Source organism: Streptomyces scopuliridis, assembly GCF_042790125.1.
Lineage (GTDB): Bacteria > Actinomycetota > Actinomycetes > Streptomycetales > Streptomycetaceae > Streptomyces > Streptomyces scopuliridis_A.
Genome location: NZ_JBHTZS010000011.1, coordinates 168,573 through 226,243 on the forward strand (window position 1 = coordinate 168,573; position 57,671 = coordinate 226,243).

General features: G+C 70.2%; 50 protein-coding genes (2 of these 50 cut by a window edge). 27 read left to right on the forward strand and 23 right to left on the reverse strand.

Annotation, left to right across the window (positions count from 1 at the left end; translation table 11 throughout):
• The 5 genes from ACFRKB_RS19325 to ACFRKB_RS19345 all read left to right on the forward strand — a co-directional run.
• Positions 1 to 816, forward strand: partial view of an SAM-dependent methyltransferase gene (locus ACFRKB_RS19325; RefSeq protein ID WP_383107187.1) — the 3' portion only. 375 nt of this gene lie to the left of the window's left edge; only the last 816 of its 1,191 coding nucleotides appear in the window; its start codon lies beyond the left edge, outside the window; it ends in the stop codon at positions 814 to 816.
• A 26-nt stretch (positions 817 to 842) separates the two neighbouring features.
• Positions 843 to 1,595 carry a papain-like cysteine peptidase gene (locus tag ACFRKB_RS19330; RefSeq protein WP_383107188.1) on the forward strand — a complete coding sequence of 251 codons (753 nt, stop codon included), beginning with the start codon at positions 843 to 845 and terminating at the stop codon, positions 1,593 to 1,595.
• The gene (locus tag ACFRKB_RS19335; protein WP_383107189.1) at positions 1,592 to 2,344 is read left to right on the forward strand and encodes a PIG-L deacetylase family protein; all 753 of its coding nucleotides are present in this window, start codon (positions 1,592 to 1,594) and stop codon (positions 2,342 to 2,344) included. The genes ACFRKB_RS19330 and ACFRKB_RS19335 overlap by 4 nt, the downstream gene beginning before the upstream one ends.
• Positions 2,345 to 2,453: 109 nt before the next feature.
• Complete coding sequence (locus tag ACFRKB_RS19340; RefSeq protein ID WP_383107191.1) at positions 2,454 to 3,305, forward strand: YhjD/YihY/BrkB family envelope integrity protein; 852 nt, start codon at positions 2,454 to 2,456, stop codon at positions 3,303 to 3,305.
• 128 nt (positions 3,306 to 3,433) lie between these two features.
• Entirely contained in the window at positions 3,434 to 4,351 is a 918-nt protein-coding gene (locus ACFRKB_RS19345; protein WP_383107192.1) for a DMT family transporter, read from the forward strand.
• A 95-nt stretch (positions 4,352 to 4,446) separates the two neighbouring features.
• Here ACFRKB_RS19345 and ACFRKB_RS19350 read toward each other — a convergent pair whose 3' ends face one another.
• The 3 genes from ACFRKB_RS19350 to ACFRKB_RS19360 form a co-directional block, all read right to left on the reverse strand.
• Positions 4,447 to 4,902: a tellurite resistance TerB family protein gene (locus tag ACFRKB_RS19350; RefSeq protein WP_030352289.1), complete on the reverse strand. Its 456-nt coding sequence runs from the start codon at positions 4,900 to 4,902 to the stop codon at positions 4,447 to 4,449.
• Positions 4,903 to 4,972: 70 nt separating this feature from the next.
• Positions 4,973 to 5,551, reverse strand: a complete 579-nt coding sequence (locus tag ACFRKB_RS19355) for a TerD family protein (protein ID WP_383107193.1) — start codon at positions 5,549 to 5,551, stop codon at positions 4,973 to 4,975.
• 64 nt (positions 5,552 to 5,615) lie between these two features.
• Entirely contained in the window at positions 5,616 to 6,191 is a 576-nt protein-coding gene (locus tag ACFRKB_RS19360) for a TerD family protein (protein ID WP_365970395.1), read from the reverse strand.
• A gap of 188 nt (positions 6,192 to 6,379) precedes the next feature.
• Here ACFRKB_RS19360 and ACFRKB_RS19365 point away from each other — a divergent pair, with 188 nt between their 5' ends.
• From ACFRKB_RS19365 to ACFRKB_RS19390, 6 genes are all read left to right on the forward strand, one after another.
• Entirely contained in the window at positions 6,380 to 6,859 is a 480-nt protein-coding gene (locus ACFRKB_RS19365) for a BlaI/MecI/CopY family transcriptional regulator (protein ID WP_383107195.1), read from the forward strand.
• A gap of 3 nt (positions 6,860 to 6,862) precedes the next feature.
• Positions 6,863 to 7,843 carry a M56 family metallopeptidase gene (locus tag ACFRKB_RS19370; protein WP_383107196.1) on the forward strand — a complete coding sequence of 327 codons (981 nt, stop codon included), beginning with the start codon at positions 6,863 to 6,865 and terminating at the stop codon, positions 7,841 to 7,843.
• A 124-nt stretch (positions 7,844 to 7,967) separates the two neighbouring features.
• Positions 7,968 to 9,374: an LCP family protein gene (locus ACFRKB_RS19375; RefSeq protein ID WP_383107197.1), complete on the forward strand. Its 1,407-nt coding sequence runs from the start codon at positions 7,968 to 7,970 to the stop codon at positions 9,372 to 9,374.
• A gap of 206 nt (positions 9,375 to 9,580) precedes the next feature.
• Positions 9,581 to 10,915, forward strand: coding sequence for a hemolysin family protein (locus ACFRKB_RS19380; protein ID WP_383107199.1), 1,335 nt, complete (start codon positions 9,581 to 9,583; stop codon positions 10,913 to 10,915).
• Positions 10,912 to 11,943 (forward strand): hemolysin family protein, encoded by a 1,032-nt coding sequence (locus tag ACFRKB_RS19385; protein ID WP_383107200.1) that lies wholly within the window; start codon positions 10,912 to 10,914, stop codon positions 11,941 to 11,943. Before ACFRKB_RS19380 ends, ACFRKB_RS19385 begins: the two co-directional genes overlap by 4 nt.
• Positions 11,944 to 12,066: 123 nt before the next feature.
• Positions 12,067 to 12,996 carry an ion transporter gene (locus ACFRKB_RS19390; RefSeq protein ID WP_383107202.1) on the forward strand — a complete coding sequence of 310 codons (930 nt, stop codon included), beginning with the start codon at positions 12,067 to 12,069 and terminating at the stop codon, positions 12,994 to 12,996.
• Here the strand turns inward: ACFRKB_RS19390 and ACFRKB_RS19395 are convergent.
• Positions 12,969 to 13,778 (reverse strand): SAM-dependent methyltransferase, encoded by an 810-nt coding sequence (locus ACFRKB_RS19395; protein ID WP_383107203.1) that lies wholly within the window; start codon positions 13,776 to 13,778, stop codon positions 12,969 to 12,971. The genes ACFRKB_RS19390 and ACFRKB_RS19395 overlap by 28 nt on opposite strands.
• A 319-nt stretch (positions 13,779 to 14,097) precedes the next feature.
• Here ACFRKB_RS19395 and ACFRKB_RS19400 point away from each other — a divergent pair, with 319 nt between their 5' ends.
• The 3 genes from ACFRKB_RS19400 (at position 14,098) to ACFRKB_RS19410 (ending at position 16,835) form a co-directional block, all read left to right on the forward strand.
• Positions 14,098 to 14,721, forward strand: coding sequence for an RNA polymerase sigma factor (locus tag ACFRKB_RS19400; protein ID WP_383107204.1), 624 nt, complete (start codon positions 14,098 to 14,100; stop codon positions 14,719 to 14,721).
• 3 nt (positions 14,722 to 14,724) lie between these two features.
• Entirely contained in the window at positions 14,725 to 15,447 is a 723-nt protein-coding gene (locus ACFRKB_RS19405) for a hypothetical protein (RefSeq protein ID WP_383107205.1), read from the forward strand.
• 194 nt (positions 15,448 to 15,641) lie between these two features.
• Complete coding sequence (locus ACFRKB_RS19410) at positions 15,642 to 16,835, forward strand: MFS transporter (RefSeq protein WP_383107207.1); 1,194 nt, start codon at positions 15,642 to 15,644, stop codon at positions 16,833 to 16,835.
• Between the two features lie 23 nt (positions 16,836 to 16,858).
• Here the strand turns inward: ACFRKB_RS19410 and ACFRKB_RS19415 are convergent, their stop codons facing one another.
• The 4 genes from ACFRKB_RS19415 to ACFRKB_RS19430 form a co-directional block, all read right to left on the reverse strand.
• A complete protein-coding gene (locus ACFRKB_RS19415) occupies positions 16,859 to 17,899 on the reverse strand; it encodes a glutathione S-transferase family protein (protein WP_383107208.1) in 1,041 nt (346 codons plus the stop codon).
• Positions 17,896 to 19,410 carry an MFS transporter gene (locus ACFRKB_RS19420; RefSeq protein ID WP_383107209.1) on the reverse strand — a complete coding sequence of 505 codons (1,515 nt, stop codon included), beginning with the start codon at positions 19,408 to 19,410 and terminating at the stop codon, positions 17,896 to 17,898. The genes ACFRKB_RS19415 and ACFRKB_RS19420 overlap by 4 nt, the downstream gene beginning before the upstream one ends.
• Before the next feature lie 160 nt (positions 19,411 to 19,570).
• Entirely contained in the window at positions 19,571 to 21,127 is a 1,557-nt protein-coding gene (locus ACFRKB_RS19425) for a M4 family metallopeptidase (RefSeq protein WP_383107346.1), read from the reverse strand.
• 416 nt (positions 21,128 to 21,543) lie between these two features.
• On the reverse strand, positions 21,544 to 24,531 hold the full coding sequence (locus ACFRKB_RS19430; RefSeq protein WP_383107210.1) for a glycoside hydrolase family 48 protein: 2,988 nt from the start codon (positions 24,529 to 24,531) through the stop codon (positions 21,544 to 21,546).
• 260 nt (positions 24,532 to 24,791) lie between these two features.
• Here ACFRKB_RS19430 and ACFRKB_RS19435 point away from each other — a divergent pair, with 260 nt between their 5' ends.
• The 5 genes from ACFRKB_RS19435 (at position 24,792) to ligA (ending at position 31,976) form a co-directional block, all read left to right on the forward strand.
• Entirely contained in the window at positions 24,792 to 26,309 is a 1,518-nt protein-coding gene (locus tag ACFRKB_RS19435; RefSeq protein ID WP_383107212.1) for a cellulase family glycosylhydrolase, read from the forward strand.
• Positions 26,306 to 28,048, forward strand: a complete 1,743-nt coding sequence (locus ACFRKB_RS19440; RefSeq protein ID WP_383107214.1) for a glycoside hydrolase family 6 protein — start codon at positions 26,306 to 26,308, stop codon at positions 28,046 to 28,048. The genes ACFRKB_RS19435 and ACFRKB_RS19440 overlap by 4 nt, the downstream gene beginning before the upstream one ends.
• A gap of 163 nt (positions 28,049 to 28,211) precedes the next feature.
• Positions 28,212 to 29,117 carry a zinc metalloprotease HtpX gene (gene htpX / locus ACFRKB_RS19445; RefSeq protein WP_383107216.1) on the forward strand — a complete coding sequence of 302 codons (906 nt, stop codon included), beginning with the start codon at positions 28,212 to 28,214 and terminating at the stop codon, positions 29,115 to 29,117.
• 96 nt (positions 29,118 to 29,213) lie between these two features.
• Positions 29,214 to 29,798 (forward strand): PspA-associated protein PspAB, encoded by a 585-nt coding sequence (pspAB, locus tag ACFRKB_RS19450; RefSeq protein WP_383107218.1) that lies wholly within the window; start codon positions 29,214 to 29,216, stop codon positions 29,796 to 29,798.
• A 39-nt stretch (positions 29,799 to 29,837) separates the two neighbouring features.
• On the forward strand, positions 29,838 to 31,976 hold the full coding sequence (gene ligA / locus ACFRKB_RS19455) for an NAD-dependent DNA ligase LigA (protein WP_383107219.1): 2,139 nt from the start codon (positions 29,838 to 29,840) through the stop codon (positions 31,974 to 31,976).
• 12 nt (positions 31,977 to 31,988) lie between these two features.
• Here the strand turns inward: ligA and ACFRKB_RS19460 are convergent, their stop codons facing one another.
• The 11 genes from ACFRKB_RS19460 to ACFRKB_RS19510 form a co-directional block, all read right to left on the reverse strand.
• Positions 31,989 to 32,852 carry an SMP-30/gluconolactonase/LRE family protein gene (locus tag ACFRKB_RS19460; RefSeq protein ID WP_383107221.1) on the reverse strand — a complete coding sequence of 288 codons (864 nt, stop codon included), beginning with the start codon at positions 32,850 to 32,852 and terminating at the stop codon, positions 31,989 to 31,991.
• Between the two features lie 141 nt (positions 32,853 to 32,993).
• Complete coding sequence (locus ACFRKB_RS19465; protein WP_383107222.1) at positions 32,994 to 33,866, reverse strand: S1 family peptidase; 873 nt, start codon at positions 33,864 to 33,866, stop codon at positions 32,994 to 32,996.
• A gap of 177 nt (positions 33,867 to 34,043) precedes the next feature.
• The gene (locus tag ACFRKB_RS19470) at positions 34,044 to 34,301 is read right to left on the reverse strand and encodes a hypothetical protein (RefSeq protein ID WP_383107224.1); all 258 of its coding nucleotides are present in this window, start codon (positions 34,299 to 34,301) and stop codon (positions 34,044 to 34,046) included.
• 99 nt (positions 34,302 to 34,400) lie between these two features.
• On the reverse strand, positions 34,401 to 35,813 hold the full coding sequence (locus ACFRKB_RS19475) for an aspartate ammonia-lyase (RefSeq protein ID WP_383107226.1): 1,413 nt from the start codon (positions 35,811 to 35,813) through the stop codon (positions 34,401 to 34,403).
• Between the two features lie 94 nt (positions 35,814 to 35,907).
• Positions 35,908 to 37,071 (reverse strand): asparaginase, encoded by a 1,164-nt coding sequence (locus ACFRKB_RS19480; protein ID WP_383107228.1) that lies wholly within the window; start codon positions 37,069 to 37,071, stop codon positions 35,908 to 35,910.
• A complete protein-coding gene (locus ACFRKB_RS19485; protein ID WP_383107229.1) occupies positions 37,068 to 38,591 on the reverse strand; it encodes an amino acid permease in 1,524 nt (507 codons plus the stop codon). The genes ACFRKB_RS19480 and ACFRKB_RS19485 overlap by 4 nt, the downstream gene beginning before the upstream one ends.
• A complete protein-coding gene (locus ACFRKB_RS19490; RefSeq protein ID WP_365970371.1) occupies positions 38,588 to 39,325 on the reverse strand; it encodes a FadR/GntR family transcriptional regulator in 738 nt (245 codons plus the stop codon). Before ACFRKB_RS19490 ends, ACFRKB_RS19485 begins: the two co-directional genes overlap by 4 nt.
• A 118-nt stretch (positions 39,326 to 39,443) precedes the next feature.
• A complete protein-coding gene (locus tag ACFRKB_RS19495; RefSeq protein WP_383107231.1) occupies positions 39,444 to 40,406 on the reverse strand; it encodes a TauD/TfdA dioxygenase family protein in 963 nt (320 codons plus the stop codon).
• 272 nt (positions 40,407 to 40,678) lie between these two features.
• Positions 40,679 to 41,542 (reverse strand): helix-turn-helix domain-containing protein, encoded by an 864-nt coding sequence (locus ACFRKB_RS19500; protein WP_383107232.1) that lies wholly within the window; start codon positions 41,540 to 41,542, stop codon positions 40,679 to 40,681.
• A gap of 142 nt (positions 41,543 to 41,684) precedes the next feature.
• The gene (gene def / locus ACFRKB_RS19505; protein WP_383107348.1) at positions 41,685 to 42,323 is read right to left on the reverse strand and encodes a peptide deformylase; all 639 of its coding nucleotides are present in this window, start codon (positions 42,321 to 42,323) and stop codon (positions 41,685 to 41,687) included.
• 184 nt (positions 42,324 to 42,507) lie between these two features.
• Positions 42,508 to 42,993 carry an SPW repeat protein gene (locus ACFRKB_RS19510; protein WP_383107234.1) on the reverse strand — a complete coding sequence of 162 codons (486 nt, stop codon included), beginning with the start codon at positions 42,991 to 42,993 and terminating at the stop codon, positions 42,508 to 42,510.
• Positions 42,994 to 43,148: 155 nt separating this feature from the next.
• On the opposite strand from ACFRKB_RS19510, the gene ACFRKB_RS19515 reads away from it, so the two are divergent.
• From ACFRKB_RS19515 to ACFRKB_RS19525, 3 genes are read left to right on the forward strand one after another with little or no spacing between them, the layout of a single operon-like run.
• Positions 43,149 to 44,891 (forward strand): FUSC family protein, encoded by a 1,743-nt coding sequence (locus ACFRKB_RS19515; RefSeq protein ID WP_383107236.1) that lies wholly within the window; start codon positions 43,149 to 43,151, stop codon positions 44,889 to 44,891.
• A gap of 33 nt (positions 44,892 to 44,924) precedes the next feature.
• Positions 44,925 to 45,434, forward strand: a complete 510-nt coding sequence (locus tag ACFRKB_RS19520) for a MarR family winged helix-turn-helix transcriptional regulator (RefSeq protein ID WP_383107237.1) — start codon at positions 44,925 to 44,927, stop codon at positions 45,432 to 45,434.
• A gap of 60 nt (positions 45,435 to 45,494) precedes the next feature.
• On the forward strand, positions 45,495 to 46,502 hold the full coding sequence (locus ACFRKB_RS19525; protein ID WP_383107238.1) for a 1-aminocyclopropane-1-carboxylate deaminase: 1,008 nt from the start codon (positions 45,495 to 45,497) through the stop codon (positions 46,500 to 46,502).
• A 34-nt stretch (positions 46,503 to 46,536) separates the two neighbouring features.
• Here ACFRKB_RS19525 and ACFRKB_RS19530 read toward each other — a convergent pair whose 3' ends face one another.
• A complete protein-coding gene (locus ACFRKB_RS19530) occupies positions 46,537 to 47,457 on the reverse strand; it encodes an AEC family transporter (protein WP_383107240.1) in 921 nt (306 codons plus the stop codon).
• Between the two features lie 277 nt (positions 47,458 to 47,734).
• Here ACFRKB_RS19530 and ACFRKB_RS19535 point away from each other — a divergent pair, with 277 nt between their 5' ends.
• Complete coding sequence (locus tag ACFRKB_RS19535) at positions 47,735 to 49,027, forward strand: cation:proton antiporter domain-containing protein (protein ID WP_383107241.1); 1,293 nt, start codon at positions 47,735 to 47,737, stop codon at positions 49,025 to 49,027.
• Between the two features lie 54 nt (positions 49,028 to 49,081).
• Positions 49,082 to 50,545 (forward strand): carboxylesterase/lipase family protein, encoded by a 1,464-nt coding sequence (locus ACFRKB_RS19540; protein WP_383107242.1) that lies wholly within the window; start codon positions 49,082 to 49,084, stop codon positions 50,543 to 50,545.
• Positions 50,546 to 50,682: 137 nt separating this feature from the next.
• Here ACFRKB_RS19540 and ACFRKB_RS19545 read toward each other — a convergent pair whose 3' ends face one another.
• The 3 genes from ACFRKB_RS19545 to ACFRKB_RS19555 all read right to left on the reverse strand — a co-directional run bounded on the left by ACFRKB_RS19545 (position 50,683) and on the right by ACFRKB_RS19555 (position 53,809).
• Positions 50,683 to 51,828, reverse strand: a complete 1,146-nt coding sequence (locus tag ACFRKB_RS19545; RefSeq protein WP_383107243.1) for an NADH:flavin oxidoreductase — start codon at positions 51,826 to 51,828, stop codon at positions 50,683 to 50,685.
• Positions 51,829 to 51,918: 90 nt separating this feature from the next.
• Positions 51,919 to 52,470 carry a TetR/AcrR family transcriptional regulator gene (locus tag ACFRKB_RS19550; protein ID WP_383107245.1) on the reverse strand — a complete coding sequence of 184 codons (552 nt, stop codon included), beginning with the start codon at positions 52,468 to 52,470 and terminating at the stop codon, positions 51,919 to 51,921.
• 73 nt (positions 52,471 to 52,543) lie between these two features.
• Positions 52,544 to 53,809, reverse strand: a complete 1,266-nt coding sequence (locus tag ACFRKB_RS19555) for a M20 family metallopeptidase (protein ID WP_383107246.1) — start codon at positions 53,807 to 53,809, stop codon at positions 52,544 to 52,546.
• Between the two features lie 388 nt (positions 53,810 to 54,197).
• Between ACFRKB_RS19555 and ctaD the strand changes: the two genes are divergently transcribed.
• From ctaD to ACFRKB_RS19570, 3 genes are all read left to right on the forward strand, one after another.
• Entirely contained in the window at positions 54,198 to 55,919 is a 1,722-nt protein-coding gene (gene ctaD / locus ACFRKB_RS19560) for an aa3-type cytochrome oxidase subunit I (RefSeq protein WP_383107349.1), read from the forward strand.
• 92 nt (positions 55,920 to 56,011) lie between these two features.
• Positions 56,012 to 56,353, forward strand: coding sequence for a hypothetical protein (locus ACFRKB_RS19565; RefSeq protein ID WP_383107248.1), 342 nt, complete (start codon positions 56,012 to 56,014; stop codon positions 56,351 to 56,353).
• A gap of 448 nt (positions 56,354 to 56,801) precedes the next feature.
• Positions 56,802 to 57,671, forward strand: partial view of a phage tail sheath family protein gene (locus ACFRKB_RS19570; RefSeq protein WP_383107250.1) — the 5' portion only. It continues 981 nt past the right edge of the window; the window shows 870 of its 1,851 coding nt (coding positions 1-870); its start codon is at positions 56,802 to 56,804; the stop codon falls past the right edge of the window.

Genomic DNA, 57,671 nt, shown 5'->3' on the forward strand with positions numbered 1-57,671 from the left:
TTACGGCACGCCGTCGGGTTCTCGCCGTACCTCCAGATCGTCAGCGATCTCGACCGCCCGATGGGACGCGCACACATCGCCGCCAAGCTGGACTTCGTCAATGGCTCGTGCGGGCATCTGCTGGCCGAGGCCGACCCCGAGTTCGTCGTCCAGACACCGCATGTCCCCGCCGTCGAGCGCTTCTTCGACACCCACCCCGATGAGCGTGAGCGGCTCTTCGCGCTGCTCGCCAGCCTGGACGACGAGGCGGCGTCCGTGGTCGACCCCTGGGAGTTCGGCAGCTCGCCGTACGAGGCACGACGGCTGGACGCCACCGCGGCCTGGGTACGGGAGCAGTGCGCCGGAGCCGGCTCCGGCGGGGCGCTGGTGGAGGTGGGGGCCTGCGAGGGGGCGCTGACCCACCGGCTCGCCGCCGCCGGCTTCACCGTACGGGCCACCGAACCCAACGCGGTCTTCCGGCCCCGGCTCACCGCCGCGCTCGCCGGTACCGGCGGGGTCACCGTGGACGGCGCCGGTCTCGCGGAACTGGCCAAGGAGGACGCTCCCCGCGCCACCGCGCATCTGCTGATCGAGATGCTCTACTACGGCCAGGATCTGGCGCTCCTCGACGAGCTGGCCACGGATCTCGTCTTCGTCGCCCTCGAACCCGACGCGCTCGCCTCGCGCGTACGCCCCTGGCTGGAGCGGTCCGCCACCTGGCGGGCGGACGAGGAGATCGTTCTCGTGCCCCCTCAGTTGGAGACCGTCTGCGCGGGGCGCGCCTATCTGAGCAAGCGCGGCAGTGTGGGGCTGCTCCTGCGGCGCACGAGCGGCTGACCGCCCGGGGAGAACGGAGACCGGAGATGTGCGACAGGTATGACGCGCACAACGCGTACGACGTCTACGACCGCTGTGTGGGGCTGGGTTACCACTGTGAGTCGACCCATCAGATCCGCCGGATCACCGGCGATGACCGCGCGCACTTCTTCGACTGGCTCGATCTCGACTTCGAGTCCGTCGTGGAGACGATCGCCGGTGACTTCACCGATGTGCTGCGCCCCGGGCTGGTCGAACCGTTCAGCGACGGTCTGTGCGCGCTGGACCGGGGCTCCGACATCCGCTTCTTCCACGACTTCCGCCCCTCGTCCGGCACCACGCTCACCCGGTCCGACATCGATCGGCAACTCGACGGTGTGCGCGCCAAGTTCCGGGCGCTGGCCGAGCGCTGGCGTACGCTCGCGCGCTCGTCCGCGTATGTGCTGTACGTCCACCACGACGCCTTCGACGAACTCACCGCGGCCGATCTGCGCCGGCTGCGGCTGGTCATCGCGACGGCGTATCCGCGCCACCGGTTCGATCTGCTCTGGCTGCGCCGTACCCCGCCGCCGGACGGCGGCGCCCTCGGCCCCGGGATCAGCTGGGGCACGGTCGCGGCCGTCCCCGGGCGGTGGGAGGGCGACGACGCCGAGTGGGACGCCGCGCTCCGTGACATGCGGTTCGCCCCGCCCCCGCCCTCACGTGCGCCGGAAACGCGACCCGCACCAGAACCATCCGTATCGCCCGGACCATCCGCAACGCCCGCACCATCCGCCACCGACAGGAGCACGTCCGTATGACACCGCCCCCGCCCTCCACCGTGATCCTCTCCCCGCACTTCGACGACGCCGCGCTGTCGCTCGCGGGTCTGATCCCGGCGCTCGACTCGCCCGTCACCGTCGTGACCGTGTACGGCGGCGCCCCGTGTCCTGGACAGGAGGTCTCCTGGTGGGACACCACCTGCGGCTTCTCGTCGGGCGGCGAGGCACATCTCGCCCGGGTGGCGGAGGACACCCGGGCCTGTGCGCTGCTCGGTGTCGAGCGGGTCGTCCTCGGGCACCCCGACGGTCCGTACGGGGACGGCGGACCACTCCATGAGATCGACACGTATCTCGCCGATCTCGCCCCCGACACGCGGCTGCTGATTCCGATGGGCACCAACCAGGCCGATCACGCGAAGGTACGCGACCGTGCGCTGCGGGTCCTCGGCGAGCTCGGCAGGCCGCTCCCCCTCGTCTACGCCGATCTTCCCTATACGGGACATCTCAAGGAGTGGGGCGGCGCGGAGACCGATACGGCCCTCGCCGGGGACGAGCACTACGGAGCCGCCTACCGGGAGATCGCGAGCCGCTTCCGGACGCGGGCCGTTCACGATCTGACGCTGTCCGACGAGCAGTGGGCGGCCAAGCGCGCGGCGGTGCTCTGTTACGCCTCGCAGCTGGCGCCGCTCACCATCGACCACGGGAACGTGATGGCCCGGGGCGGTCCGCTGCGTGCCGAACGCGTCTGGGCGCTGGCGGAGGCCGAATCCCCGGGAGAGCCCGGGTAATACGCGCGTCGCCCCGCCGCCCCGCGGCCTGTCCGCGCGGGCGGGGCGCGCGGCACCCATCCGGGGGCCGTGGCCGGACGTGCCGCCCTCGGCGGGTAGTAGACGACCTATGACCCGCAAGCGTTTCGGTGCGACGGAGCACAGACACCGGTTCCAGAGCCTGTATCGCTCGATCGCCGCGTCCGCCGTGCTCGCCTGGAACCGCGGCCGTGAGATGGAGCTGATGCACCGGGCGATGAGCTTCGCCGCGCTCGGCTTCCTCACTCTCGTACCCCTGCTGATCCTCGTCGCCGCGGCCGACCCGGCGAGCGGCCAGGGGTTCGCCCGCTGGCTGGGGCAGGGGCTGGGGGTGTCGCCCTCCGCACAGCAGGAGATCCAGCAGCTGTTCGGCAGACCGGGCCAGGCGTTGCAGCGTACGACGGCGTTCGGCCTCGCCGCGCTCGCGGTGTTCGGGCTGACGTTCGGGGCCGCCGTACAGACCGGTTACGAGCGGGTCTGGGAGCTGCCGACGGCGCGCTGGCACACCATGTGGCGCCATGTGCTGTGGCTGGCCGGGCTCGTCTTCTTCCTTCTCGTCTTCGTCAATACGCCCGTGACCTCCGAGTCCGTGGTCGAGATCGTGTTCGCCACCGTGGGCGATCTGATCGGGACGTGTCTCTTCTTCTGGTGGTCGCAGCGGGTGCTCCTGGCCGGGCGCGTGCGCTGGCAGGCGCTCCTGTCCGGCGCCGTCGCGACGGCGGTGGGTCTGCTCGGACTGCGGGTGTTCTCGCGGGTCGTCTTCTCCCCGCTGATCGCCGCGAACGCGGTCACCTACGGCCCGTTCGGGACGGTTCTGGTCATCCAGTCCTGGCTGGTCGGCGTCGGATTCGTGGTCTACGGCGGCGCGCTGGTGGGCCGTCTCTTCCACGAGCACCGCACGTACCGGCGGATCCAGCGGTCCATCGACGCCGGGGGTCCCTGAGCCGTGCTCTTCACGCGCTCCCGCTCCCGCAGGTCTCTTCCCCGACGCCTTCACGCACCGGTACGGTGACCGTTCCCGCGCGAGCCGTCGAGGTCTCCGCACCCCGTGCCCGCTGGAGACCGTTCCCCGTGTCGTCGCTCGCCGCCCGGCTGCCCGCCCCCGTACCGCGCCGGGCCTGGCCGACCGATCTGCCCGTGCTGTTGATCGCCGTGGTCTGGGGCGCCAGCTATCTCGCCGCGAAGGGCATCGCGACCAGGGACACGGTCATCGCCGTCCTCGTGCTGCGCTTCGCGCTGGTCCTGCCGGTCCTGGTCGTCGCCGGGTGGCGCAGACTGCGGGCGCTGAAGGCGGCCCAGTGGCGTGGCGCCGGGCTGCTCGGGCTCGTACTGAGCGGGATCTTCCTGCTGGAGACCTATGGCGTCGTGCACACCTCGGCGACCAATGCCGGGCTGATCATCAGCCTCACCATGATCTTCACACCGCTCGCGGAGGCCGCGGTCACCCGGACCCGGCCGCCCGCTTCCTTCGTCGCCGCCGCCGGGCTCTCCGTGGCGGGGGTGGTGCTGCTGACCCGGAGCGGCGGGTTCACCGCCCCCTCGGGCGGCGATCTGCTGATGCTGCTGGCCGCGCTCGCCCGTACCTTCTATGTGCTGGCCATGGCCAGGACCAAGGCGGTGCGCCAGGCGGATTCGCTCTCGCTGACGACCGTCCAACTGGGCGGCGCCGTCGCGGTGTTGGCGGTCCTGGCGGCCCTGCCGGGCACCGGGCCCGCGCCCTGGACGGTGGCGGCCGGCTTCGGCGCCCGCGAGTGGGCGGCGCTGGCGTTCCTCGCCGTCTTCTGCACGCTGGGGGCCTTCTTCGTGCAGATGTGGGCGGTGCGCCGCACCTCACCGTCCCGGGTCAGCCTGCTGCTCGGTACGGAACCGCTGTGGGCGGCGGCGACCGGTATCGCGATCGGCGGCGAGCGGCTGGGAGCGGCCGGGGTGCTGGGAGCCGTGCTCGTGCTGACGGGTACGACCTGGGGACGCCGCGCGGCCGATCGCTGAGACGGCGAAGTACCGCGCGGGGGGTGCGGAGGGGGCGTGAGAGGGCGTGCGGGGGGCGTGCCGTACGACGGACGGCACGCCCCGGCTCATGACCGTCAGAGGTCGAACTCGCTCGGCGCGATGCCGACCGCGAAACAGGCCTCGCGGACGACCGCGCGCTCGCTCTCGTCGAAGTCGCCGTCGGCGCCGCCGATGACGATGCCGATCTGGATGACCGCGCGGGCCTCGGTGGGCTTCTTGGCGACCTTGCCGATGGTCTGCAGGACGCCGACCTTGCCGAAGTCGAAGTCGGCCGTCAGCTTCTGGCAGTAGTCGTTGAAGCGCGTCTGCAGATCGTCCGCGGGGAAGTTCTGCAGGACGTCGTTGGTCATGATCAGCGAGGCGACGCGCTGGCGCTCGGACGGGTCGATGGATCCGTCGGCCGCCGCGACCAGGGCGCACATCGCCATGCTGGCGTCACGGAAGGCGCCGCTCTTGAGGTCGTTCTTCTTCGCGTTCAGCTGCGTCTGCATCGACGCGGCGGAATCCTTGATGCGGTCCCACAGGGCCACGTGGAGTCTCCTGGATAGTGAGTGGCGGGGGTGATGGATGCCGGACGGAATGACGTCCGGGGTGGAGCGGCTACAGGTGGGGGACGACGGCCGGCATGAGGTCCTGGAACGTACGTCCCTCGGCGGGGGTGCCGATGGCGGACATCTGCCAGCCACCGCCGGAGCGGTACACCTTGGCCATGATCTGCGCGGTGTGCTTGCCGCCGCCGGTGAGTGTGTGGCGCGCCAGTTCCTGGCCGTTGGTCTCGTCGACCAGCCGGCAGAAGGCGTTGTCGACCTCTTCGAAGGTCTGGCCGGTGAAGGAGTTGACGGTGAAGACGATCTGGTCGACGTGGACGGGGACGCGCTGGAGGTCCACGACGATCGACTCGTCGTCACCACCCTGTCCCGCGCCGCCGACCCGGTTGTCGCCGGTGTGCCGCACCGAACCGTCATCGCTGGTCAGATGCTGGAAGAAGACGACATCGACGGCCTCCTTCCCGGCGAAGAGCAGCGCCGAGGCGTCCAGGTCGATCTCGCGGGCGGTCATACGGGCGAAGAAGCCCTTGCGGGCCGCCTGCCAGCCCAGGCCCATGCGGACGACGGTGAGTTCACCTCCGCCGGACTTGGTCAGGCTGATCTGCTGGCCCTTGGCAAGGTTGACGCTCATCGTTCGCTCCTGGGGGGCGTGGGGTCGTACGCGCGGGTCGGTACGGCGGATACGGGTACGGAGGTCAGACGTTGACGCCGTAGTCGGAGGCGATGCCGGCGAGACCGGAGGCGTACCCCTGGCCGATGGCACGGAACTTCCACTCGGCGCCGTTGCGGTAGAGCTCGCCGAAGACCATCGCGGTCTCGGTCGAGGCGTCCTCGCTCAGGTCGTAGCGCGCCAGCTCGGCGCCGCCCGCCTGGTTGACCACCCGGATGTACGCGTTGCGGACCTGCCCGAAGGACTGGCCACGGGACTCCGCGTCGTGGATCGACACCGGAAACACGATCTTGGTGATATCGGCGGGCACGGCGGCCAGATTGACCTTGACGGTCTCGTCGTCGCCGTCGCCCTCACCGGTGAGGTTGTCCCCGGTGTGCTCGACCGAACCGTCCGGGCTGGTCAGGTTGTTGTAGAAGACGAAGTGGCGGTCGGAGGCGACCTTGCCGGAGCCGTCGACCAGCAGGGCGCTGGCATCCAGATCGTGATCGGCGCCGGTGGTGGTCCGTACGTCCCAGCCGAGGCCGACCAGAACGGCGGTCAGACCGGGAGCCTCCTTGCTCAGCGAGACGTTGCCGCCCTTGGCGAGGCTCACACCCATATTGCTTCCCTTCTTCCGTCCCGGAACCGGGCGCGCCGGACGTCCCGGCGCGACGCGGTGCCGTGTGGCACCATCGTAAATCTACAACACTGTAGAAGTTGGCCGCCGTAAAGGTGCGCCGCGAAGAGCTGGTTAGGATGCCCCGGCCCCAGGGTGGCTGGGGCGGCGGTGCGGGAGGAGGTCATTTCGTGGCCGGGAACGCCGGGAACATCGGGAACGCCGAGTGCGTCGGGAACGCCGAGCGCGTCGGGAACGGGGACGACCGGGACCAGGCGTCCCGTACCCGCAGACGCGGCCAGGGCCAGCTGGAGGCCCAGGTGCTGGCCGTGCTGGGCTCGGCGACCTCACCCGTGGCCGCGACCTGGGTACAGGAACGGCTCGACGGGGAACTGGCGTACACCACCGTGATCACCATCCTCACGCGTCTCCTCGGCAAGCAGGCCGTGACCCGCAGCCGTTCGGGGCGCTCCTTCCTGTGGACGCCGGTGGCGGACGAGGCGGGCCTCACGGCCCTGCGGATGCGGCGGCTGCTCGATGAGCGGGACGACCGCGACGCGGTGCTCTCCAGCTTCGTGTCGGCGCTGTCCCCCCATGACGAGCAGGTGCTGCGCTCACTGCTCAAGGACGCCGGCCCCGAACCCCGATCCGAACCCGGTCCCGAAAGCTGATCCATGGGCGTCTTCGTCTTCCTGCCGCTCGTCCTGCCACTGACCGCGCTGCCGGTCGCACGGCTGGCCGAGCACCATCTGCATCCGCGCAACGCCGCGGTCTTACTCACCTCTGTCGCCGTGGTACTGGCGGCGTGCAGCACGTTCTGTCTCGGTCTGCTCGTGGTCGTCGGCACCGCGCAGCTGCCCGGGAATCCGCTCCCGGACAACTGGTCCGATCCCGAGGTACGGGCGGCCGTGCCGTACGACGAGGTCGCGGGCAAGGCCGCGATCGTCGCGCTGGCCCTTGTCGTCGTGGCGTGCGCGCTGACCGTACGGCGGCATCTGCGCTTCCGTTTCCGCGCGCACCGGGCGCTGGCCGGGCTCGGCTCCGCTGCCGGATCCGGTTCCGTCTCCCACTCCGGATACGGCTACGGCTACGGCTCCGAGGTCGCCGTCCTGGACGATGAGCAGCCCTACGCGTACGCACTGCCTGGCTCCCCCGGCCGGATCGTCGTCTCCACGGGCATGCTGTCCTGTCTGGACGCGGCCGAGCGGCGGGCGCTGCTCGCCCATGAGCGCGCCCATCTGGCCGGACGGCATCACCGGCTGCTGCTCGCCGTCCAGCTGGCCGGCTGCGCCAACCCCTTCCTGCGGCCACTGCGGGCCGCGGTGACATACAGCACGGAGCGCTGGGCGGACGAGGAGGCGGCGCGGGTCACCGGCGACCGGCGGATCACGGCGCGCGCGGTGGGCAAGGCCGCGCTGTTCTCGCGCCGGGTCGCGGCGCCGGGGCTGGCGGCGTTCGCCTCGGCGGGCCCGGTGCCGCGCCGGGTGGCGGCGCTGCTCGGCCCGGTGCCGCCGCGCAGGAGCTGGCCGCCCGCGCTGACCCGGGCCGGGATGGCCGCCTGTGTGGCGGCGGCCGGTACCGCCGCGTCCACCCTGTCCGCCCTCAACTCGGCCCTCGCGCTCTTCGTCGTCCTCGAAGCCGCCACACCGCTGTGAACGGCGGCGGAACACCCAGTTGTTTCTACAGATGTGTAGAGCCAGTAGAGTGCATCCGTCGCACGGGGCGATGACCGGCTTGTACGGACGAACGGCGGCCGGTAACGGGGCACGGAGGATCAGCGTGGGCAGGGAATCCAGCGGGCGGCGGGGCCGCTCCGCGGGCGGGGGTCACCGGGGCAGCCGGCGAGCGGGCCGGGCCAAGCTGACCCGGCGCGGCCGAATAGCCGTCTGGTCGGGCGGGGCACTGGCCGTGGTGCTCATCGGGGTGTCGGGCGCGGCGGCCTGGGTCTACGCGGACCTCAACGGCAATATCAACTCCGCCGACGTGGACAACAAGATCGGCGGCAACCGGCCGGTCAATCTGAGCCCGGGATCCAAGAACATCCTCGTGGTGGGGTCCGACTCACGGGGCGGCGACAACGCGAAGTACGGCAAGGGCCTGACCACCATGCAGTCGGACACGCTGATGGTCCTGCATGTGTCCGCCGACCGTAAGTGGGCCACGGTCGTCTCACTCCCCCGCGACTCATGGGTGGACATACCGTCCTGCGACAAGGGGGACGGCAGCAAGTCCGCGCCGCACAAGTTCAAGATCAACGAGGCGTTCGCCATCGGCGGTACGACCGGCGAGGTGTCCGGCGCCGCCGCCTGCACCATCAAAGCGGTGGAGCAGAACACCGGCCTGCGCATGGACCACTTCATGTCCGTCGACTTCCAGGGCTTCAAGGGCATGGTCAACGCGCTGGACGGCATCGAGGTCTGCCCCGAGACCGCGATCCACGACAAGAAGGCCCATCTCGACCTGGACGCCGGGTGCCAGACGGTCAGGGACGAGGACGCCCTCGGGTACGTACGGACGCGCTACAGCGTCGGGGACGGCTCCGATCTGGGGCGTATCGGCCGGCAGCAGGAGTTCATGGAGGCCCTGGCCGCCAAGGCCCAGGAGAAGCTGACCAGCCCGAACGCGCTGTACGGTTTCCTGGACTCGGCGACGAAGTCGCTCACCACGGACAAGGCGCTGGCCGGGATCAAGCCCCTCTCCGGTCTCGCGTCCGAGGTCAAGGGAATCCCCACCGACCGGCTGACGTTCCTGACAGTGCCGAACTACGCGCGGGAGGCCGATGTGCCGACCGACAAGGCGAATGTCGTGTGGCAGTATCCGCAGGCAGCGGAGTTGTTCGCCGCCCTGGCGAAGGACACCGAGGTCGACAAGGAGAAGCTGGAAGCCGACGCGAAGACCCCGGTCTACGCCCACACGGTGCGCGTCCAGGTCCTCAACGGCTCCGGCACCACGGGCCGGGGCGCGGAGGTCGCCGAGACGCTGCGGTCGGCGGGATTCACGGTCGTCGGGGTCGGAAACGCGCCCGAGGACACGAAGAAGAGCACGGTCGAGTATCCGCAGGACCAGGCGGAAGCGGCCGAGGTACTGGCCTCACGGCTGCCGGGCAGTGTCGCCCGGGAGGACGCCGAGGCCGCCCCGGGAGTGGTGACACTGACCGTGGGCACGGACTTCGGCGCCATCCGATGAGGTAACGCGGTCCGATGATCTGAGCGATGTCGTGCGTCGGACACGGCATTGCACTGCTTTGCGAATCCTTTACTATTGCTGGACGGGGTGCCCACCCCGTCCATACCACCTGACCCGAGAAGGAGCTGCGGTCCCGCAATGGGTGAGCCTCCCAGTACGAGCCGTGCCGTCCCCGTCCCGTCGAGCGATGGACCGGAGGTGGCACGGTGACCGAAGTGCTTCTGTTGCTCCTCGCCCTCGCGCTCACCCTCGCCTGTGCGGTGTTCGTCGCGGCCGAGTTCTCCCTGACCACCATCGAGCGCGGCGAGCTGGAACGCGCCGCCGCCGCTGGTGAGCGCGGCGCCGCGAGCGCGCTGGCGGCGGCCAAGCGGCTGACCTTCCAGCTCTCCGGCGCCCAGCTGGGCATCACGGTGACCTCGCTGGTCATCGGCATGCTCGCCGAACCGTCCCTGGCCGTGCTCCTGCGCGGCCCACTGGAGGCGGTCGGACTGCCGGCGGGCGCGGTGTCCACCGTCGCCACGCTGCTGGGCGTCGCCATGTCCACCGTCGTGCTGATGGTCATCGGCGAGCTGGTCCCGAAGAACTGGGCGATCTCCAGCCCGCTCGCGGTCGCCAAGGTCGTGGCCGGGCCCCAGCGCGCGTTCACCGCCGCGTTCGGCCCGCTGATCAGGCATCTCAACAACACGGCGAACCGTCTGGTACGCCGCTTCGGGCTGGAGCCCGCCGAAGAGCTGGCCTCCGCCCGTACCCCCGAGGAACTGGTCGCCCTGGCGCGGCACTCGGCCCGGGAGGGCGCCATAGAGGCGGACTCCGCCGAGCTGTTCGTACGGACCCTGCATCTGGCCGACCTGAACGCGGAGAACGTGATGACGCCGCGCGTGGACGTACGGGCCCTGGAGGCGCATGCCACCGCCACGGACGCGGCGAATCTGACGCTGGCCACCGGCCTGTCCCGGTTCCCGGTCTACCGCGACAGCCTCGACGAGGTGATCGGCACCATCCATATCCGTGATGTCCTCGCCCTGGACGAGAGCAAGCGCGACGACACCCTCGTGACCGAGCTGGCCACCAGCCCGCTGCTCGTGCCGGACTCCCTTCCGGTGGACCGGCTGCTGCGGCGCCTGCGCGACTCTCGGACGATGGCCGTGGTCATAGACGAGTACGGCGGCACCGCCGGTGTCGCCACCGTCGAGGACATCGTCGAGGAGGTCATCGGCGAGGTACGTGACGAGCACGACCCGGACGAGACCCCCGACCTGGCACCGGGCCGGCCGGCCGCCGACGGCCGCCGCGTCTGGGAGGCGGACGGCAGTGTCCGTCTCGACCAGCTCCAGCAGATCGGCTTCGACGCGCCCGAGGGCCCGTACGAGACGCTCGCCGGGCTGCTCGCCACCCGGCTGGAGCGGCTGCCCGTACTGACCGACACGCTGGAGATCGAGGGCTGGCAGTTCGCGGTCCTGCGGATCGAGCACCACCGGGCCGACCGGGTCAGGGTCAGCGCGCCCGCCCCGGCCGCCCAGCTCGCGGAGGAGAACCGATGACCGGCCTGCAGCTCGCCATCGGCGTGCTCACCCTGTTCACCAACGCGTTCTTCGTCGGCGCCGAGTTCGCCCTGATCTCCGTACGGCGCAGTCAGATCGAGCCCCTGGCGGTCAAGGGCAGCCGCCGGGCCAAGAGCACCCTGTGGGGTCTGGAGCATCTGTCCGCGGCCATGGCCACGGCTCAGCTGGGCATCACCATCTCCTCGCTGGTGCTGGGTGCCGTCGCCGAACCGGCGATCGCCCATCTGCTGGAGCCGCCGTTCGAGGCGATCGGTGTGCCGGAGGCGCTGATCCATCCGATCGCGTTCGTGATCGCGCTGACGCTGGCGACGTATCTGCACATGCTGATCGGCGAGATGGTGCCGAAGAACATCGCGCTGGCCGCGCCGGCCCCGACCGCGCTCGCGCTGGGGCCCGCCCTGGTCGGGCTGACCCGGGCGCTGCGCCCGGTGATCTTCGGGATCAACGCGTTCGCCAACACCATCCTGCGGCTGCTGAAGGTCGAGCCCAAGGACGAGGTCGCGTCGGTCTTCACCGACGACGAACTCGCCCGTCTGGTCAAGGACTCCAGCGAGGCTGGGCTGCTGGACCCCGCGGACGGCGAGCGGCTGCGCGATGCCCTGGAGCTGGGGACGCGTCCGGTGGGTGAGGTGATGGTCCCGCTCAACCGGATGATCACCGTCGACCATGAGACCACCCCGCAGCAGCTGGAGCGCGCCGCGGCGTCCTCCGGCTTCTCGCGGCTGCCGGTCACCGGACCCGACAACACGATCCTGGGCTATCTGCACATCAAGGACGCCCTCGGTGCGGGCGATCGGACCCTGCCGTTCCCGCGCAGCGCGCTGCACACGGTGATCAGGGTGGAGATCGACACCCCTCTCGACGACACCATGACGGCCATGCGCGCCGCCGGTACCCATCTCGCCGCGGTCAGCGGCGACAAGGGGACCGTCATCGGCTTCGTCACCATGGAAGACGTCCTGGAGGAACTGGTCGGCCCCGCGGCCGGCTCACCGACCGCCGCGTAGCCGCGCGGTGGACGAGCGGCCGGTGCCCCGCCCCGGGCACCGGCCGCTCTCCCTGTCCGGGTCCCTGGCCATGTCCGGGTCCGAGTCCGTTATCAGCATCCGTATGGGGAATGGGTTCATCTGATGTCCGACGGGACGAGCCGGTTACAGCCGGCTCTCGCCGACCGCAGCCGGCGCATCGTGGAGTCCGCCGGTTTCGACACCGCGGTGTTCTGCCTCATCATCGGCAACGCCGTCCTGCTCGGCATCGAGACCTACACCGGCGCGGTCGACCAGTGGCACGGGGAGCTGAAGGCCGCCGAGCAGTTCTTCCTCGTCGCGTTCGCGTCGGAAATCCTGCTGCGCGCCGCCACCTACGCGGAGCGTCCCAAGGACTTCTTCCGCGATCCCTGGAACGTCTTCGACCTGGCGGTCGTGGGGCTCGCCCTCACGCCCTTCGCCCGCGAGAACGCCACCGTCCTGCGGCTGCTCCGGCTCGCACGCGTGCTGCGCGCCGCGCGCTTCCTGCCCCAGCTCCGCATCGTCATCGTCGCCGTCGGCAAGAGCCTGCCGGGCACACTCAGCTTCGTCCTGGTCGGTGCGCTGCTGCTGTATGTGTACGCCATGCTCGGCTGGGTCTTCTTCGCCGCGGCCGACCCGGAACACTACGGTTCGCTGGGCCGTGCCGCCCTCACACTCTTTCTGCTGATCACGCTCGACGGCCTCGGGGACGCGGTGCGGGGCGGCCTGGAGGTCTCGCGCTGGACGATCGTCTACTTCGCCTCGTTCGTGCTGCTCGGGTCGTTCCTGCTCGTCAATCTGCTGATCGGGGTCGTCATCAACTCCCTTGAGGAGGCACGTGAACTGGAGGACGAGCGGGCCCGCGAGAGCCCTGCCGTACCGATGGCGCCGGCCGTGGACGAGTCGCGGGCGGTGCTGCTCGCCCGGATAGCCGCCGCGCGCCGCGCGCTGGACGAGGTCGAGGCCGGACTCGCGGCGGCGCACCACGAGAGCGAGGGGCACCACCGCGCGGCGCCGGGCGGCGGTCAGGGTTTGCGCGCCACCCCCACGTAGCAGGCGGCTTCCTTGTTGGTGACGTGCCCGCTCTGCTCGCCGGGGTCGGGGCGCCACTCGTGCGAGGGCGTGATCCCCGGTTCGAGCAGCTGCCAGCCGGCGAAGAAGCGGGCGATCTCCTCGCGGGTGCGCGCCTGTCCCGGTGTGCCCGCGGCGCGGTAGGCCGTGGTGAGCCGCGCGATGCCCTCGGGGTCGAACTCGGTGGTGACATGCGCGATGGCGAGCGTGGAGCCGGACGGCAGCGCGGACTTGAGGCGTTCGACGATGTCATGGGCGTCGTGCTCGTCGGTGACGAAGTGGAGCAGCGCGTTGAGGCTGAGCGCGATGGGGCGGGAGAAGTCGAGCGTCGTGCGTATCTCCTCGGCGGCCAACAGGGCCTCGGGGTCGGTGACATCGGCCTCCGCGTACGCGGTGCGTCCCGCGGGATGGCTGTGCAGCAGCGCGCGGGCGTGGGCCAGCACGATCGGATCGTTGTCCGTGTAGACGACGTGTGCCTCCGGGACCTCCCGCTGGGCGACCTCGTGGAGGTTCGGGGAGGTGGGGATGCCGGTGCCGATGTCGAGGAACTGCCGCATGCCCCGCCGCGCGAGGAAGCGGACGGAGCGGTGCATGAAGCGCCGGTTGATGCGGGCGGTGGAGAGGATGGAGGGGAAGGCGGAGATGGCCCTCGCGGCGGCCTCGCGGTCCGCCGGGAAGTTGGTCGTCCCGCCCAGGTAGTAGTCGTACATCCGGGCGGAGTGCGCCCGGTCCAGTTCGAGATCCACCGCACCGTTGTCGCCCATCGCGCGACCCCCGTCCTCAATCGCCGGATACAGTCGGTGACTTCCCACCGACACATGCGGACAACCGTACGAGATGGCCCAACTGTCCCTGCGCGCAGGCCATATGACGGTGAGTCGACACACAGTCCGCCGAACGATACGGAAACACCGCCCGTCCTACGGCCCAGTAATCATATGATGACGGTCCGCGTGAAATCCCCGGGTGTGTCCCGCACATCGAGGGGGCTCATCCGGTTGGCTGACAGCTGAAGAGAGGCACACCTCTCGCACCGACGCCCTCCGCCGTGGAGCGGCGCGGTGTCCAGGGAACGGGGCATATGTGCACGTCGATCCGGAACATCCGGTGGTCCGCGTCTCCCACGGCGCCCTGGGCGTGGATGACCGCGGCCTCCCGGTCTCCCCGGACGGAACGGTCCACCGGCTGGCGCTGACCTTCGACGCGTTCGACGCACGCCACCACACGTTATGGCTGCGCTACGCCCATACCCAGGTGGGCAGTCGGGGCGCCGCCGAGACCGTGGTCGACACCACCTGCGCCCGGCTGCTGGAGCACTGGCCGCATGTGCTGGCCCAAGAATCGGTGGCCCGGTACGCGTGGGCGCTCCTCAAGGAGGAGGTGGCGTGGTGGCTGGACGACCACGACAGGGAACCGGCGCTGATCGGCACCGCCGCCTTCCATGCCGCGGTCCGCAAGCTCCTCGACCACGAGAAGCGCGATCAATTCGATGTGCTGCAACGGGAGATGCGGCTGTACGGAGCCATCTCCCGGCTTCCCGAGCGGCAGTACGACGTGGTCGTGCTGCGTTACGTCCTCCAGGTCCCGGACGAGGAGGTCGCCGAGTACATGGGCATCGAGGTCGCCACCGTACGGTCCCATGTACGGCACGCCCGCCGACGGCTGGCCAAGCACCTCGACGTACGAGAGACCGAGACGGAGGAGTAGACCGTGCGCCACACCGACGAACCCGACGCCGGAACGGTCGACGCGCTGCTGAACGACGCGGAAGTCCTCATCGACACCTATGACGACTACGACACCGCCGCGGCGCGGAGCCGGGCCGGGGCGCGGCCGACGGTGCGGGGAGCGGAGTGTCGCCCGGACCCGGGCGAGGCGCCGCACCGTTATCCCTCGGCCCACGAGCAGGCCGCGCATGATCTCAGCCTCGCCGTCGCGCTCGTCCTCAACGCACCGGAGGCGGCGGCCAGTCTGTCCCGGCTGGTGGACCATGACCGTATCGATCCCGAGGGCGCCGTCGTCTTCGCGGCCCTTCTGCATCTGACCGGGCACCGCGACGCGGCCCAGTTCTGGTGGCAGTTCGCGGCCGGCGGCGGCAATCGCACCGCGGCCTTCTGTCTCTTCCTCGCCCATCAGCAGCGGGCCGAGTTCAAGGACGCGGCGTACTGGCGCGGCCAGTCCCGTCATCTGCCGGGGCCGGGACGGCCCGCGACGGCGCCCGCGCTCTCGTCGCTGCTGCCCGAGACGGTCCGGCACGATCTGCTCAGCCAGTGCCATCACGGCCGTCATCCCACACTGCCCGCCGCGCTGGAGGCCGTGATCAACCGGCTCCGCGTGGACAGCGCCGACGAGGACTTCGGCGAGGTCCCCCAGCCCGGCCCCTCCCTGACCACCGACCTCAGCCGGGGCACCGGCGGCCGTCCTGCCGGATAGCGCGCGGTCTCGTGACGCGGGGCCGCGCGATGCGGCGCGTCACCTCTTATGCCGGTCCCGGATGGCACGAAAGTCCGGCAGGGGCATTTGATGTATCCAAGCGTGCGCCCCTCCGGCGCACGGTGGCTCGTCATCCCGATGCGCCGCCAGAGAGCAGCCGGTACGGCCGACGACGGCTGAAGGACGGGGCTGGTATGACGGATCGCGCGCACGGGAGCCGGCACCTCGGCTATCCGGCGGCCGCCGGGGTGTTCGCCATCGGCATGACCGGTACGACGCTGCCCACCCCGCTGTACGGGCTCTACCGCCAACAGCTCGGCTTCTCCGAGCTGATCGTGACGGTCGTGTTCGCCGTCTACGCCCTCGGGGTGATCACCGTACTGCTCCTGGCGGGCGACCTCTCCGACCAGGTGGGCCGGCGGCCGGTGCTGCTGGCCGCGCTGGCGCTGGCCGCCGGCAGCGCCTTCTGCTTCCTGTTCGAGGGCGGGCTTCCGCTGCTGTTCACGGGCCGGCTGCTGTCGGGCTTCTCCGCCGGGCTGCTCAGCGGCGCGGCGACGGTCACCGTGCTGGAGCTGGCCCCGCCCGGTAAGGAGGCACGGGCGGGGCTCGCCGCGACCGCCGCGAACATGGGCGGCCTGGGCTGCGGCCCGCTGCTGGCCGGGCTGCTCGCGCAGTACGCGCCATGGCCGCTGCGGCTGCCCTTCCTCGTCCATCTCGCGCTGTTGGCCGTGGCGTGCGTACTGACCTGGTTCCTGCCGGAGACGGTCGCGCACCCGGAGCGGCGGCCCCGGCTGAAGCCGCAGGGGCTGGTGGTGCCGCCGGAGGTACGCGGGGTGTTCGCGCCGTCCGCGCTCGCCGCGTTCGCGGGCTTCGCCCTGCTGGGTCTGTTCACGGCGGTGGCGCCGTCCTTCGTGTCCGAGACTCTGAAGGTCAGCAACCTGGCCGTCTCGGGAGCGGTCGTCTTCTCGGTCTTTCTCGCCTCCACGATCGGCCAGTCGCTGATGGGGCGTCTGGGGGTACGCCGGGCGCTGCCGGACGGCTGTCTGGTGCTGGTGGCCGGTCTCGTGCTGGTGGGCACGTCGCTGGCGGTGGAGTCGCTGGCGCTGCTCGTCACCGGCGCGGTACTCGGCGGTCTGGGACAGGGGCTGTCCTTCCGCGCGGCGATGACCGCCGTCAGCGGCGCGGCGCCGCCCGAGCACCGGGGCGGCACGGTCTCCGCGCTGTTCGTCACCGCGTATGCGGGAATCTCGCTGCCCGTCGTCGGCGTCGGCGCGCTGACGCTCGGGCTGGGACTGAAGGGCGCGGGGCTGACGTTCACGGCGTGTGTGATGGTGCTGGTGGCGTGCGTCGCACTGTATCTCGTGCGCCGGCCCCTGCCGGAGAGCTGACGGGGACCGGCGGAGCGGGGTCCTCAGGGGCGTCCCGCCGGCGGGACCTCCTCGTTCCCCGGTACGGGACCGGGCGGCGTCCCGTCCCCGAACGGCCGTCCGCCCAGCTCCTCCCGGTGGTGCGCCGTCAGCCAGCCGGACAGATCGGGCCCGAGGGGGACGATGCCGGTCGGGTTGATACCGGTGTGCACCCGGTAGTAGTGCCGCTTGATGTGGTCGAAGTCGACCGTGTCGCCGAACCCGGGGGTCTGGTACAGATCCCTGAGATAGGCCCACAGCACCGGCTCCTCGGCGAGTTTGGACCGGTTGCATTTGAAGTGTCCGTGATAGACAGCGTCGAACCGCACCAGCGTGGTGAACAGCCGGATGTCCGCCTCGGTGAGGGTGTCCCCCACCAGATAGCGCCGGTCCGCCAGCCGTCGCGACACCTGGTCGAGCCGGCGGAACAGCGCGCGGTAGGCGTCCTCGTAGGCGCTCTGCCCGTCCGCGAACCCGGCGCGGTACACGCCGTTGTTGATATCGCGGTAGATCCCGTCCATGACCTCGTCGATCTCGTCGCGCAGCGGCTCCGGATAGAGATCGGGGGCACCGGGCCGGTGCAGCGCCGTCCATTCGGTGGCGAAGTCCAGCGTGATCCGCTGGAAGTCGTTGGTCACCAGTTTCCCGCTCGGTACGTCCACGATCGCGGGCACACTGACCCCGCCGGGGTAGCCCGTCTCCCGCGCGTCGTACGCCTCGCTGAGGAAGCGGATGCCGAGTACGGGGTCCCGGTCGTCCGGGTCCAGGGTGAAGCGCCAGCTGCGGTCGTCCTGGATCGGGTCGGTGATCGCGAGCGAGATCGCGTCCTCCAGGCCGAGGAGCCGCCGGGAGACGAGGGCCCGGCTCGCCCAGGGGCAGGCCCGGCTGACCACCAGACGGTAGCGGCCGGCCTCGACGGGCCAGCCGTCCCTGCCGTCGGCCGTGATCCGGTCGGTGAAGTGGCTCCTCGACCGTTTGAAGGGCTTCTTCCCGTACTCCGCGTTGCTCTCTGTGCTCTCTGTGCTCTCCGCGGGGGTGCTGCTCATCGCTGGTCTCCTTCCGGCGGTCCGGACGCTGGGTGGGTGAAGGGCCCCTTCTGTCCCGTACCCCGCTTTCCCTCTCGGTGCGCCGTGACCACATCGGCGAGGGCGACCAGCAGCGCGGCGACCACGAACGCCACCGAGACGATCAGCCCGTGGTCGAACGCCGTCGCCCAGCCGTCCCGCCCCACCTGGGCGAAGAAGACCGATCCCACGGCGGCGATACCGATCGCGGATCCGACCCGCTGACCGGTCTGGAGCGTGCCGCCGGCGCTGCCCGCCATCGGGACCGGTACCTCGGAGAGGGTCAGGGTCTGGTTCGGTGTGATGACGAGCCCGCTGCCGAGGCCGGCCACCAGCAGCGGCGCCGCCATCGCCCAGCCCGCGCCGCGTCCCGGCACCAGATGTACGGCGAGCGCGGTGGCCGCGAGACCGACCGTCACCATGATCAGTCCGACCACGACCAGCGGTCTGCCGAAACGGTTGACCAGCCGTCCGCCGATGCCCGCCGCCGCCCCGGAGCCCACCGCGAAGGGGGTGATGGCCAGTCCGGCCTCCAGCGCGGAGTAGTGGAGTCCGCTCTGGAGATAGAGGGTGCTGATGAAGAAGATCGTGGTGAACCCGGCGAAGTACAGCAGGATCAGCAGACACCCCAGCGAGTAGGAGCGGACGCGGAAGAGCCGCAGGTCCAGTACCGGCTGGGTGCCGCCTGGCCGGCACCGGGACTCCCACTTCACGAAGCCGGCCAGCAGCACGGCGGCGACGATCAGCAGCAGCCACTTCTCCCAGCCGTGCCACTGCTGCGACTGGACGAAGGGCAGCAGCAGTGCCAGTACGCCGGTGCCCAGCAGCAGTACCCCGAAGGGGTCGAGATCGCGCGGCCGGACGGGAGCCGCCGACGGGGTGTCCGGCAGCAGCCGCCGGGCCAGCAGCAGACACATGATGCCCAGCGGCAGATTGACGTAGAAGACCCAGCGCCAGCCCTCCCGCGCACCCATCGCCTGGATGATCAGACCGCCCAGCAGGGGCCCCACGGCCGTGGAGATGCCGACCACCATCCCGAACATGCCGAAGGCCCGCCCCCGCTCACGGCCGGCGAACATCTGCTGGATCAGCGCCGAGATCTGCGGGGTGACGACGCCTCCGGCGAATCCCTGCACCAGCCGGGCGATCACCAGCCAGAGACTGGACTGAGCGGCTCCGCAGGCCGCGGAGGCCAGGGTGAAGAGGGCGAGCCCGATCATGAAGACCGGGCGCCGGCCGCGGGCGTCGCCGAGCCGCCCGGCGGGGATCAGGAAGAGCCCGAAGGCGAGCGCGTAGCCGGACAGCACCCACTGGAGGTCGGAGACGGGGGTGTGCAGCCCCTCGCGGATCGACGGCAGGGCCACATTGACGATGGAGACGTCCAGGAGCGTCATGAAGCCCGCCACCAGACATACGGTCAGTGCCTTCCAGCGCCGCGGGTCCGGCGCCGCGGCGGCGTCCCGTCCGCTCCCCCGCCCCGTGTCTCCGGCCATGAATCGCACCCTAGTTCGCGCGCCCCGATCCCTCATCCGGAGCGTGCCGACCGGTGGACGGATGCCGACAGCAGAGGGCGCGCGAACGGGGTACGGGCCCGCGCGTGGAGCGCGCGGGCCCGTACCCCGTCGGATCAAGCGCTGTGACCGACCGCGTGGATCACTTGACGTTGATGGCGGTCCAGGCGGCGCCGACCGCCTTGTACTCGGCGCTGGTCGTGCCGTACAGGGCGCCCGCCGCGCTCAGCGTCGCGGTGCGCGCCTTCGCGTAGTTGGTGGAGGACGTCATATACGTGGTGAGCGCCTTGTACCAGATCTGCGTGGCCTTGTCGCGGCCGATGCCGGTGACCGTCGAGCCGTCGTACGTGGGGCTGTTGTAGCTCACGCCGTTGATCGTCTTCGCGCCGCTGCCCTCGGACAGCAGGTAGAAGAAGTGGTTGGCCGGGCCCGAGGAGTAGTGGACGTCGATGTTGCCCAGGGTGGACGACCAGTAGTCCTTCGACGCGCCGTCCTTGCTCGGCTTGTCCTGATAGCGCAGCGGCGTGCCGTCACCGTTGATGTTGATCTTCTCGCCGATGAGGTAGTCGCCCGGGTCGCTCGCGGTGTTGGAGTAGAACTCGACCGCGGTGGCGAAGATGTCGGAGGTCGCCTCGTTGAGACCGCCGGACTCACCGCTGTAGGTGAGGTTGGCGGTGGCGGCGGTGACGCCGTGGCTCATCTCGTGCGCGGCCACGTCGAGCGAGGTGAGCGGGTTGGCGTTGCCGGAGCCGTCGCCGTAGGTCATGCAGAAGCAGCTGTCGCTCCAGAACGCGTTCACATAGTTGTTGCCGTAGTGGACGCGGGAGTAGGAGCCCACCCCGTTGTTCTTGATGCCGTTGCGGCCCAGCACGTTCTTGAAGAAGTCCCAGGTCTCGGCCGCGCCGTAGTGGGCGTCGACGGCGGCGCTCTGCCTGCCGCCGCCCCAGATGTCGTCGGCGTCGGTGAAGAGGGTGCCGGTGCCCGAGGTGCCCTGGTTCAGGTCGTACGTCTTGTGGCTGCCGCGACCGCCGTCGGTGAGGTTGTACGTGGTGCCGCTCTTGGTGGTGCCGAGCGTCACCGAGCCGTTGTACTTGCCGGTACCGGTGCCGGCCTCGATGGCCTCGTCGGTGAAGAGCTGCTTGCCGGTGGCCGCGTCGGTGATGACGTGCAGCTCGCTCGGGGTGCCGTCGGGCTGGACGCCCTTGACGACGGTCTCCCAGGCCAGCACGGGCTTGCCGTCGGCGGCCCAGATCACCTTGCGGGGCGCGGTGTCCGCCGCGGCCTTGGCGGTCTTCTCCGCCGAAGCGGCCTTCAGCGCGCTCGACTTGGCGGTGGCCGCGGGCAGCTCGGCGGCGGTGGAGGGCACGGATATTCGGGCCGTGGTCGCCTTGGTCACGCTGCGCGCGCCGGCCGGGGCCCGGTGGACGACGAGGTCGCCACCGAGGACGGGCAGGCCCGCGAAGGTCCGCTCGTAACGGGTGTGGACAGTGCCGTCGGCGTCCTTGATGACGTCGCGGACGACCAGCTTCTCCTGGGCGCCGAGGCCGAGTGCGCCGGCCTCGCTCGCGGCGTCCGCCTGGGCGGACTTGATGGCGTCGACGCGCTGGGCCGGGCTGAGCTCCAGAGCCGTGGCGCCGCTCTCCCGAGTGGGGTCGGGCTGGGCGGCGGCCGGTCCCGACTGGACGCCGACGACCACCATGGCGGCGGAGGCTACCAGGGCCGCGACACGGACGACGTTCTTGCGGGGGGTGTGGGTGCGGGGCGTGGAAGCTACGAGTCTCACTCAGTCTCCAAGAGTGCCGGGCCGTCGGTAACGGCCCTGTGTGGGGAAGCGGCGGCCATGGATGGACCGCCGCCCGGTGGTGCTGAGCTGTGCGAGTGCCACGAACAGGCTCACCGCGTGATCTACGCGCGCTGAGCCGTCCAGAGAGTGACATCGATCGGACTCGTAAGGACAGATCAGATACCAGGATTTGACCTTGTGTTGTCAATTCACTGAGGAATAAAGACATCAATTGGTCGCATTGATACGGCAATTGACAGCGGGAGGGCCCCGCACCCGTGCCGGCCGGGACCCTCCGTGAGCAATCGGTCATACGCTCAGAAAAGCCTCCGCTATTCGAAGAGATCGGCGTACGAGCCGAGGGCCAGCGCGATATCGGCCTGCGCCCAGAAGCGGTGGTACGTGAAGCTCGGCGCGGCCCCGCCGTTCAGATACGCCTCGACCTTGGACCAGGCCGGGTCGCTCTCGTAGAAGGACCGGATCGACGCGAAGGTGGAACTCCCGTTGATCGCGTCCCCGTTGGGCATGGTGCCGGTCCAGCCGTTCGGCACGTAGACCGGGTCGTCGAAGCGGCTGTAGTCGGCGCGGGTCTCCGGGACCGCGATCCCGAGCGCGTCCCGGTGGTGGTCCCACATCCCGTCGAGGAGCGCCTTCGCGGTGGTCCTGGCCGCCGCGTTGCCCGACTTCGCCGCGTAGTAGGAGAGGGTCTTGGCGTACGCGGCGGCCACCCCGACGTCATTGGTGTAGTCGGCGACGGTCACATGCAGACCGGTGTTGGCGCCGGGCGTGGTGGCGTTCCAGGTGTCGGGCTTGCCGGACCACTGGAGGGTCGACGGGATCCGGTACGTACCGTCGGGGTTGATGGTCGTCTTGGACAGGGCCCAGGAGACCCACTTGTCCAGGACGGTCTTGGCGGCGCTGTCGCCGGTCCGGTGGTAGTACTCCGCGACCCGCTCCATGGACCACGCCTGGAAGCCGAACCACTGGTTGGACGGCGGGTCGTGGTAGACGGGCGCCTCGTCGTAGTACATGCCGTAGAACGTCGGGGTGCCGGCCGGGGGCTGCGCGTACCGGCCCTGCCAGCTGTTGGTGGCACCGCCCGCGATGGCGCCCTCCGAGGACTGGAGCCAGCGGTAGAACTCCAGCTGACGCTTGAGGCTGGTGCTCCAGTCCTGCTGTCCGGTGGCGGACTTCGGCTTGAGATCGGCGTACGAGCTGAGCGCCCACGCCGCCATCGGGTTCTGGTAGCCGCCGTGCGCGTGGCTGGAGCCGATGCGCCAGGCCCAGCCGGCCGAGGTGTCGGTGGCGCCGCCCCAGGCGTAGTACCAGGAGAGCAGATAGTGCGAGCTGTTCTTTCCGCTGCCCGCCGGACAGGCCGTCTCACCCACGCAGTCGCCGGCCTTCTTGAAGTACTTGTCGTACATCGCGTAGCGGAGGTAGTCCCCCATCTTGGCCGCCTTGGCGACATTGGCCGCGACTTCGCCGCCCTTGCCCTGCTCCTTGGCCCATTCCGAGGCCCAGTAGGCGGCCTGGACGGCGCGGGCGTCGGCGTCCGGCGCGTTGGTGAACTTCCACTGCTTCGCGTAGGCGGCGTCCCCGGTGAACAGATCGAGATAGCCGTTCCTGCCGCCGTACTTGAAGGCGTCGCAGGTCGGCTGGGTCACCGTCTCCCAGACGGATTCCTGGGGTCCGCGCTGGAAGGTGTTGATGTACGAGGGCCCCTGGTCGGCCGGTCCCGCCTCGCACTTCCCGGGCGAGTTGCCGAAGCCGTAGACATTGTCGACGTCCTGGATCCAGTGCATGCCATAGATATCATCGGTGCCGTAGGCGCTCTTCAGCTCGCCCGCGAGGGGGTCATTGCCGACCGGGACATTGCCGTTGAGCTGTGCGGGGTACTGCGAGGGGAGATCCCACTCGGGAGCGTAGGTGGCCGGTTTCGACGCGTTGTAGAAGCTGTTCGTGGGCTGGTCGGCATGGGTGGGGATCATGTACTTCTCCATCGTCGCCCACGCGCCGTTGAACTTGCTCCAGTCGCCGGTGACCTTGCCGTACATGGCCTGGAGCCAGATCAGATAGCTGTACGCCTCCGAGGTCGTCTCATGGCCCTGGTCGGGTGCCTCGACGATCAGGGTCTCCACCGAGTGGTACGGGATGCCCTCGGGCGAGAAGTAGCCGGCGGCCGGGTCGGTGATCTTGCCGTACAGATCGAGGAACCGGGCGTCATAGGTGCCGGCCGCGGCCAGCTGGGTGACGGTCACCTCGGCCTTGGCCTGGCCGGGCGCGGTCGCGGTGAAGGTCGCGGCGCCGGTGCCGGTGGCCGCTGCGGAGACGGTCACCTGCTGGGCGGTGCTCCAGTTGGCACCGGTGAAGGTGAGGGTGGAGCCGGAGGTGACGGTGAGGCCGGTATTGCCCGCGGTACGGGCCACGGTGACCGTCACATCGGCGGCGGGACGGGCGGAGAGCTTCACCCCGAAGGTGCCGGTCCTGCCCTGCTGTACGCCGAGCTGGGCGGGGCTCGCGACCAGCGACGGGCCCGCGGCGACCCGTACCCCGACCGGGGTGGACTCGGCCGCCGCGCCCTGGCCGTCGTACGCCTTCGCGTAGAGCGAGAGATCGCCCGCGGGGACGTTCGTGTAGTCGAAGGTGTACGGGGAGGTGGTGTCCGTGCCGAGCAGCTGGGTGTCGCTGTAGAACTCGACCTTCGAGATCCCGGCGCCGTCGGCGGCGACAGCGGTGGCGGCCATCGGGATGGTGCCGCCCGCGGTGAACACCGCGCCGGGCGCCGGGCTGGTCAGTACGGCGAGGGGCGGCTGATGCGCGCCCGCACAGCTCACGCCGTTGACGGCGAAGACGGTGGGCGCGGCGTTGGCGCCGCTGTAGTCGAAGTTGGCACCGGCGGTCGCCGCCGCTCCGGGCGCGATGTTCGCGTTGTGCGCGGCGTTCTTGACGGTGACGGTCCTGCCGGTCTGGCTCCAGGTGCCGTTCCAGCCGCTGGTGAGCTTCTGGTTGCCGGCGTAGTCGTAGCTGAGCGTCCAGCCGTCGATGGGGTCCGTACCGCGATTGGTGATCGTGAGGTCGGCCGTGAAGCCGGAGCCCCAGTCATTGGTCTTGTAGTCGACGCCGCACTGGAGGGCCGCGGCGTGCGCGGGGGCGCTGTTGACCGCGGTCAGACCGAGCGGCAGGGAGAGTGCGGCGGCCAGCGCGGTGAGCAGGCGGCGGACTCCGCGCGGTCGGAGCGTACGTGGCCGGACGCCACGCGGGCGAGTGGATCTTCCGGGTGGCGGTGGTGCCCCTGGTGGTGAACCTCGCAAGCCGAGCATGGGGTGTCCTCCTCGCGGTCCGGTGCGGGTGGCGATGGGGGGTGCGAACCAGTGGGAGCGCTCCCAAGCGTTGAGCGGGACCGTGAACCTGTCAAGAGTCAGAACACGACGCACGTCCGGGCGAGTTGCCGAGTAAAAGAATTCAACGAGGCTGTTGACTCATGCGACTTCGGCGCTACCGTCGGAAGCCAACCAGTGGGAGCGCTTCCATCAGTCATACGCCGTGTCAGGCGGCGTATCGGCCATCGAGGAGTCGCTCCATGCGAGCACCACCGCGCCTCACCGCACTGCTGGCCGCCGCGGCCCTGGCCGTGGCGGGCACCGCACTCGCACCGCAGCTGACCGCGTCGGGAACCGCGGCCGGCTGCACCGTCGCCTACAGCACCACCAACCAGTGGGACAGTGGCTTCCAGGGCGCTGTCACGTTCACCAACAACGGGTCACCGGTCGAGAACTGGACACTCTCCTTCGACTTCCCCGGGGATCAGAAGGTGACCCAGGGCTGGAACGGGAAGTGGTCGCAGTCCGGGAAGACCGTGACCGCCGTCAACGAGAGCTGGAACGGGAGGATCGCCACCGGCGGCTCGCTCAGCGCCGGGTTCATCGCCTCCTGGTCCGGGTCCAACCCGGCGCCCACCGCGTTCAGGCTCAACGGCGTGGCGTGCGACGGCGGTCCGGGCGGGGGCGATCCCTCCGACCCGCCGACGGATCCCCCGACGGATCCGCCCACCGACCCGCCGACCGATCCGCCGGGACCGGGCGGCGCGCCACCGAAGCTGCGCGCCTCGGGCAACAAACTGGTCGACGAGAGCGGCGCGACCCGCCGCATGCTCGGGGTCAACCGCTCCGGCGGCGAGTTCGCGTGCATCCAGGGCTACGGCATCTTCGACGGTCCGGTGGACGACGCGTCGGTGCGGGCCATCGCGGACTGGAAGGTCAACACCGTACGGATACCGCTCAACGAGGAGTGCTGGCTCGGCCTCTCGCATGTGAAGCCGGAGTACGCCGGCGCGAACTACATCGCCGCGGTCGAGCAGTTCGTGACCAGGCTGGAGGCGCACGGCATCACGCCGGTCGTCGAACTGCACTGGACCCACGGCAGGTACACGGGCAACGACAACCACTGCCCGGACACCGAGTACGCGACCTGTCAGAAGCCGATGCCCAACGCGCGGTACACACCGGCCTTCTGGACCTCGGTCGCGCAGACCTTCAAGGACGACCCGGCGGTGGTCTTCGACCTCTTCAACGAGCCGTTCCCGGACCGGGCCACCGGCAATCTCGACGCGGCCTGGACCTGCTGGCGCGACGGCGGCAGCTGTCCGGGGATCGATTTCGAGGTGGCCGGAATGCAGTCGCTGGTGAACGCGGTACGGGCCACCGGCGCCCAGAACCTGGTGCTGATTCCCGGCATCGCCTACTCCAACGACATGCGGCAGTGGCTGAAGTACCGGCCCACCGACCCGGCGGGCAATCTGGCCGCCGCCTGGCACACGTACAACTTCAACGTCTGCGCGAGCGAGAGCTGCTGGAACGAACAGCTGGCGCCGGTGGCCGCCCAAGTGCCGTTCGTGGCGGGCGAGATCGGCGAGAACACCTGCTCACACGGCTATATCGACCGGGTCATGGCCTGGCTCGACAGCCGTGGCGCCTCGTATCTCGGCTGGACCTGGAACACCTGGGACTGCTCCTCGGGGCCCGCTCTGATCAGCGACTACAACGGCACACCCACCAACTTCGGCGTAGGACTCCGTGACCACCTGAAGGGACTCTCATGAGCCGCACCCCCACCCCTCCGCGACGTGCACGAGGCGCGGCGCTCGCCGCGTTCGCGCTGGTCGCCGCCGCGGCGGGCACCGCGACCGCGCTGGACGCGCCCACCGGCGCCGCCGCGGCCGGCTGCACCGTCGACTACCGGATCCAGACCGCCTGGAACGGCGGCTTCACCGCCGATGTCAGCGTGACCAACACCGGCGACGCGATCAGCTCCTGGAAGCTGGAGTGGAGCTTCGCCGGCGACCAGAAGGTGACGCAGGGCTGGAACTCCACGATCACCCAGAGCGGTAAGGCCGTCTCGGCCGCCAATGTGTCGTACAACGGCGCGCTGGCGACCGGCGCCTCGGCGTCCTTCGGCTTCAACGCCTCGGTCACCGGGTCCAACGCGGTGCCGGCCGCCTTCAAGCTCAACGGTGTCACCTGTAACTCCCCGGGTGGCGGCGGTCCCACGGATCCGCCGACCGACCCGCCCACCGATCCGCCCGCCGGCTCCAAGGTCGACAACCCGTACGCCAACGCCGGGGTGTACGTGAACCCGGAGTGGGCCGCGAAGGCCGCCGCCGAGCCCGGCGGCAGCAAGGTCTCCAGCCAGCCGACCGGTGTGTGGCTGGACCGGATCGCGGCCATCGAGGGCGTCGGCACGGGCATGGGGCTGCGCGACCACCTCGACGAGGCGCTGCGGCAGGCCGCGGGCAAGCCGTTCGTCGTCCAGCTCGTGATCTACAACCTGCCGGGCCGTGACTGCGCCGCGCTCGCCTCCAACGGAGAACTGGGCCCGACGGAGATCGGCCGCTATCAGAGCGAGTACATCGATCCGATCGCCGCCATACTCGCCGACAGCAAGTACGCCGGACTGCGGATCGTGACGACCGTCGAGATCGACTCGCTGCCCAACCTGGTCACCAATGTCACGCCCCGCCCGACCGTCACACCGCAGTGCGATGTGATGAAGGCGAACGGCAACTACATCAAGGGTGTCGGTTACGCGCTCAACCATCTCGGCACCATCCCCAACGTCTACAACTATGTCGACGCGGGCCACCACGGCTGGATCGGCTGGGACGACAACTTCAACGCCTCGGCACAGATCTTCAAGCAGGCCGCGACCGCCGAGGGCAGCACGGTCGACAAGGTGCACGGCTTCATCGTCAACACCGCCAATTACGGCGCGCTCAAGGAGAACAACTTCACCATCAACGACAACGTGGCCGGCAAGTCGGTCCGCGAGTCGAAGTGGGTGGACTGGAACCGCTACGTAGACGAGCAGTCGTTCGCCCAGGCGTTCCGGCAGGAGCTGGTGAACGTCGGCTTCCCGTCGGGCATCGGCATGCTGATCGACACCTCCCGCAATGGCTGGGGCGGCTCGGCCAGGCCCTCCGGTCCCGGTCCGCAGACCAGTGTGGACACCTATGTGGACGGCGGGCGCTACGACCGCCGGATCCACCTGGGGAACTGGTGCAACCAGTCCGGCGCCGGACTGGGCGAGCGGCCGAAGGCGGCGCCCGCCGCCGGGATCGACGCGTACGTGTGGATGAAGCCCCCGGGCGAGTCCGACGGCGCGAGCAAGGAGATCCCGAACGACCAGGGCAAGGGCTTCGACCGGATGTGCGACCCGACGTACACCGGCAACCCCCGGAACAACAACCACATGTCCGGTGCGCTGCCGAACGCGCCACTGTCGGGTGACTGGTTCTCCGCGCAGTTCCAGGAGCTGCTGAAGAACGCGAACCCGGCGCTGTAGCCGCTGTCACCGCTCCCGCCGCAGGAGCCGGCGGCGGGAGCCGGGCGTGGGACCGGCGGGAACCCTACGGGGAGCCGGTCCCACGCTTTCCATATATTCCACTTATTCCGTTTCGCCGGGAAAGGAGGAAAATGACAGAAGACAGAACTAATGGAGGCGAGCGATGACACAGTCCCGCTACACCCAGGACCACGGTCTGACCACCCGCATGGTGACCACCATGTTCCTGATCGGCCTGCTGTACGTGGTCCTGGTCGGTGTGCTGCTGGCCGTGCTGGGGAAGTTCTGGCCGGTCATCCTGATCCTTGTCGGAGGGCTGTTCATCGCGCAGTTCTGGTTCAGCGACAAGATCGCGGCCTTCGGGATGGGCGCGCGCGAGGTCACCCCCGAGCAGGCTCCCGAGCTGCACGGCGCCGTCGACCGGATCTGCGCGCTGGCCGATATGCCCAAGCCCAAGGTGGCGATCGCGCGGAGTGACATACCGAACGCCTTCGCGACCGGCCGGAGCGAACGCAGCGCGCTGGTCTGTGCCACGACCGGCCTGCTCCGCAGACTGGAGCCGGAGGAGCTGGAGGGCGTCCTCGCCCATGAGATGTCGCATGTCGCGCACCGCGATGTGGCCGTGATGACCATCGCCTCGTTCCTGGGTGTGCTCGCGGGTCTGATCACCCGGATGGCGCTCTACAGCGGGCTGTCCAGGAGCGCCAGGAACGCCGGCCCCGCCGGGATCGCGATCATGCTGATTCCGCTGGTCAGCGCGGTGGTGTACGTGATCGGCTTCCTGCTGACCCGGCTGCTCTCGCGGTACCGCGAGCTCTCCGCCGACCGTACGGCCGCGCTGCTCACCGGCCGGCCGTCGGCGCTCGCCTCGGCACTGACCAAGGTGAGCGGCCAGATGGCGCGGATCCCGACGGAGGACCTGCGGAAGGCGGAGCCGTACAACGCCTTCTACTTCGTGCCCGCGTTCGCCTCCAGGGAGAGCCTGGGGCGGCTGTTCGCCTCGCACCCGACGCTGGAACAGCGGCTGGACCAGCTCGCCCGTATCTCCGCGGAACTCGCCCGCCCGTAAGCACGTGGCCCTGTGACCGCGTGCTCCCGTCCCGTGATCGCGTGATGCTGTGATCGCGTGATGCTGCCCGATTCGTCACTGTGAGGAGCTGGTCCTGTGGGCCTTCTCGACGTCATCCTCGGCCGGAGCAAACCGGTCCGCCCCGATCTCGACCAGCTCTTCGCCCTCCCGTCCGCCGCGCTCACCCTCCAGGCCGGGGCCGGATACACCCCCACCGGCCTCGGCTCGGTCTGTTTCGCGGGCGTCGAGGGCGGCGGCTTCGCCCGGATCAGGCAGGACGTACAGGAACTGCTCGACGCGGACACCGGTCAGGACAGCCGCCCGGTGGAGTTCAGCCAGGACTCGTACGGCTACACCTGGCTGCTCGCGCGACGGGCACCGGACGACACGGCCTCCCTGGTCAACGATCTGCACGCGGTCAACACACTGCTGGAGGACGGCGGCTTCGGCCCGCAGCTGCTCTGCTCGCTGCTCAGTTTCCGGGACACCGAACAGCGTCCGCTCGCCCTCGTCTATCTCTACAAGCGCGGCAGCTTCTACCCCTTCGCGCCCCTGCCCGGCACCGCCGAGAAGCGCGACAATCAGCGGGAACTCCAGGTCAGAGCGGTGCTCGGGGACGATCTGCGGATCGAGCCGGATCTCGCGCGCTGGTTCCCGGTCTGGGGTGCGCCGGGGCTCTGAGCGGACCCGTTGTCAGTGGTGGGCGGCAGGATGAAGGACATGACGACGACTTCTGCCCCAGTCCTCGACGCCGCCGCGTACGCGCAGGCGGTCGACCACGCCGCCAAGGCCGCCGCCGCGTACTACGCGAGCGGCGAGAGCGCCCTGGACGACGACGCGTACGACCGGCTGGTGCGCGGAATCGCGGCGTACGAGCAGGCGCATCCCGATGAGGTGCTGCCGCACTCGCCGACCGGGAAGGTCGCGGGCGGCGCGGCGGTCGGGGATGTGCCGCACACGGTACCGATGCTGTCGCTGGACAATGTCTTCTCGCCCGAGCAGTTCACGGCGTGGGCCGCCTCGCTGGAGCGGCGGATCGGCCGGCCGGTGGACGCCTGGAGCGTGGAGCCGAAGCTCGACGGGCTGGCGGTGGCCGCGCGGTACGAGAACGGCGAGCTGGCCCGGCTGATCACGCGCGGCGACGGCACCGCGGGCGAGGATGTCTCGCATGCCATCGGGACGGTCACGGGCCTGCCGGGACGGCTCTCCGAGCCGGTCACGCTGGAGGTGCGCGGCGAGGTCCTGATGACGAGCGAGCAGTTCGAGCGGGCGAACACAGTCCGTACGGCGCACGGCGCGACGCCCTTCGCCAACCCGCGCAGCGGTGCGGCCGGGACCCTCCGGGCCAAGGACCGTCCGTACCAGGTGGAGACGGCGTTCTTCTGCTACGGCGCGCTGCCGCTGCCCGCGACCCCCGGGCCGCTGAGCGAGGACCTCCAGCGGTGGCGGCACAGCGAGGTGCTGGCGTACGTGGCCGGGCTGGGCGTCACGACCGCGGCCGGTACGGCGGTGCCGCCCCGCGCGGTGGCGACGGTGGACGAGGTGCGGACGGGGGTGGCGGAGATCGCCGCGCTGCGGGCCGAGCTTCCGTTCGGGATCGACGGCATCGTCGTCAAGGCCGACCTGGCGGAGGACCAGCGCGAGGCGGGCTCGGGATCCCGGGCCCCGCGCTGGGCGATCGCGTACAAGCTGGCGGCGGTCGAGAAGATCACGCGGCTGCTGGACGTGGAGTGGAACGTCGGCCGTACGGGGATCGTCGCGCCCCGGGCCGTGCTGGAGCCGGTGGAGATCGACGGCTCCACCGTCACGTACGCCACGCTGCACAATCCGGCGGACATCACCCGCCGCGATCTGCGCATCGGTGACCGGGTGATGGTCTACAAGGCGGGGGACATCATTCCGCGTATCGAGGCGCCCGTCGCCCATCTGCGGACCGGCGAGGAGCGGCCGATCGTCTTTCCCGGGAGCTGCCCGCAGTGCGGATCGGAGATCGACACCGGGGAACAGCGCTGGCGGTGTGTCCGGGGCCGCGACTGCCATGTGGTGGCGTCCCTCTCGTACGCGGTCGGGCGCGACCAGCTCGATATCGAGGGTCTGGGTGCCACGCGCGTCGTCCAGCTCGTCGACGCCGGTCTGGTGCGGGACTTCGCCGATCTGTTCTCGCTGCGGCGCGAGCAGCTGCTCGCCCTGGAGCGGATGGGCGAGACGAGCACCGACAATCTGCTCGCGGCCATCGAGGGAGCGAAGCGGCAGCCGCTGGCCAGGGTGCTGGCCGCGCTCGGGGTCCGGGGCACCGGCCGCTCCATGTCCCGTAGGATCGCCCGGCACTTCGCCACCATGGACCGCCTCAGATCGGCCGGCGCCGAGGAGATCCAGCGGGTCGACGGCATCGGTACGGAGAAGGCTCCGGTGATCGTCGCGGAACTCACCGAGCTGGCCCCGCTGATCGACAAGCTCATCGCCGCGGGCGTCAATATGACCGAACCGGGCGCCACCGAGCCGCCCTTGGCGTCGTCGGAGGAGAGCGGCGCCGGGCCCGAGCGGTCCGGTACGGAGAAGACAGGCACGGAGCGGACCGGCATCGATGCCGCTTCCGGCGGCGGGCCGCTGGACTCGATGACCGTCGTGGTGACCGGCGCCATGACCGGGCCGCTGGCGAAGCTCTCCCGCAACGAGATGAACGAACTGATAGAGCGGGCCGGCGGCACGTCCTCCTCCAGCGTCTCCAAGCGCACCACGCTCCTGGTCGCCGGTGAGAAGGCCGGCTCCAAGCGGACCAAGGCCGAGGCGCTGGGGATACGTATCGCCTCGCCCGAGGAGTTCGCGGTGCTCGTGGCCGGTCTGCTCGAAGACGCCTGACGGGCCCGGTCGCTATCCGGCGTACGGCAGCGGGGCGAGTCCGGCGATTCCCGGGTCGACGGTGAACACGGCGCCCGCCGCCGGGTCGTCGCCGTCCGCGAGGTCCTGGCGCGAGGTGGTGATGAAGAGCCGGCGACAGCCGTCGCCGCCGAACGAACAGGCGCTGACCTGGCGGGCGTTGACCTCGACCACCTCGTCCAGGGTGCCGTCGGCGGCATAGCGGCGGACGGCGGAGCCGCCCCACAGAGCGACCCACACTCCCCCTTCGGCGTCAATGGTGAGGCCGTCGGGGGAGCCGTCGGCCGGGTCGATGGTGACCCAGGGCTCGGGGGCGGAGAAGTGGCCGGTCGACGGGTCGGTGGTGATCCTGGCGATGGTCTGCGTGGGGGTGTCGACGTAGTAGGCGAAGTCACCGGCCGGAGCCCACGCCAGGCCGTTGGAGATGGTGACCCCGGTGTGGACGACCGAAGTGGCGCCGTCGGGGGTGAGGCGGTGGACGGAACCGGCACCGGGGCGGGTGTCGTACGCCATGGAACCGCAGTAGAAGTTGCCGGCGGGGTCGCAGGCCCCGTCGTTCATCCGGACCGTGGGGTCGGTCCACAGCTCCTTGCCGGGCGTGACCACCCCGTCCTCGGCCACCAGGACGAAGCCCCGCTCGACGGCGGCGACCACACCGCCGGAGCGCCGGGGCCGCCAGGCCGCCGCGACCTCGCCGAGATGCCACCGCTCGTACGCGCCGCCGCCGTCGGCCTCGGTGTCGAAGGTGAGGAGGTCACCGGCCAGCAGGTCGACGATCCTCAGCCGCCCGGCGCCGGGGTCCCAGCCGGGGCCCTCGCCGTGATGGGTGACGACCCCGGTCCACTGCTCGGCACGCATGGCGGCCCCTCTCGTCTCGGCCTTCCGACACCTTCGATCGCTGTCACCACGCATGCTAGGCGGGGCGGTGCGGTTCGGACTGTCGGTGGCGCCGCCGGGCGACCGGCGGCGCCACCGCCGCGTGTACGCGGTCCCCGCTCCTTACGGCTTGGGCAGGGTGCAGCCCGTACGGGTCAGATCGATCTTGCTGGCGGTGCCGACGCACGCCACGATCCCGTAGGTCTCCTGGGCGTAGTTGATGCCCTGGCGTACGGTCACCGTGCCGTTCTCGTCCACCTCGCACGGATTGTTGACCGTGCACCGCCCGCCGCTCTCATTGCCGGTGTTGTTGACGGCGACGACCTTGCCGGTGGTGTTGTCGATGACGGGCGAGCCGGAGGTGCCGCCGATCGTGTTGCACGCGGAGGTATAGCGGACCGAGTCCTTCCAGGTCCAGCTCCCTTCCTTCAACTGGTAGGCGAATCCGTCGATGTTGCAGCTGTAGATCCGCTTCCAGTAGCCGGAGACGACCTTGATCGCGGTGCCCTGGACCGGGCGGGTGGCGTTGAGTTCCAGGGCCGATATCCCGTACGCGCTCTGTATCTGCGCGTAGGTGCTGGTGAGTTGGTACAGCGAGACATCGGTGTCGGTCATCGTGGCGTACGCGATCTTGCTGGCGCGCAGGGTCGCGACCCCGGTGCCCGCGGAGTTCAGCAGGCTGAAGGTGCGGGTGGACGCCCTGTCCACGATGACCTGGCCGGCGGCGGGCATACCGGTCTCCAGGCAGTGCCCGTTGGACAGTACGAGAGCGGGGTCGCTCGGTTGCGAGGAGGGTGTACGGACAACGGAGCCGGAACAGTTGCTGAGCGCGACCGTTCCGGCGAAGTCGACTGCCTGGACCTTGGCTTGGGCGGTGGCCGCGGTCCCGGCGGTCTTCGTGGGCGCTCCCGCGTCATGGCTTGTGGCCATGGCGGGTGCCGCTCCCGCTCCGAGGAGCAGAACGGCGAGCAGCGCGCCGAGGAGAGGCTTTCTCATGTGGGGTCCTCTCTGTGACCGAAGTTCCTTCGGTTTTGTCATGGGCATTGTTGACGCATGTGTGGCAGCGGGCAACCATGCCTCGGCCGGATCCCCTCTCACGGACCCCTGGGATTCCGGCCCCTGACATGACGGTGGGGGCGGTGCCGGTCGGCACCGCCCCCACCGTCATTCCCCTCAGTTGATCAGATCGTTCCCGGCCTTCACCGCGTCGGCCCCGGCCTTCACCGCGCCCTTCACGGCACCCACCTTCTTGTCGACCTTGTCCCCGAGGACACCGTCCACAACGGGCTCGGCCTTGGTGCCGAGCGCAGCGGCGGTCTGTGCCGTGCTGCTGAGGGTGTTGCCGAATTCGACCGCCTGGGCGGCGGGGGCGACGGCGGCGAGCAGCGCGGAGCCTGCCGCGGCGGCGGTGAGAAATCGATACGCGTTCATGATCGGTGTAACGCGTGGAGGCGGCGGAGGACACGCGCTCCTCCACCGGCGGAGGGACACCGCGGGCGGGCGGCCGTCCTCGCCCGGAGCGGTTCCGTATCAGGCCGCGCCCGTGCCCGTACCCGCGATCACCTCCGGGCGCAGCAGCGCCATGAGCCGGTCGGCCGGGAGCAGCCCGCGTTCCAGGACCAGTTCGGCGACACCGCGCCCGGAGGCGAGGGCCTCCTTGGCGATCTCGGTCGCGGCGAGGTAGCCGATGTGCGGGTTGAGCGCGGTGACGAGCCCGATGGAGTTCTCCACGCTCGCGCGCAGGGTCTCCGTATTGGCGGTGATCCCGGATACGCAGCGCTCGGCGAGCGTGACACAGGCCGCCCGCAGATGGGTGATGCTCTCCGAGAGGGAGTGTAGGATGATCGGTTCGAAGGCGTTGAGCTGGAGCTGCCCCGCCTCCGCCGCCATGGTGATGGTGACGTCGTTGCCGATCACCTCGAAGGCGACCTGGTTGACGACTTCCGGGATCACCGGGTTGACCTTGCCCGGCATGATGCTGGAACCCGCCTGCACCGGCGGCAGATTGATCTCCGCGAAGCCCGCGCGCGGCCCCGAGGAGAGCAGCCGCAGATCGTTGCAGCTCTTGGAGAGCTTGACCGCGATGCGCTTGAGCACACCGGAGAGATGGACGAAGGCGCCGCAGTCCTGGGTGGCCTCGACGAGATTGGCCGCGGTGACCAGGGGCAGTCCGGTGATGGCGGCGAGATGGCGGCGGGCGGCCTCCGCGTACCCCGCCGGGGCGTTGAGGCCGGTGCCGATGGCGGTCGCGCCGAGGTTGATCTCGTGGACGAGGCAGACGGCCTCGGCCAGCCGGCACTCGTCCTCCTCCAGCATCACCGCGTACGCGGAGAACTCCTGGCCCAGGGTCATCGGCACCGCGTCCTGGAGCTGGGTCCTGCCCATCTTGAGGATCCCGCGGAACTCCTCGGCCTTGGCCGCGAACGCCTCGCGCAGGATCGTCATCGCGTCGAGCAGTTCCCGTACGGCGATGATCGTGGCGACATTGACGGCGGTCGGGTAGACGTCGTTCGTCGACTGGCCGAGGTTGACGTCCTCGTTCGGATGCAGCTCGTGGTAGTCGCCCTTGGTGTGGCCGAGGATCTCCAGCGCCCGGTTGGCGATGACCTCGTTGGCGTTCATATTGGTCGACGTACCGGCGCCGCCCTGGATCACGTCCACGACGAACTGGTCGTGCAGCAGGCCCTCTTCCCTGATCTCCCGGCAGGCGGCGGAGATGGCGTCGGCCTTCGCGGCGGTGAGCAGCCCGAGGTCCTGGTTGGCGCGTGCCGCGGCCTCCTTGACGGCGGCGAGCGCGTTGATCAGATGGGGGTAGGCGGCGATCGGCGTACCGGTGATGGGGAAGTTCTCCGAGGCGCGCAGGGTGTGGACTCCCCAGTACGCGTCGGCGGGTATGTCGCGGTCGCCCAGCAGATCGTGCTCGCGGCGGTGGCCTGCGGTCATGTCACGGGTCCTTCGTGAGAGCTGAGGGTGGGTGTCCCGTGGCGACGGAACGGCGGAAGGCGGGACAGCGGAACGGCGAAGCGGTGGAACGGAGTTACGCGACGGACGAGGCGCCCGAGGTGCCCTGCGCGGACGAAGCAGACGAAGCGGCCGGGACCGAACCGGCCGAAGGCGCGAAGAAGGGGGCCAGCGCGCCTGCCGCACGCAGGGTTCCGACCTCCTGTCCGCCCCCGATGACCGGCGTACGGTCGAACGCGGCGAGGATCCGCGGGTCGATCCCGCACCTCGCGAGGGCCGCCGCGGTCACCGGCATCCTGGCGCGGTCGGCGCCGTCGGCTATCTTCACGCCGACCGCCCGCCCGTCCGGCAGCGCCGCGATCTGTACGCCCTCGAACCCGTCCTTGGCGAGCAGCCCCGGGACCGCGCGCATCAGCCGGGCCACATCACGGCCACTGCCGGAGACCATTTCCGGGTGTTCCCGCATGGCGTGCGCGACCCGGCCCTCGTCGGTACCGGGCGCGGCCGTCGCGATCCTGGCCACGGCCCGGGTGAGACCGTGCAGGGACACGGCGAAGAGCGGCGCGCCGCAGCCGTCGACCGTCACGCGTGCGATGCCCTGCCCGGTCAGCTCCTCGACGGCCGAGGCGATCTCCCACTGGAGCGGATGCCCGGGGTCGAGGTAGTTCTCCAGCGACCAGCCCCTGGCCCTGGCCGTCATCAGCATGGCGGCGTGCTTGCCCGAGCAGTTCTGGGCGAGCCGGCTCGGGCCGCGGCCGGCGCGGATCCACTCGTCCCGCACCGCCGAGCCGTACGGCATATCGGGTGTATTGCGCAAATCACCCTCGGTCAATCCGGCGGCGTCCAGGATGCGGCGGGCCGTGGCCAGATGGCGTTCCTCACCGGAGTGGCTGGCCGCGGCCAGGGCCAGCGACTCGCTGTCGAGCGGCGGCAGTCCGGCCCGCAGCAGCCCCACGGCCTGGACGGGCTTGAGCGCCGAGCGCGGGTAGAACGCGGCCTCGATGTCGCCCGCCCTGAACTCCACACTGCCGTCCGCCGCGAGGACGACGACCGAGCCGTGGTGGACGCCCTCGATGACGCCTCCCCGTACGACATGCGCGACCGGGACATGGGCCGGTTCGCGGATGGCGGGGGGCTCTCCCTGAGTGGGGCGTCCGGGGCCCGTGGGGCGTCCGGGGCCCGTGGGGCGTGGCGGGGTGCCGCCTGCCGGGGTGGTGTGTGCTGGGGTGGTGTGGCTCATGTTCTGCTCTCGTTGTCGTTCTTGGTGCCGGTGGCGTTACCGGCGCCGGCCACGGCGTCCCGTACGGTCCCGACCCGGCCCCGTACCAGGAACCAGCCCCCGACCAGCGCCGCCCCGATCGCGGGCAGGGACAGGACGGTCGTACGTCCCGCGCCGCCGTCCGCGTACATCAGGACCAGCACCGACGCGAGGAAGGCCAGCGTCACGATCTCGGTCCACGGCGAGCCGGGGAGCCGGTAGCCGGGGCGTACGAGCTGCCCGGCCTGGGTCTTCCGCCAGAACAGCAGATGACAGATCATGATCATGGCCCAGGTGCTGAGGATGCCGAGCGCGGCGAAGTTCAGCACGATCTCGAACGCCTTGCTCGGTACGAGGTAGTTGAGGCCGACGCCCAGCACACAGATCGAGGAGGTGAGCAGGATGCCGCCGTACGGCACCTGGCTGCGGCTCATCACCCCGGTGAACTTCGGCGCGGACCCCGACATCGCCATGGAGCGCAGGATGCGACCGGTGGAGTAGAGCCCGGAGTTGAGGCTCGACATCGCGGCGGTGAGGACGACGAGGTTCATCACCCCGCCGGCCGCCGGCACACCGATATTGGACAGCACGGTCACGAAGGGGCTCTCGTGGGCGGAGTACGCGTCCCAGGGCAGCAGCATCGTCAGCAGCACGACGGAACCGACGTAGAAGAGGGCCACGCGCCACATGATGGAGTTGATCGCCTTCGGCATGATCTCCGCCGGGTTCGCGGTCTCGCCCGCCGTGACACCGACGAGTTCGACGGAGGCGTACGCGAAGACCACGCCCTGGATGACCAGCAGCATGGGGAGCATCCCGGCCGGGAAGAGGCCGCCGTTGTCCGTGATCAGCGAGGGTCCCGGGGTGTGGCCGTCGACGGGCTGCTGGGTGACCAGCAGGAAGATGCCGATCAGCATGAAGAGGACCAGCGCACCGACCTTGATGATCGCGAACCAGAACTCCAGTTCGCCGAAGATCTTCACGGAGATGAGGTTCACGGTCAGCACGACAGCGAGCGCGATCAGGGCGATCACCCACTGCGGGACATCGGTGAACATGCCCCAGTAGTGGGTGTAGGTCGCCACCGCCGTGATGTCGGCGATCCCGGTGGTCGCCCAGTTCAGGAAGTACATCCAGCCCGCGACGAACGCCCCCTTCTCGCCCATGAATTCACGGGCGTACGAGACGAACGCCCCGGAGGACGGCCGGTGCAGGACCAGCTCTCCGAGGGCGCGCACCACGAGGAAGGCGAAGACTCCGCAGAGGGCGTAGGCCACGGCCAGCGAGGGCCCGGCGTCGGCGAGCCTGCCGCCCGCACCGAGGAACAGCCCGGTGCCGATGGCCCCGCCGATGGCGATCATATTGATATGCCGGGACTTCAGGGACTTGCTGTATCCGGCGTCCCCGGCGTCGACATGCGCGCCGTCCGGTCCCTGTTCCCGCCCTGGTTCCTGCCCTGATGGTGCTGACGTTTGCGGCTTCTGGAGAGACTGTTCACTCACGCCGGGTCTTCGCCTTCTGTGGGGGGATCCGCGCGCCGCGGCGAGCGCACGATGGTGGTCAGCGTCGACTCGACGCGGGCCAGATGGTGGGTCATGGCTTCCACGGCGTCGTGCTCGGAACGGTCGACGAGCGCGTCCACGATCGCCTGGTGTTCCTGGTTCGACTGCTCGCGCCGGCCGCCGAGATCGTTGAGGAACGCCGACTGGCGGGCCAGCGCGTCCCGGATCTCTTCGATGACGCGGCGGAAGACCGGGTTCTGGGCGGCCCGCGCGACCGCGAGATGGAAGAGGGTGTCCATGGCCACCCACGCGGTGGTGTCGGTCTCCCGTTCCATCCGCGCCAGCAGATGCGCGAGATGATCGAGGTCCTCGGGGGTACGGCGGAGCGCCGCGTACCCGGCCACCGGAATCTCCACATGGCGGCGCACCTCCAGGAGGTCGCTCGCGGAGTAGTCACCGAAGGTCGGGTCCTCGACCGGGCCCTGGGAGACGACGAAGGTGCCCTTGCCGGTGCGCGAGACCGTGAGCCCCATGGTCTGGAGCGCGCGCAGCGCCTCCCGGAGCACGGGTCTGCTCACTTCCAGGCGGCGGCAGAGCTCCGCCTCGGAGGGGAGCTTCTCCCCCACGGCGTACTCACCGCGCTCAATGGCGCCGCGCAGATGACCGAGCACCGCTTCCAGGGCGCTGATCCGCTTGGGCGCCTCACCAGCTGTCTGGCTGTCTGACAGGTTCACCCGCGCATCCTGAACCCCCCGGGAGACCGCTGTCAAGAAGGGGGCGAGCAGCGCCGGGCCTTCCGCCCCGGCGCTGCCGGCGGTACGGGTCCTTCGACGGGGCGGCTGGGCCGGACCGTCAGAAGGGCCGGTCGCCCGCGATGGCGACGCGCTCGGCCACCCGGCGGTGCGGAGCGTAGTCATTGACCGCGTAGTGCTGGGTGGCGCGGTTGTCCCAGAAGGCGATGTCCCCCGCCTGCCAGCGGAACCGCACCTGGTACTCGGGCACATGCGCCTGCTGGAACAGCAGCCGCAGCAGCCGGTCGCTCTCCGCACGCTCCAGCCCCACGATCCGGGTGGTGAAGGAGGTGTTGACGAACAGCATCCGCCGGCCGGTCTCGGGGTGGCGCCGTACGACGGGATGCTCGACGGGCGGGAACATCTCCTGGAACGGGGCCAGTTGTGCGGGCGAGGAGAACCGGGCGAAGCCCGGGACGAAATCGTGCACGGCGCGGGCGCCGTCGATACGGTCCTTGACGTCCCGGGGCAGGTTGTCGTACGCCGCCGCCATGTCGGCCCACATGGTGTCACCGCCGACCGGCGGCACCTCGCGCAGTTGCAGCACCGCGCCCAGCGCGGGCCGCTCGCGGAACGTCACGTCCGCATGCCAGACGTTCTCGAAGGTGGGCACCGCGCTCCGGTCGAACCGGACGACCTCCGGGGCGTCGCCGGTGGCCAGCAGCGGATTGGTCTCCAACTCGCCCCAGTGACGGGCGAAGGCGCGCTGCGCGTCCGACGACAGATGCTGCCCGCGGAAGAAGAGCACCTTCCACTCCAGCAGCGCCCGGTTGAGCTCCTCGCGTACGGCGGGGGCCGGCGGGAGGGACAGATCGAGCCCGCGGATCTCGGCGCCGATGATCCGCCCTTGCGGGACGACGTCGAAGAGTTCGTACGGCCGGTCCTCCCACTTCTCCGGGACGCGGCGCAGCGCACGCGGGCCTTCGTACAGGCCGTCGGCGGGGATGCGGTGATCACGCAGTGCGGGTGACGCGGGCGGTACGGAGGCGGCGGAGGGGGCGGTGGAGGGGGCGGCGATGGTCAACGGATCTCCTCTGGGAAGCGGCGGCGGACACCACACGGGGCGGTTCAGGGGAGGTACGGACCCGGAGCGGACGGACCCGGTGACGGCGACGGGCCGGTGGGCGCTACGGGTGGCGTCGCGGATCAGCGACAGGAACGGGCCGGGGGAGATCCCACCCGGCCGCGGCGACGCAGAAAGCTGAGGCCGCGGGGCGCGCACTCACCGTGGGGGCCGCTGTGGCGCGGCTCCGCTGCACGGAAGGTCGAGTACGTACCCATGGCAGGCACCGTACCTCAGATCGCCGTACGGAAGGCGGTGAGGAGCTGTCTGGTCCGGCGCGCGGACTCCGCGTGGGCCACCATCCGGTCCATGACCTGCATATGTTCGGTGACTTCGGCGTCCTGGTCGAGATAGAGGGCGCCGGTCAGATACTCGATGTACACCATGTCGGGCACTTCCGGCATATCAAAGCGGAACAGTACGAAAGGACTGTAGGTGCCGGGGTGATGGCCGGCGGCGAACTCGGCTATCTGGATCGTCACATTGGGCAGTTCCGTCGCCTCCAGCAGCCGGTCGATCTGTGCCCGCATGATCTCCGACGAGCCGACGGGTCTGCGCAGGACCGTTTCGTCCAGGACGACCCAGAGGGCCGGGGCATCGGTACGGGTCAGCAGCGCCTGGCGCCGCTTGCGCAGCGCGACATGGCGTTCGATCCTGCCGGGGTCGGTCATCCGGCCGAGGGCGCCGGCGGTGAGGACCTCGCGGGCGTACTCCTCGGTCTGGAGCAGCCCCGGCACGAAGTGCGGTTCGTAGGAGCGGATGGTCGTGGCCGCCTCTTCGAGGCTCACATAGCCGCTGAACCAGTCGGGGAGTATGTCGTGGAACCGCTGCCACCAGCCCGGTTCGTTCGCCTCGTCCGCCAGCCGCAGAAAGATCTCGGCCTCGTCGGCGGGCACACCGTAGGCGGGTAACAGGAGCTGCACGTAGGGGATCTTGAGCGCGACCTCGGCCGTCTCCATCCGGCGGACCGTGGCGGCGGTGACACGCAGCAGCTTGCCCGCCTGCTCCCGGCTCAGGCCCGCGCCCTCGCGCAGGGTCTGCAACTGCTTGCTGAGGACGAGTTGGCCGATCGTCGGCGCGGAGCGCGGCTCGCTCACGTCCCACCTCTACGCACCACAGCACCCCCCGAGCGCCACCGTTACACCGGGGCAGTCTGCCACAGCGATTCGCGCGGGGACATGGAAAATCTGACGGATCGTTCGGAACTCCGGGAGTGGTGTTCCGCGGCGCGCGAACCGGTCAGTGAGTGGGGAGCGTGAAGCCCAGTTCCTCGGCCGCCAGGGCGGGGGTGGGCTGCGACCAACGCTCCACGGCGTGCTCGGTACTGGACAGCGAGCGTGTCTCGGCGAGGTCGAGATAGAGGGTCCCGCCGAGATGATCCGTCTCGTGCTGGACGATACGGGCGGGCCACCCCGAGAACTCCTCGTCGAACTCCCGTCCCCGCTCGTCCTGCCCGCGCAGCCGTACCCGTGCATGCCGGACGACCACGGCCTGCCAGCCGGGGACGCTCAGGCAGCCTTCGAAGAACGCGGCCCGGCCGTCGCCGAGCGGCTCGTACGACGGGTTGACGAGCACACGGAACGGCTGTGGAACCCGGCCCCGCGCGGCGCGCACCTCGTCACTCACCTCGGCGGAGTCCTCGATGACCGCGAGCCGCAGGGGGATCCCCACCTGAGGCGCGGCCAGCCCGACGCCCGGCGCGGCATGCATCGTCTCGCGCATCACACGCACCAGGCGCTCCAGCCGGGCGTCCCCCAACTGCCCCTCGTACGGGGCCGCGGGGCGCCGCAGCACGGGGTCGCCCGCGGAGACGATGGGGAGCGGCGAGGTCCCGTCGAGCAGGGAGTCGACGAGATCGGTGAGTTCGGTGCGCGTCATGGCCTGCATGGCCCCACTGTCCCAGACTCCGGCTTTCGCGGACTCCGGGACGGGGGCTGCTCGCCGGGCACGAGGCCGCACCTGGTGTTCGGCGGCGGGCCCGGTGATTCCGTGATTCCGTCCGCCGTAGGCGAGAGTGGCGGCCGGCCCGCCCGGCATCCCGGGACGGGCCGAACCGCTCGGCTCAGGCCCTTCTACGGCTACGGTTGCTCTTCATCGCCGCTGCCGCGCACACCAGACCGAGCAGGATGGTCAGCGCGCCGATGACCGCGTTGGCCCAGATGATGCCCTTGTCCGGACCGCTGCCGACGATCCATGGCGCGATGATCAGCCACACACCCATGGCGCACATGGCCCAGCTGAGGCCGTACATCCGCTGCGGCATGACGGCGAAGCCCACCGCCAGCGCCATGAGTGCGATTCCCATGATCAGGTTGTGCACCGCCAGTGCCGGCTGGGTGGCCGTGAAGTGGATGATCCAGGGCGACAGGGCGCAGAACAGGCCGACGAGAAACACCGGTCCGTCCACCAGCGCCACGTCGCGTCCGCCAAGCATGCGGGCGTAGCGCTCCCGCATCTCCGGAACATCGGGGTGACCGGCCAGGTCCTGCCTCGTATGTGAGACGTCCTGCTGTGAGACGTCCCGCCTCGTGTGTGAGACGTCGGCCATACGACTCGCCTCCTTCGATTGCGCAAGTCAGACCGCGATGCGCGGCATCGAGCCGCAACAGAACCATTCTGCGCGCTTTGGCAGCTTTTGTGTAGCGGTGAGATAAGAAGAGAGAAATTTCTTTTACTTGTAAAACACATGCTAATCTTTTTTCCATGGCGAAGCACACCCCACGGGTCCGCCCGCTCCCGGTCAGGAGCACCGTCCGGCTGCGACGGCCGGTGGACAGCTGGCACAAGCCCGCGCTCAGTGCGGCGGTCGCGCTCGCCGTGCCGGATATGACGCTGCTGGCGCTGGGCCGGCTGGATCTGATCCTCTACACCTCGGCCGGGGCGATGTGCGCCCTCTACGCGCACGGTCTGCCGTACGCGGCCCGCGCCCGCACGCTGCCCCTGGTGGTCCTCGGCATGGTCGCGAGTCTCGGCGTCGCGCTGACGGCCGCCTCGCTGGTCACCTCGGCCGCCCTGCTGGTGCTCCTCGCCTCCCTGGTCGCCGCCGTCCACAAGATGGTCTGTGACGCGACCCGGACAGGTCCGCCGGGCAATCTGATCCTGACCTTCATCTCCGCCTCCGCGTTCTTCGTGCCGCAGAGTCCCGGGGAGATCCCCTTCCATCTCGCACTCGCGCTCGCCGGCGGAGCGGTGGCGTGGCTCATCTGTATGGCCCCCGGGCTGTTCCGGCCGCACGGTCCCGAACGGATCGCGGTGGCACGGGCGTTGGAGGCCGCCGCCGCGCTGTGGCGGGAGCGGCGGGCGGAGGCCGCGCTTCCGGCGGGACGTACCGTACGGGTGCATCCGGCCCGTGGGGCCGCGGCGGGTGCGGTCAATGCCGCCTGGCACACGCTCTTCCAGGTCCGGCGCCCCGACGCGACCCGCGCCGGGCTCGAACGGCTCCTCGTCCACGCGGAGTCGGCCCTCGCCTCGCCCGCCGCCGGCCGTACGGACTCCCCCGCCCGGGAAGCGGAACGGTGCGCCGAGCTGGCCCGTACGCTGCGCCGCGGCCGTGCCCTGCCGCGCATGGACCTGACGCCCGGTGAGGCACGCGAACTCTCCGGTGTCGCCGTCGAACGGCGGACGGTGCGGCAGCCGCGGCGGCTCGCGCCCCCGGACCGTCCCGGCGGCGTCCGCGCCGTCCTCGCGCGGCTGCGGCCCGGCTCGCCCCTGCTGCCGATCGGCGCCCGGGTGGCCACCGGCTGCGCGCTGGCGGGCTGGGTCTCGCTGGCCGCCGGGGTCGGGCACCCGTACTGGGCCGTGGTCACCGCGGCCTCGATCTATCAGGCCAACACCACCCTGTCCTGGCAGCGGGCCGTCCAGCGCGCCCTGGGCAATGTCCTGGGACTGGCCGTCTTCGTCGCGCTGCTGCCGCTGATCCGCACCGGCGCGCTCGCGATGGTGCTGCTCGCGCTGGCGTGCCAGGTGGGCGCGGAGGCCCTCATCACCCGTAACTACTGGCTCGGTTCGGTGTGCGTCACGCCCATGGCGCTGCTGCTGACGGAGTTCGGCACTGACCTGCCCGCCCGGACCCTGATCGCCGATCGCGGGGTGGACACCGTCGTCGGGGTGGCGATCGGTCTCGTCTGCTGTGTGCTGGTGACCAACCGCCGGGCCACCGACCGTATCGATCTCGCCCTCGCGCGGGTCACGGCGGCGGAGAGTGCGGCGCGGCGGTCGCTCGGCGCCGAGTCCGCCGGTACCGCAGCCGGGCCGTGTGAGACCGGGTGGGCGCGTGACCGGCTGGCGCACGCGCTCGTCGAGCTGCGCGAGGCCGTGGAGGTCGCCTCCGGTGAGTGGTGGCAGCGCGCGCTGCCCGCCGAGCGCGTCGCCGCCGCCGAGCGCGACGGCCACCGCACCCTCGCCCTGCTCGTCCGGCACACCGCACCGGCCGCGCCCGTACTGTAGGCGGCGCCGGAACCGGAACAGAGGAGCGTACCCGTGGCCGAGGACATCGTCGCAGGCGTGATGCGGCAGTGGCAGCAGGTACTGCCGGAACTGGACACCGCCCCGATGGCGGTGATCGGGCGGCTCAACCGCTGTTCCGCGCTCCTCCAGCAGGCCGCCGACGCGCCCCTCCGGCGGCAGGGGCTGACCCGGCCCGAGTTCGACATCCTGGGGACCCTGCGCCGTACGGACCAGGAGCTGACCCCGGGCCGGATCGCCCGGGAGACCTTCGCCTCCGGGGCGGCCGTGACCAAGCGGCTGCGTCAGCTGGAGGAGCGGGGACTGATCGCCCGGCGGCCGGACGACCGGGACCGCCGGGTCACACATCTGTCGCTGACCGACGCGGGACGTGAGCTGCTCGACCGGCTGCTGCCCGAGCAGCTGGGGTACGAGGCGGCCCTGCTGGAGGGACTCGGCGCCCGGAATCAGGAGCGGCTGGCGGGCTCGCTGGGCGAGTTGCTGGTGCTGCTGGAGGGACGGCTCGGGAGCCTGCTCGACTCTTGACGGGGCTCGCCACGGGGAAGGCCGTAGCGGACACGCCGACCCGCAGAGAGGACCCGTCCCGTGGCCGTCGAGGATTTCCCGCGCCATCCCCTGCTCTTCGGACCGAGCCCGGTCCACCGGCTGGACCGGCTGACCGAGTTCCTCGGCGGCGCCCGCGTCTGGGCCAAGCGCGAGGACTGCAACTCCGGTCTCGCGTACGGCGGGAACAAGACGCGCAAGCTGGAGTACATCGTCCCCGACGTGCTGGCCCAGGGCGCGGACACGCTCGTGTCGATCGGGGGGTACCAGTCGAACCACACGCGGCAGGTGGCCGCCGTCGCCGCTCATCTGGGGCTCAAGGCCCGGCTCGTCCAGGAGAAGTGGGTCGACTGGCCCGACCCGGTGAACGACAAGGTGGGCAATATCCTGCTGTCCCGTGTCATGGGCGCCGATGTCCGGCTCGTCCCTGCGGGGTTCGGGATCGGGATCAAGGACTCCTGGCAGCGGGCGCTGGACGAGGTACGGGCCGAGGGCGGCGTGCCGTACCCGATCCCGGCCGGGGCCTCCGAACACCCGCTCGGCGGGCTGGGGTTCGCGAACTGGGCGTACGAGGTGGCGCGCCAGGAGGCCGAGCACGGCGTCTTCTTCGACACGATCGTCGTCTGCAGCGTCACGGGCTCCACCCAGGCCGGGATGATCGCCGGGTTCGCGGGCCAGGACCGCCCGCGGCGGGTGATCGGCATCGACGCCTCCGCCAGGATCGACGAGACCCGCGAGCAGGTCGAGCGCATCGCCCGGCACACCGCCGGTCTGATCGGCCTCCGGCGCGAGTTGCGCGATGACGAGATCAGCGTCCTCGAAGGGTGGGCGGGCGACCGCTACGGCGTCCCGGTGGAATCGACGCTGGAGGCGATCCGGCTCACCGGCCGGCTGGAGGGGATGATCATCGACCCGGTGTACGAGGGCAAGTCCATGGCCGGGCTGATCGATCTGGTGCGTACGGGCGAGATCGGCGAGGACTCGACGGTGCTGTACGCGCACCTGGGCGGCCAGCCCGCGCTCAACGCCTACAGCGGCGCCTTCGACTGACAGTGTGACCGCGTGACCGCGTGATGCGGCCCCGTCAGCCGAGGAACGCCGCCACGACCACCAGCCCCGGCACCGACAGCATCGTGGACAGCAGAATCGATTCGCGGGCCAGCCGCTCGGCGACGCGGTAGCGGGAGGCGTACGTATAGAGGTTCTGCGCGGCGGGCAGGGCGGAGGTCACCACGACAGCGAGCAGGGCCGCGCCGTGCAGCCCGAACACCAGGGCCCCGAGCGCCCAGGCCACCAGCGGCTGGCCCGCGGACTTCAGGACCGCGGACAGCAGCACGGGCCGGCGGTCGGGGCCACGGCCCGGCAGGGCGCTGCCGTACAGCGAGATGCCGAACGCCAGCAGCACCGCGGGGACGGACATATTGCCGATCAGGATCAGCGGATCCAGCACCGGTCCCGGCACCGTCACCCCCGTCGCCGCCACCGCGACACCGCACAGCGAACTGGCCGCGACCGGGTTGCGCAGCGGCGTCGTCACCCGCTGCCACACCGGTCGTTTCTCGCCGGAGCCCGAGAGATCGAGCACCGTCAGAGCGATCGGGGTGACCACGATCTGCTGGAAGAGGAGTACCGGCGCCACCAGTGAGGCGTCGCCGAGGACATACACGGCGATCGGGATGCCCAGATTCCCGGCGTTGACATAGCTGGAGCAGAGCGCGCCGATCGTAGTGGCCCCCACGTCCCACCGGCGTATGAGCGCGACCGCCACGAACACCCCGGCGGCGACGGCCGTACTGAGCGCGGTGATCAGCAGTCCGCTGGAGAGGACCACCGACAGATCGGCCTGCGCGAGCGTCGTGAACAGCAGTGCGGGCGTGGCCACATGGAAGGCGAGTTTGGTGAGCACCTCGCGCCCGTTGTCCCCGAGATATCTGCGCCGTCCAATCAGATAGCCGACACCGATGACGACCGCGATGACGCCGAATCCGGTCAGTACTCCACGCACCGCGGGCCCCCGTCGGTGGAGAGGGCAGGCGTCGGTAGCGGTACGGATAGATGCGTCATGCATCCAACCTTCCCGGGGAACATCACCCGGGGTCAACGTGATCTCGCGCACCGAGACCGGGTCCTGGCGCACGGAGCGTTCCACCACTCGGGTGAAAGCCCCGATCGCTGCCCCCGGCTCGATGCTCAGGACGCCACGACCGCCGAGAATCAGGCCCCGCGCCCTGTCCGACCGGCAGGACCCAACCGACGACGCGGCCATGGTTACGGAGTCCACGGTGGATGCAACCTTCTCGCTGATCCTGATTCTTCTCTTCCTCTGGAGCCTGTTCTCTCAGCGGCTGGCACGCGTCGAACTCACCGCCCCGGTGGCTTTCGTACTGCTGGGCCTGCTGCTGGGCAAGGGGATCGGGGTACTGGACCTGGCCCCGTCGCCGGAGATCGTGCGCACACTCGCCGAGGTGACGCTGGCCTGGGTGCTCTTCACCGATGCCGCACGGCTGTCCTTCCGGGCCCTGCGCCCCGAACTCGGCCTGTACGCACGCCTTCTGCTGCTCGGCCTGCCGATGTGCATCGGTCTCGGCACCCTGCTGGCCATGGGACTGCTCCCCGGCGTGACGGGATGGGCCGCGCTGTATGTCGCCGCCGCGCTCGCTCCGACGGACGCCGCGCTCGGCGCCACGATGATGGTCGATCCGGCCGTGCCCGCGAGGGTTCGCCGGCTCATCAACGTCGAGAGCGGCCTGAACGACGGTATCGCCACCCCGTTCGTCGTACTGGCCCTGGCCGGAGTGGCCGCGGCCGGGAGTACGGCTCACACGCTGACCTCCGGTGGCGCCCTCGTGGAACTCGCCATCGGCCTGGTCTACGGCACGGCGCTCGGGCTGGTCGCCGGATGGCTGCTGCGCTACGCCCTGCGCAAGGGCTGGGCCACCGAGGACGTCGCCGGGTCCGGTGTCCTGGCACTGGCCCTCCTCAGCTACACCTCGTCCATCGCGATCGGTGGCAACGGCTTCATCGCCGCCTTTCTCGCCGGCCTGGCCTTCGGATCGACGCACGGCGCCCCACAGCGCGTGCTGTTGTTCGTCGAGCAGACCGCCTCGCTGTTCTCCGTGCTGGTGTGGCTCCTCTTCGGTGCCGTACTGCTGCCGGCCGCCTTCGATCACCTCACCTGGCAGGCGGGGCTCTACGCGGTACTGAGCCTGACGGTGCTGCGCATGGTGCCCGTGGCGCTGTCCCTGACCGGGAGCGGTCTGGACAGGAGAACCGTCCTGTTCGTGGGCTGGTTCGGCCCACGCGGGCTGGCATCCGTCATCTTCGGTCTGCTGGCGGTCGAGGAACTCGCCCCGCCGGCCTGGCAGATGATCGTCCCCGTGGTCGCCTGCACCGTGCTGCTCAGCGTGCTCGCCCACGGCGTCACCTCCGCCCCGCTCGCCCAGCGCTACGGAAAGGCGGTAGCCGGCACCGGCGCGCCCTCGGCAGGCCCGGCCGGGGAGGATCTGCCCGTTCGCGGGATGAGGGCGGACACCATCAGTGGCCGCCGTCGCGGTGGGCGGGACGGGCGTACGTGACCGGGCCACGCGTGGGCAGCCTTCATTCGTGAAGGGCGAAGGAGGGAGTGACGGATGATCGGTGAACCGGACCCCGTCCCGGGCGCGGGGCCCGTAGTACGCACCGAGTACGGCCGGGTGCGCGGCCGGATCGAGCGCGGGGTCGCCGTCTTCCGCGGTATCCCGTACGCGGCGGCGCCCGTCGGCCCGTACCGCTTCCGCCCGCCGGCCCCGCCCGCGCCGTGGGACGGTGTCCGTGACACCTCCGCCTTCGGGCCGACCGCCCCGAAGCTGCCCTACGCCCCGCCGCTGGACCGGCTGCTGCCCGATCCGTCCGTGCCGGGGGACGACTGTCTGAACCTCAATGTGTGGACCCCCGATCCCGGCGGCGCCGGGCTGCCCGTCATGGTGTGGATCCACGGCGGCTCGCTGCGGCACGGCTCATCGGCCGTTCCCACGTACGACGGCGCCGCGTTCGCCCGGGACGGCGTGGTCCTCGTATCGCTGAACTACCGGCTCGGCGTCGAGGGGTTCGGGATGTTCCCCGACGCGCCCGCCAACCTGGGGCTGCGGGACCAGCTCGCGGCGCTCGCCTGGGTACGGCGGAACGTGGCGGCCTTCGGGGGTGATCCCGGACTGGTCACGGTCTTCGGCGAATCCGCCGGGGCGTTCTCCGTCGCCGGGATCCTGGCCTCGCCGCTCTCCGCCGGTCTGCTGCGGCGGGCCGTGCTCCAGAGCGGCGTCCCGTCCGCCGTCACCCCGGCCAGGGCCCGGCGCACCACCCGGCGCACCGCCCGGCGGCTGGGGGTTCCGGCCACGGCGGCGGCTCTCGCCGGGGTGGACCGCGACCGGCTGCTGCGCGCGCAGCGCGAGGCGACGGCCGGCAGTCCACTGCTCGGTGGCGCGAGCTTCGATCTCGTGGTGGACGGCGAGGTGCTGCCCCACGCCCCGGCCGCCGCGCTGGCGGCGGGGCAGGGCGCGGAGATCGGTCTGCTGATGGGGACCACCTCGGAGGAGTACCGGCTGTGGTTCATACCCGGCGGTGCGCTCGACCGGATCGGTCCGGTCACGCTGCGGCTGGCCATGGCCCGGTTCCGGGTACGGGCCCGGACGGCGGCGGTGTACCGGGCCAACCGGCCGGACGCGTCGCCCGGGGAGCTGCTCGGCGCGCTCGCCACCGACCGGCTGCTGCGGATCCCCCTCACCCGGCTCGCCGACGTGCGCCGTGATGCCCCGGCCGCCACGTACTTCTACGAGTTCGGCTGGCCCTCGCCGGTCCGGCAACTCGGCGCGTGCCATGCCCTGGAGATCGGCTTCGTCTTCGACACCCTGCGGGAGCCGGCCACGGTCTCGCTCACCGGCACCGGGGCGCCGCAGTCCCTCGCGGACACCATGCACGCCGACTGGGTGCGCTTCGCGGCCACCGGCGATCCGGGCTGGCCCGCCTGGGACGCCTCGCGCCCGGTGATGACATACGGCCCCGGCGCCCCCGAGGTCGTGCACGCCCCGCGGGACGACGAACGCCGCGCCTGGGACTGACGGAAGGCGGCGGCGTCGAGGGGACGGCCGGCCCCTCCGCGTGGGTACCAAGGGGGCCGGCTCGTCGCGTCGTTGTGCGGGCCGGGGTGCGCCGGGCAGCGCAGAACGGTCGGCGCGGTGCCGTCAGCGCCGTGCCGTCAGCGCAGTGCGGTCAGCGCGCCGCTGTCGAAGGGCACCAGTTCGTCCGTCCGTCCCTCGATCGTCTTCGCCGCCCACTCGGGATCGGCCAGCAGCGCGCGCCCGACGGCGACCAGGTCGAACTCGTCCCGCTCCAGCCGGTCCAGCAGCGGTTCGATACCCGCGACGCCCTTCACCTTGCCCTGCTCGACGGCCTCCAGGAACACGCTGTCCAGTCCGACGGAGCCCACGGTGATGGTGGGCCGGCCCGTCAGCTTCTTCGCCCACCCGGCGAGATTCAGCTCCGAGCCCTCGAACTCCGGCTCCCAGTACCGGCGTGTCGAGGCATGGAAGACATCGGCGCCCGCCTCGGCCAGCGGGGTGAGCAGACGTTCCAGCTCTTCGGGAGTCTCGGTCACCTTGGCGGTGTAGTGGTGCGCCTTCCACTGGGACAGCCGGAAGATGATCGGGAAGGACGCGGACACCGCGGCCCGCGTCGCCGCCACGATCTCGGTGGCGAAGCGGAGCCGGGACGCCTCGTCGCCGCCGTAGGCGTCGGCGCGCCGGTTCGTACGGGACCAGAGGAACCGGTCGATGAGATAGCCGTGCGCTCCGTGCAGCTCGATACCGTCGAACCCGAGGCGCTCGGCATCGGCCGCCGCGGCGGCGAAGGCCGCGACGACGTCGTCGATCTCGGCGAGACTCATGGCCCGGCCCTCCGGATTGCCGTCCAGCCCCAGCCCCGAGGGGCTGACCGCCGTCGCCACGGACGCGTCGTCGGTCACCCGGCCGGTGCCCTCCTGCCAGAGCTGCGGAACGATCCGGCCGCCGGCGCGGTGTACGGCGTCGACGACCCGGGCCCAGCCGGCGAGCGCGTCCTCCCCGTAGAAGCGCGGGATCCGCTCCTCGCGCCCGGAGTAGGGGTGGTCGACATGGGTCCCCTCCGTGATGATCAGCCCCACACCGCCGGCCGCCCGGCGCGCGTAGTACTCCGCCACATCGGCGCCGGGGACACCGCCGGGCGAGAAGTTACGGGTCATGGGCGCCATGGCGATCCGGTTCGGCAGGACCAGGTCCCCGATGCTGAAGGGACGGGAGAGGATCTGTCCCGCCCTGCTCGCCCGCTCGTTCGGGGTGGCTGATGTCGCCGATGCCGTCGATGTCACGGATGGTCTCCCTCGGAAGGCTGGAGAGTGGTCAATCACTCCCCGCGCTCAACGAGGTGGGTCCGGAGCGTATTCCCCTTGGCCGGAAGCTCACCGGGGAGTGGTGTCCGCGGCCGGGCCGGAGAGGGTGCGCGCCCACGGGGCGTCGACCGCCGCCACGTCGAGGGCGGCGAGTACGTTCCCGAGCATGCCGTCCGCGAAGAACCCGCGGATCCGTTCGTCGGAGGCGAGGGACGCCGCCCGTACGTACTCCACCTGCCTCGCGTAGCAGTCGCGCACGGCCGCGCGGATCGCCGGCTCGCTCGCCGCGCCGTTGGCCTGGAGCAGCACCATCACCAAGTCCCTTTCCTCCACGGCCAGTCCACGGAAGGACGACGCCATGGTGGTGAGCACCTCCGCCGGATCGGTGCTCTCCGCCGACGCCAGACAGCGTGACATCCGCTCGCGCATCAGCCATCCGCAGTGGTTGATCAGCGCGATGAACAGGGCTTCCTTGTGCGGGAAGAGCCGGTAGAGATAGGCCTGTGAGATACCGGCGGCCTCGGCGACCTCGGTGGTGCTCGTCCCGTAGTAGCCCCGAGCCGCGAAGGCGTGCATGGCCGTGCGCAGCACCGTCTCGCGACGCTCGTCCGCGGTCGACAACCGGCGTCTTCCCGAGGGTGGCATGTGAGTAACCAATCACTCTTTTGTCGACACTGTCAACGAGTCGGCAGTGTCAACGAGTCGACGGTGCCGGCGCATCGTGCCCGGCGAGACCCAGCAGGACGCCCGCGGTCAGGGCGACCCGGTCGGGGAGGTCGGCGACGATGACATGTTCGTGCCGCGCGTGCGCCCCGTCACCGGTGGCGCCCATGCCGCAGAGGACCGGGCGGCCGAGCGCGGCGACGAAGTTGGCGTCGCTGCTGCCGCCGACGAACAGCTCCGCCAGAGGCGCCCGGATGCGGGTCGCGACAGCGTCGGCCAGCGCGAAGAGCCGGCGTCCGGCGGGGCCGGGCAGCATCGGCGGACGGTTCCAGCCGCCGTCGACCGTGACGGTGACCCGGGGATCGGTGGCGGCGAGACCGGCCAGGACCCGCTCCATCCGGGCGGTCTCCTCCTCCGTGGCCACCCGGACGTCGATGAGGGCGCTCGCCTCGCCCGCGATGACGTTACGGGCCGTACCGCCGCTGATCCGGCCGACGTTGACGGTCGTCCCGCGCGCCGGGGCGGCGGCGTCGACGAGGGCGCGGATGACATCGGCGAGTCCGTGGATGGCGCTGGCGCCCTTGGCCGGGTCGAGTCCTGCGTGGGCCTCGACGCCCTTCGCCGTGATGGTGAAGATACCGACGCCCTTGCGGCCCGCCTTGATGCCCCACTCGCCGCCGGGTTCGAGCACCAGCGTGGCCGCCGCGCCCTCGGTGGCCCGTTCGATGAACGGCCGGGAGACGGCGCTGCCGGTCTCCTCGTCGCCGTTGAACACGAAACGTACGGTGGGCCGCGGCAGGCCGAGCGCGTGGAGGGCGCGCAGGGCCCACATCCCTTGCGCCAGACCGGCCTTCATGTCGAAGGCCCCGGGGCCCGAGGCCGTGCCGTCCGTTACGGTGAACGGCCAGCCGGCGATCGTCCCGGCCGGCCACACGGTGTCGTAGTGGCCGATCACCGTGACCAGAGGGGCGGCGCCGGTGGCGGTCGCGGCGCCGGGGTGTGTCGTGGTGCCGGGGTATTCGGCCTCGATGACATCGCCGAGTCCGGGATGGCGGTGTCGTACCGTACGGCCCGGCTCGCCCAGCCGCTCGGAGAGCAGTTCCAGGAGCAGTCCGGCGGTGGCGTCGAGGAGCGGCTTGTCGTCGCTGGGCGACTCCTGTTCGACCAGCCGGCGCAGATCGGCGAGGTAGCCGTCCCGGTGGCCCTGGTCATGGCACCACGACGCGATACGGGACAGGGCGGCGCCGTCGGGTTCGCGTTCGGGTTCGGGTTCGCGTTCCGATTCGCGTTCGGACATGTGCTCCCTCTTCATTCGATCTCCCCGCGCCCACAGGCACATTGGTCCGCCATCAGACGTGAGAGAGTACGCGGCGGTCAATGGCGCGCCCGGCACGTCCCCGGCTCGGCGAAGGCGTCGACGGATTCCTCTCCCGGGTGACGAACGGGCACCGCACGATCGGGTGAATATCGCCTGGCGGGGATTGCCGGGCGCCCGGGCCCCGATACGTGGCGAGGCCGCCCGTCGGCCCGGCCACAGCACGCTTCCGGGGAATTCCTCCGGCCTCGGTGACGGTTCTCGCGACGCGCCGGAAGGGAGAAGGTCGCACCGGCCCGGTGAAAGCAACGCCATGCTGCTGCCGAGTTCACACGCGACTGTTGACCGGAGGAGCGTTGCAGTGACCACGATGGGCACGGAAGAATCGGCGGAGGCCGACGACAGCTACGAGAATGAGCTGCCGGTACGGCGCAGGGAGCCGGGCAGAGTCATCGTGGGGTGGCTGACCACCACCGATCATAAGACGATCGGCACGCTCTATCTCCTGACGTCGTTCGGGTTCTTCATCGTGGGCGGGGTGCTGGCGCTCTTCATGCGCGCCGAACTGGCCCGTCCGGGAATCCAGATCATCTCGCCCGAGCAGTTCAATCAGGCGTTCACGATTCACGGCACGATCATGCTGCTGATGTTCGCGACACCACTGTTCGCCGGATTCACGAACTGGATCATGCCGCTTCAGATCGGCGCTCCCGATGTGGCGTTCCCACGGCTGAACATCTTCGCGTACTGGCTCTATCTGTTCGGGTCGCTCATTGTCGTGGCCGGCTTTCTCACGCCGAACGGTGCGGCGGACTTCGGGTGGTTCGCGTACTCACCGCTGACGGACGGAGTCCGCTCGCCCGGGGTCGGCGGCGATCTATGGATCATGGGTCTGGTTTTCTCCGGCTTCGGCACGATCCTCGGCTCGGTCAACTTCATCACCACGATCGTCTGTATGCGCGCGCCGGGCATGACGATGTTCCGGATGCCGATCTTCACCTGGAATGTGCTGCTGACCGCCGTACTGGTCCTGTTCGCCTTCCCCATTCTGGCCGCCGCGCTGCTCGCGCTGGAGGCGGACCGTAAATTCGGGGCACATGTCTTCGACGCGGCCAATGGCGGAGCACTGCTGTGGCAGCACCTGTTCTGGTTCTTCGGCCATCCCGAGGTCTACATCATCGCCCTGCCGTTCTTCGGCATCGTCACGGAAATCCTGCCGGTCTTCAGCCGCAAGCCGATCTTCGGCTATATCGGTCTGGTGGCGGCGACGATCGCGATCGCGGGGCTGTCGATCACGGTCTGGGCGCACCATATGTTCGTGACCGGCGGTGTGCTGCTGCCGTTCTTCTCGTTCATGACCTTCCTGATCGCGGTGCCCACCGGGGTGAAGTTCTTCAACTGGATCGGCACGATGTGGAACGGTTCGCTGTCCTTCGAGACGCCGATGCTCTGGTCGATCGGCTTCCTGGTCACGTTCCTCTTCGGCGGCCTGACCGGCATCATCCTGGCGTCGCCGCCGATGGACTTCCAGGTGTCCGACTCCTACTTCGTGGTGGCGCACTTCCACTACGTGGTGTTCGGCACGGTGGTGTTCGCGATGTTCGCCGGATTCCACTTCTGGTGGCCGAAGTTCACCGGCAAGATGCTGGACGAGCGGCTCGGGAAGATGACTTTCTGGACGCTCTTCGTCGGTTTCCACGGCACCTTCCTCGTCCAGCACTGGCTGGGCGCCGAGGGCATGCCGCGCCGTTACGCGGACTATCTCGCCGCCGACGGTTTCACCACGCTGAACATGATCTCCACGATCGGCTCGTTCGTCCTCGGTCTCTCGATGCTGCCGTTCTTCTACAACGTCTGGAAAACCGCCAAGTACGGCAAGCAGGTCGAGGCCGACGACCCCTGGGGATACGGGCGTTCGCTGGAATGGGCCACCGCCTCTCCCCCGCCGCGGCACAACTTCATCACGCTGCCGCGTATCCGATCCGAGTCGCCCGCGTTCGACCTGCACTACCCGTCCATCCGACTGCTCGACGAGGCGCTGAACAACCCGAACGTCTCCGCGACCGCGGCACCGGGCGACCAGCGGAAATGACCGGCCCAGCCCCTTGTACGAGGAGAGCGCCGCGTACCGGGAGAGCACCGCGTACGGGAAAGCGCCGCGTACGGGAGAGCAAGGAGAAATGCGTGGAGCCCGACAAGGACAGCGCCCGCGGTCTCTACCAGATCGAGGGCTATCTGCTCTGGAGCGCGGAGATCGAGGACGTACGCCGGCAGGCCGCCCGCTTCACCGCGCAATTGCCCTGGCTGACCACGGCCCAGCGCGAGGACGTGGAGCGGGTCTACGCCGCGGACCGGGCGGCGGCCTCCCGGGCGATGCTCGTACGTATCTCCGACCGCGCGACCGAACTGCGCCGGGAATACACCGCGCGCTACCGGCAGCTCAGAACGCGCGCGGTGGCGGCGGCGGTTGTGGCCGTCGGGGCGGCGAGCGGTGTCTGCGCCGCGGTCACCTCTCTGCCCCGCTGACACAAGCCGCCCAAGCGCCATATTCCACACCAACAGGACACAAGACGGCGCGCCGGACGGATGTTAATTCGGCTTGTTTCTCACGCGAGATCGAGTGGTCCTGTGAAGCGGTCGTGAATTCATCTTCATACCCGTCCGGCGAAACCTCTCTGACCACGCCCTATCACTTCCGAACGGCATCGCGGTAAATGATCACCGATGACTGAATCGCCATCTTGACCACCCTTGGCACACAATCCAGACTCGCAAGCGGCACTCATGCATCAGGAGCCACTGACGCATACGCATGCGCCCTTCGCATACGCATGCGGACGGCCCTGCGAGACCGATATCGCACGGGGTGTGTGACGGGGGAACATCGGGGAGCACGTAGTCGAGTTCGGCATATACGCGCATTCCCTTCACTTCTCCTCCTCATCTCTTGGTGCGCGAAGGGAATGGAGGGGGAATGCCGACGCACATGGGCTATCCCGGCGTTTACATCGAAGAGCTTCCCAGCAGCATCCGTACCATCGCCTCGGTCACCACCTCGGTGACCGCGTTCGTGGGGCACACCCGCCGGGGTCCGCTCAATCAACCCGTGCGGATCACCAGCTTCGCGGACTTCGAGCGCCGCTTCGGCGGGCTCACCTCCCAGAGCGCTGTCAGCTACGCCGTCCACCAGTTCTTCGGCAACGGCGGCTCCGTCGCGGTGATCGTGCGCGTGGCCAAGGCCGGCACCGGCGAAGAAGCCTGCGTCACACTCGAATCCACCGAGGGGCACAGTCAGTGCCCGGTGCTCGAGGTGCGCGCCAAGGAGCCCGGCGTCTGGGGCTCGGGGCTGCGGGTGGCCGTCGACCACGACACACCGACCCCGGACAAGACGTTCAACCTCCGGGTCCTCGACGCGCGCGGCGGCGCCCGGGAGACCTTCACCGGTCTGTCGATGCACACCGGCCACGGACGGTTCGTGGAGACGGTCGTCAACGCCGGGTCCTCCCTCGTCCGTGTGAAGGCCCTGGACGAGGACAGGCCCGACCCCTCCGGCACCGTTTCCAAGCCCTTCTCGGCGGAGCTGCCCGATCTGAACGTCGAGTTGAAGGTCAAGATCGGCGATGTGGAGCGTGAGTTCACGCTGTACGATCCCGACCTCGACGGCGAGGCGCCGGCCAACGTCACGGAGCTCGCCCTCCTGCTGGAACGCAAGCTGCGCTCGCTCCCGGACGCCCCGGGGAAGCACACCTTCGCCGGCGCCGAGGTGACCGCGTTCGGCCGGCGGATCCAGGTCGTCGCCGGGTCCGTCGACCCCGACGACGTGGTGCGCTTCGTCGGTGAGTGC

Bases quoted from the DNA above. Each gene is read 5' to 3' on its own strand.
- ACFRKB_RS19415 (WP_383107208.1), bottom strand. From the start codon at position 17,899: ATGAGCAGCACCCCCGCGGAGAGCACAGAGAGCACAGAGAGCAACGCG.
- ACFRKB_RS19465 (WP_383107222.1), bottom strand. From the start codon at position 33,866: ATGAGAAAGCCTCTCCTCGGCGCGCTGCTCGCCGTTCTGCTCCTCGGA.
- ACFRKB_RS19340 (WP_383107191.1), top strand. From the start codon at position 2,454: ATGACCCGCAAGCGTTTCGGTGCGACGGAGCACAGACACCGGTTCCAG.
- ACFRKB_RS19515 (WP_383107236.1), top strand. From the start codon at position 43,149: ATGGCGAAGCACACCCCACGGGTCCGCCCGCTCCCGGTCAGGAGCACC.
- ACFRKB_RS19385 (WP_383107200.1), top strand. From the start codon at position 10,912: ATGACCGGCCTGCAGCTCGCCATCGGCGTGCTCACCCTGTTCACCAAC.
- ACFRKB_RS19510 (WP_383107234.1), bottom strand. From the start codon at position 42,993: ATGGCCGACGTCTCACACACGAGGCGGGACGTCTCACAGCAGGACGTC.
- ACFRKB_RS19330 (WP_383107188.1), top strand. From the start codon at position 843: ATGTGCGACAGGTATGACGCGCACAACGCGTACGACGTCTACGACCGC.
- ACFRKB_RS19480 (WP_383107228.1), bottom strand. From the start codon at position 37,071: ATGAGCCACACCACCCCAGCACACACCACCCCGGCAGGCGGCACCCCG.
- htpX (WP_383107216.1), top strand. From the start codon at position 28,212: ATGACACAGTCCCGCTACACCCAGGACCACGGTCTGACCACCCGCATG.
- ligA (WP_383107219.1), top strand. From the start codon at position 29,838: ATGACGACGACTTCTGCCCCAGTCCTCGACGCCGCCGCGTACGCGCAG.
- ACFRKB_RS19335 (WP_383107189.1), top strand. From the start codon at position 1,592: ATGACACCGCCCCCGCCCTCCACCGTGATCCTCTCCCCGCACTTCGAC.
- ACFRKB_RS19420 (WP_383107209.1), bottom strand. From the start codon at position 19,410: ATGGCCGGAGACACGGGGCGGGGGAGCGGACGGGACGCCGCCGCGGCG.
- ACFRKB_RS19425 (WP_383107346.1), bottom strand. From the start codon at position 21,127: ATGGTGGTCGTCGGCGTCCAGTCGGGACCGGCCGCCGCCCAGCCCGAC.
- ACFRKB_RS19540 (WP_383107242.1), top strand. From the start codon at position 49,082: ATGATCGGTGAACCGGACCCCGTCCCGGGCGCGGGGCCCGTAGTACGC.
- ACFRKB_RS19475 (WP_383107226.1), bottom strand. From the start codon at position 35,813: ATGACCGCAGGCCACCGCCGCGAGCACGATCTGCTGGGCGACCGCGAC.
- ACFRKB_RS19390 (WP_383107202.1), top strand. From the start codon at position 12,067: ATGTCCGACGGGACGAGCCGGTTACAGCCGGCTCTCGCCGACCGCAGC.
- ACFRKB_RS19440 (WP_383107214.1), top strand. From the start codon at position 26,306: ATGAGCCGCACCCCCACCCCTCCGCGACGTGCACGAGGCGCGGCGCTC.
- ACFRKB_RS19355 (WP_383107193.1), bottom strand. From the start codon at position 5,551: ATGAGCGTCAACCTTGCCAAGGGCCAGCAGATCAGCCTGACCAAGTCC.
- ACFRKB_RS19555 (WP_383107246.1), bottom strand. From the start codon at position 53,809: ATGTCCGAACGCGAATCGGAACGCGAACCCGAACCCGAACGCGAACCC.
- ACFRKB_RS19460 (WP_383107221.1), bottom strand. From the start codon at position 32,852: ATGCGTGCCGAGCAGTGGACCGGGGTCGTCACCCATCACGGCGAGGGC.
- ACFRKB_RS19370 (WP_383107196.1), top strand. From the start codon at position 6,863: ATGGGCGTCTTCGTCTTCCTGCCGCTCGTCCTGCCACTGACCGCGCTG.
- ACFRKB_RS19360 (WP_365970395.1), bottom strand. From the start codon at position 6,191: ATGGGTGTGAGCCTCGCCAAGGGCGGCAACGTCTCGCTGAGCAAGGAG.
- def (WP_383107348.1), bottom strand. From the start codon at position 42,323: ATGACGCGCACCGAACTCACCGATCTCGTCGACTCCCTGCTCGACGGG.
- ctaD (WP_383107349.1), top strand. From the start codon at position 54,198: ATGGGCACGGAAGAATCGGCGGAGGCCGACGACAGCTACGAGAATGAG.
- ACFRKB_RS19435 (WP_383107212.1), top strand. From the start codon at position 24,792: ATGCGAGCACCACCGCGCCTCACCGCACTGCTGGCCGCCGCGGCCCTG.
- ACFRKB_RS19395 (WP_383107203.1), bottom strand. From the start codon at position 13,778: ATGGGCGACAACGGTGCGGTGGATCTCGAACTGGACCGGGCGCACTCC.
- ACFRKB_RS19430 (WP_383107210.1), bottom strand. From the start codon at position 24,531: ATGCTCGGCTTGCGAGGTTCACCACCAGGGGCACCACCGCCACCCGGA.
- ACFRKB_RS19470 (WP_383107224.1), bottom strand. From the start codon at position 34,301: ATGAACGCGTATCGATTTCTCACCGCCGCCGCGGCAGGCTCCGCGCTG.
- ACFRKB_RS19410 (WP_383107207.1), top strand. From the start codon at position 15,642: ATGACGGATCGCGCGCACGGGAGCCGGCACCTCGGCTATCCGGCGGCC.